We start from the raw sequence: 57,671 nt of genomic DNA, 5'->3' as shown, positions 1-57,671 counted from the left end.
GACTTCCGTTAAATTTTTTATCCGCAATCAGGCCGGATATGTCCTTACCTGCCGCAAGCAGACTGAGATTTTAATCTGTCTCTTTGTTTTCCGCAGCCCGCTTGCCGCTGCATTGCCCTTACATAACCAGAGCCATGCCTAAAGGACATCGAGCCAGAACCGCATTATAATAATCACAGCCCATAAGCCATGTTCAGACGGCATCATGGCGTCAGCTGTTCTTTACCTCAACAATCTTTGTAGGCGCCTGCTCGGCATTACGGCGGTTGACAACTGTTACAACAGCCATGGCCAGATTGATAAATGCCTGACCTGTCATGGTGTCAACATTAAGGGCAGCCGGCTTGCCGTCGTCGCCACTCTCGCAGATGCTCTGCACAACAGGTATCTGAGCCAGCAAAGGCACGTCCATCTCCTTGGCAAGATTCTTGCATCCTTCCTTGCCGAATATGTAATACTTGTTTTCAGGAAGTTCGGCAGGAGTAAACCACGCCATATTCTCAACAAGTCCGAGGATAGGCACATTCACCTTGTCGTTTCTGTACATGTCGATACCCTTGCGTGCGTCTGCCAGTGCCACCTTCTGCGGTGTGCTCACTATAACTGCACCCGTTATGGCCAGTGTCTGCAGCAGCGTCAGATGTATGTCGCTTGTTCCTGGAGGCGTGTCGAGCACAAAATAGTCAAGCTCGCCCCAGTCAGCATCACCTATGAGCTGCTTCAGCGCATTAGAAGCCATTCCGCCGCGCCACAGTGTAGCCGTGTCAGGATTTACAAAGAAACCTATACTCAGCAGCTTCACGCCATACTTTTCAACAGGCTCAATGAGGTCGCGGCCGTCTTTATGAACTGCATAGGGACGGAAATCCTCTACGCCGAACATCTTAGGCATTGACGGGCCGAAGATGTCTGTATCAAGCAGTCCGACCTTATAGCCAAGACGTGCGAGAGATATGGCCAGGTTGGCAGCAACGGTGCTCTTGCCCACTCCGCCCTTGCCAGAACTTACGGCAATGATATTCTTTACGCCCGGAAGCATCTTTCCGGCTTCGGGCCTGGGCTTCGACTTAGTCTCCACCTCTATGGTCACCTCAACGTCCTTGCTTACATGATAGTGTATGGCAGCCTCGGCAGCCTTGATGGTAGACTTCATAAAGGGGTCGGTGTCGCGCGGAAATATCAGCGAGAACGACACCTTCATGCCGTCAATACGCAGATTGTCGGCCACCATCTCACTCTCTACAAGATTCTTCTTGGTACCCGGATACGTAACGGTAGCCAAGGCATCCATTATCAGTTTTGGATATAATGTCATAATGTTTATTTTTTATATTTCACAACAAGGCAGTCAGTGTCTGCTTCATATACTTATTCCAACAAAATTCATGCCTAAAAGCTGGCACACTGCACATTATCGTAATTTTACTGCAAAATACGCAATAATTATGCAAATAAACAAATTTTTAATCTGAAAATACTCCGACAAAACTATATAACCAACAAAATCATCATAACTCATAAACAAACTGGCAAGGATGCCATTCGCCCAATGATGCCGCAGCCTTTTAGCCCCAAGACAAAAAGTTTGACCTATCAACTGCATACAGATGTCAACCGATAACAGATAAACACCAAAGCGAAATCAACTTTAATCAGGGAAAGGACACTTTGAAATCAACCAAATTTAGGAAAGAACCCAAACTCCGAAATACAAAAAACTTTTTCGCAAAAAACTCATCACTCATCACAACAGGGTTTAACACTCTATCAATCAGCGACTTAATGCGTGACGAGTTGAAAACGCAACTCGTCACATCACTATTATTTCTCCATTTTCCGAACAATATAAAGCCAATATATTAATACTTTTAGCCGCAAAATCAGCCTCAACAGGCCAAATACAGCTGTGTGTGACGAGTTGCGTTTTCAACTCGTCACACATTAACGCACTGTCATTCAATACCTTACACACAATTGTGACGAGTGATGAGTTTTTAACAAAAATATTTTCTGCATACACCAGACTGCAACAACAATGCAAAAGCATACATTCCGCAATGCAAAAGGGCACATATCGCGATGTAATATGTGCCCTTTTGCAAGGTGATTAGCGGCCTTTGGCAGCATAACTTCAATAAGCCAAAATCATTCACCACACATATATATAATAATTCTACAAAGATATTGATTCCGTCTGTGTTCTCGCCTCTCTGACCGGAGAAAAACAAACGACAATAAGAACCTGAATAATAACGCCGGTTGGGGATAAAACCGATTTTACAAAAAATAATGCCGCATGAACTCGGACTGAGTCATACGGCATTGATTTTATTCTATATAAAGAAAAACTTTACACTCACTTCATCTTCACCTTTCTAACGGCTATCGTCCTGCCATCTCGCGTTATCTCAACAACCGCAACACCCGACACGGACGCCTGAATGTTCTCAACAGAAGATGATGCCACGCATGAAGCAGCCTGGACACCGTCAGCAGAATAAACGGCTATGCGGTCGCCTGCCTCAACACCGCTAACGCTAACCCTGTCACGCAATGGCGACCATGCGCGTATGTCCGCATTCTTATCGTCATCGAGCATACGGTTAAAGCTTATAGTGAAGCGTCCCGATATGTCGCCGCCTTCAACAGAGGTGAAGTCATAGCCGCCATCAAGCAGATTGGTCTGTTTGCCAGTCTTGGCATCTTTAAGCACTACACTTTCATAGCTGCCGGCATCACAGGTTTCAGGTATATAGAACGTGTACATGCCTGGTTCGGGCAACGTAACGCCAACAGCCACCTCACCGCCCTGGCTGACAGCTGACAACAGCGAATAGCGTGCGCCCGAGCGTGCAGCGTAAAGCTGCGCTACGCTGTCGGCAGCCATCCACTTGACGCCATCAGAGGCGATGTCGAAATAGTTGCGTGCCTCATTTTCAGGCACAGCGTTAAGCTGCAGCACGTCGGTCTTGTCTGCCCCGGCAGCACGCGTTGCTCCGGCCTGACTCAGGCCTACCGTAAGATTTGCAGCCGCGGCATAAGGCACGCCGTCTTTCTGCTCAGAGGTCTTGATGCCGACTATCTCTGCATCCTTCAAGGTTGCAGTCTGTGTGAAAACTGCATCACCGGCAGGAATATAGCCTCCGGCAGTTTCGCCGGCAGTGTTTATCGTCTTATATGCACCCTCTGTGTATCCATATATAACGCGGCCATATTCCATGTCGCCATAATTCATTGCGCAGAGATAAGGCGAACCGAAGAGGTTCCAGCTCATGTTCTCCTTATGTGTGAACTTATTGCCAGCTGACGAACTTGAGTACCATGGTTCATTATAGTTCCATTTATAAAGCACGACGCTCTTGTCTGCTCCACCCTCACTATACTGTTTTCCACTGAAACGCACCGTAAGATTATCGTTTGAGGTGTTTTCAATGAGGAAGCCCTCTGTTGTTCCTATTTGCGCAAAGCCGCCGTCTGTCCATGCTTTTCCGTCAGATCCGTCATACTGATAGCTGTAAGCAGCACGCATCTGTCCACTGTAGCGCTTCAAGTTATAACCGCTTAAAGGACTCATACGCTTAACTTCAAACGGCATTACGGCCAGGTCGTTGCCATTTACTGTTACATCGCGTTCAACAGCAAAGTTTGTCAGCGAGATGTAATTGCCGTTGCCGCGCAAACCTGCCTGATGTTCCAGAAGCAGGTATCCGGGGTTGAAGGCGTTGCCATTAGGATAAACTCCTGCTTTGACCGAAAGTTCCTGTCCCTTGCGTACATACACCACTGACCTGCCAACGGGATAGTCATCTGCCGTAATAGCGTAATCGCTGCTTATATTCCATGTCTCAAAGCAGCCGTTATCAACTGCGTTGCGGATTCGCCTGTTGCCTATAAGGTCGCGCTCATGGCCTACTTTCATTATATACTCGTTTATATCCGTCCGGTTACCTGTCGGATCAATATCCTGCGAGGTCTCCATCAACTGATATTCCCAGTAATCGTCCGTAACATAACTGTTCGTTTCTGCAACAGAAGCCCGGTTGTTACCACTGCCGGCTGCACCGTTTATGGCTTCCGCCGACGTCACATTAACCGCCTTAACAGCATTGACTGAGCCCAACACCAACGAATTATACAACAAACCGCCTGCGGCACCCTCAACACCATTATTAACAATCGAAGTGGAAAGTACACCGGCATTAACCACCGGCTTGCCAGTAATCTCAAATCCATCTATCACGCCGTCAGCACCTATGGCAACGTTCTCCAATGAAGAGCGGCTTGCGGCAACCAACATGCCTTTACGCTTACCCAACAAGTCAGAAACAATGCGGTCTGTTTCTGTTTCTGCACTCCGCTCATCATTCATGCTTCCATACACCTTGGTATTTCCAAGAGACATATTCAGCAAGCCCGTATCATGATAATTGCCGTGAACAAAAACGTAACCATTCTGTCCTGAATGTCCCAAAGCATACAAGCCGGCCAAATCAACAGCACCCTGCAAGTCGCCAAGAGCCGTCTCCCAGCTCTTTCCGTCAGCAGTTGCCGTAAGGTCAGCCTTAACATAGACAATAGGCTGCAGCGGTGCTTCATACTCGTATGCACCAACATCTACCGACCCGTCAACAACTCGCTGGTTATTGCCAAGATCCTTCTCTTCAGCCGGAATTGTCTCCGCTGCCAGAGCCTGCTCTGCATAATTGGCATTGCTGCCCTTATTGAGCAACTTCACACTTGGGCGTATACGATAATCGCGATTATAGACATCTGCATTATCCGGATCGCGGAAGTTAGGACCTTCATTGACATTATCGTTTGCCACACCACGGGTTATTGCCACATTCTTGTTGTAATCGTCTGTTGTCAAATTCTGTGTATCGTTATTCCATGAAACAGAGTTATAAACAGACGGCACTGATGCAGAGGTGGTAAGATCTGCCTTGTTATTGGCAAACGTTGCATTCACCACCGTGGTCCGGCTGTCGGCTCCATTAAGTCCTGTACCTCCGTCGGCAAACAGCGTATTGACGAGCAAAATTTTGCCCGACGAACCAGAAACTATATTCAATCCATTTACCTTATTGCCACGGAAGCCTGCATTTTTAAGCGTAACCTTGCCTCCGCCCGTACTTGCTTGCATTCCTGTTCCGCCGTTTGAATTTTTGTTTATAAAGGTAAGTCCTTCTATCGTTACAGGCTTGTTGTTGGCCGCAACGTCCATCAGCAGGCTCGTTACGTCGGAATTGCTCTCCTGAGTTGTAATTACTGTAGGCTTGCTGAAATCCTGAACACCCGACTCATTATATGAGCCTTTCACATTCAGCGACTCGCCATACTGAGTATCACCCATAGACACTGTAAAAGCCGTACCTGTTGACATTCTTGGCAATGAATACTCACCGGCTTTAATATAAACAGCCTTATCCTTAACTGTACCTCCTGTAGGATTGGCCATAGCCGTCAGAGCTCCGCGCAAGTCAGAAGTTGCATTTGCCCAGTTTGATCCATCTGCCTTTCCGCTCTCTACCGTTGCCACATATATAGCATCCATCTGCGGGAACGTTATTTCATACTGATATTCATATAAGCCTATGTCTATAGGCTTATCGGCAGAAGTTCCGTCTTCTTTCAAAGGACCAGCATAACGGAGATATGTGTCCATATAGTCTTTATATCCCATGTATTGTGTGGCATATTCGCCGGCATTGCTCCGCATCCAGTCTGCGTATGCACCGTCAATAGTTCCGCTTCCGGTTTCCACCTTATGAGTTCCGTCTCCGGCATCAGTCAATACAGATATTGCAGCAGGATTCCATTGATTGTTGGCATCATTGCCGGCTACACCTGCTGTTGATGAAGGCTTGGTAAAGCGAGGTCCGGTTACAGAAGTATTGTCTGTAGAAAGAAGAATATTGGTATCGCTGTATTTTGACAAATCAACAGCATCGCTCGCACTGTGAGTGATCGACGTGTTTGTTTCGTCTGTCTGCGGAATATTCTCACCTGTAATTTCATTACCCCACATTAACGTATTTGTAATAGTATTTTTGCCATTGTGGTGGTAAATCACCGCATTGCTTTGAGCCTTATTTCTGACAAAAGTATTATTCATTAATGAAACTTCAGGAACATAATTCGGTCCAATTATTCCATCTGCATAATTTGTTCCGATGGCTCCGCCCTGGCCTACCGTCTCATTATTAACCCAAAGCGTATTTACAGCATATAACCCTGCATAGACCTTAGGAGCATCAGAAACGCCCGCTACATATACAGCTCCACCTCTTGGCAGCTGAGTAGGCACTACAGGCTGGGCATTATCCACCGTGCCGTTACCGGCCAGAATGGAATTTACAATGGTCAACTTGGCGTCACGCATATAGACAGCTCCGCCGCGAACTGCAAAATTATTGATGAGACGGCAGCGGTTAAGCAGATAAGACACTCCGTTAGAATAGATGCCTCCACCTCGACCGATTTCGTCAGTATCAGCCGCATTACTTAATATGTTTGAAGTTTCACCGTCCATAATGGTCAAGCCGTCTAATATAACAGGATTAAGCGGTTCCTGATTTTCTTTTGCATCAGAATAAACTACATGATAAACATTCTTAACCAGCTCTGACACGTTGACATTGCCTGAGAGAATTACCTGACTGGCAAGTTCCCACGGCTCGTTGATGCCATTCTGATTAAAGTCAGAATAAGCACGGTTAGATAAAATTTCACTGATGTCTCCCATGCAAGTAAAGCTGCCAGTTACCCCCGGAATAGATACAATATCCTGACCATCGGCTGACTTAGAGGTAATTTGTTCTGTTCCGTTAAATCCTCCATAGATGCTCACACCTTGCGGAATAACATAAGAGTTCTGTCGCTGGTCTACAGTCTCAGTGCTTGCATCCATACGACGGTAACTTGGTTTATATGTGCCGCCGGCCAAAAGGATTTCAAACCTGTCTGTTTCTTTAGCAACACCATTTTCACGCACAGCCTTGATATACTCCAACGCATCATCAAGCCATGTCAGCGATGTATAGAAAGAACGCCCTATATATTTGTCCATATCCTCACCTTCGGGCAACTGCACATTTGCACCTTGTGACACGAAGATGCGGGTAAGCAGGACGTCTGTAGGTATGGTTCCGCCTTCAAACGCGAACGCTCCGGCATCAATACGAGGCATATCAGCCTGAATACGGGGTATGCCCTGCATATCAACAGAAGAGATACCTAACCGACTGGCCATAGCGTCCTGATATTCTGTATCCATGCCATGCTTTATCAGTGGCGAATAGGCCTTCAACAATCGAGAAGACGATGCAAAGTAAAGATCTTCATTGCGTTCCATTGTCGTATTTTCAAAATTAGAAGGCATCTCATATGTCTCAACAAAAGAATGGTTGACAGGATAAAATGCGGAAATGCCATGCTCAACAGAAGACCACACATCATCCTCTAAAGCTTCTGTCAAGACACCACTGATATTTTTGTCAGAAGGTGCCGTATTACCCCACAATATTGAATTGGTCACCATCATAGCACCATCCTCGAGGAACAAGCCTCCACCTATAGATGAAGCAGTATTGTCAGTCACTGTACATGACACCATGTGAGCTCTGCTGTCTTTACCGGCATTTGTATTATCTGCATATACCCCTGCTCCATTTTCTGCCGTATTATCCATAATAAGCGAACCAGATACAACGCCTCCGGGCAAGACATAAAGTCCACCTCCTTCAATAGCCTCGCAACGGGCCACAACACAGTTGCGCACATGTGCCCAAGATGGTACTACAGCACCGCCTCCACGCGTATTAGGATTGCCGTTACCGGACATAGATGTTGCCTTGCCGTCAATAAGATAGATACCGTCTATGATACTCTTCTTATCGTTGCCGTTCCAGTCAGAAGGCTTCTCGCCGAACGTAACGGTATGATATCCGTTCACCTTCTGTTCCAACGAGCTACTATTATTTATAGCCGACAAAACAGTTTTATATGTAATCGGTTCGCGCTTATATCCGTCGTTGTCATCATCCCAGTTGCCATCCTTATCGCTGAACCCGCCCATCACAGTAACGCCATAAGGAATTACGTAAGTATAGCTCTGCGGATCATCCTGATTACTTAGTGTATTTGCGTTATAAACAAAAGAAGCGCTTTCATAACCGGCAATTTTCACAATTGCATCCATTCCTGTCTTTGCACGCTCACCTGCAGCATTAAGCACACGCTGCAGTTCCATTGCACAAGACGCATTTTCTAAAGAAGATCCATCTGATGTTCCGGCTCCATTCTGCGTAACATAATAAACTCCATTTTCATCCGGCTTAATCTGTATGGCATCTGCACTTTCATAAGCACCTTTGTCAACAGTACAATACTGAATACGTGTGGCACCGGCTGCATCGACATAAATGTCGTTATCTTCAACATAAATATTGTTTCCTTTATTAATACAATGTAAACCGGTCGTATTATTCAATAGTTTATAATTATCATCAAATGGCTGATTAGCCTTTGCCTTTGAAATCATCTGATTATAATCATTGCTACCGATATTCATTTGGAATGTAGCATCAGGATTGTTCCATAATTCAGATGTAGTTTGAGAGCTTTCGGCAATAGAAGCATAACAGTTGATCAAATTTTTGTTTGCTGCAGCCTCTGTTCCACCATCAGAATATCCAGGTCCTCCCACCTGAATAGTATTCTCACCACCGGTTCCATTGCCTGCATTTCCCCAAAATATACAATTATAAAACTTTGAATTCTTCGAATCATCCCAAACGCCACCAACAACAGCGGATTTACCATTTGTATTACCATAATTATATGCGAATGTGCAATTATAAAAAGTTCCAGCACTATTTATAAATACGGCAGCTCCAAGTATATTTGAGCCCCATGCCAACCATCCAGACCCTACGCTTGTCGCAACATTATCCACAACAATAGAATTAATGAGCGTGCCTCCATTCATGTGAATACCCGCACCACAGGTATATCTGTCATTATTTTCTTTATTCGTTTTATTCGCTTTTATGATACAGCCATCAACAATAGAACCAGATGACATACTAATACCACCGCCACCTATAGATTTTGTATCACTTCCCCATGAACTATATGTATTTGTATGCGTATTATTTTGAACAAGACTATTTTTTAACTCACCGTTGCTCATCAACTTAACACCTGCTCCATTACTGTCAGCATTGTCTCCTTTTGTAGCTCCATTCTGAATAACAAAACCTTCCCAAGTAGTAAGTTTATTAAAGTTTGCCGGCTGTGTCAAGACTCGTCCACCACCCTGTCCATCTATAACAGTCATAAAGTTGCTGTTGGCATTAGATATGTCGCGGTTTACACCATCTAGCTTATTGTCAGGATTGCCTGTCTTGGCAAAACCACCAAGCACATTGACACCATCCTTCATTGTTACACGCTCATTGTATGTTCCTGCAGCTACCCATATAGCTTCAGTGGCAGTTGAAGCCGTATTCAGTGCCGCAGTAATTGTTTTCTTTGCACTACTCCAAGACAAGCCATCATTATTATCATCACCATTTTCACTACGTACATAAATTACAGTTCCGTCAACAGGGAGCTGTGCCTCATAGGCACCTAAATCAGGTGCACCTCCACGACTACGGGCTGACAACGTAATGTCCGTTGTTATTCCACCAATAGCTTTTCCAACATTAACTATCGGGTTCTGATTTGTAGGCTGGAACGACGAGTAGCCGCCTAAATATGTGTCAAAACCCAACGAAGCACCAGATGTCTTTGTCGGGTTAGAGAACTGAGCTGTAGAAATTTCTATGGTGTGGGTATTTGCCGATATGTTTGCCGTTGAGAATGAAGAAATCAACGAAGCATTGTCAGAATAAGCCTTGCCATTGTTATTAACTATAGTAACAAAGTTAATTTTCAAATTTGCTCCATCACCGTTTACCACAGCTGCAGTTTCAGTTATATTCGTATTGTTATTTACGACACAGTTATTCATCGTCAAAGATGCATTACGTGCATCAATAGCCGAACCCTCTTGAGCCGTATTGTTCTCGAAGATACAGTTGTTCACCGTAACATTTGCTCCATCATGCACAAGCAGACCTGCGCCATATTGACGGCTTGCCTCACCTGCAGCGTAACCGTTAATAATATGAAATCCGTCAAGACAAACGGCAGCTCCTTTAGCAACAGTTATACAATGATACAATCCATCTTCAATATTCTTACCTTCATGATTACCGTTTATAACAGAACGATAAGTCAGTGGATTACGTTCAACCGAAATCTTGTCGTCTGATCTATGATAGCCTCCATAAATATACAAAGTTGCCCCACTTGCTGCTGCAGGAATGTCTATAGTTGCAGTTTGCGGATCAAGGTTAGTAAAAGCATAACGCGGCCATATATCACCCTCCATCACATGCACCTCAAGGCGTTTGTTTCCAACCGTTTCCTTATCTAGACCTGACAAATAGGCAATAGCCTCATTAAGTGAGCGATAGCCATTTGCCCATGAACTGCCGTCATGAGTAGCCACAGCACATTCAACATCAACATATACTTTCAAGGCATCTCCTGTATCTTCAGGATTAATATTGGTAGCCTCAACCGAATAAGCACCCACAGCCGGTTTCTGAGCAAATCGTGTCCCGGCAATATCTATTTCAGGAGCAACCAGCACATCATCTGGGAATGTACCTAACGTCATACCACGAGCACGCAGATTTGCTCCCGTTACAGGTTGCCAGAAATAGTTAACATCTTCCAATAAACCTGTTACACCTGTAGACTCAGGCAGGCCTTCGGCAACAAAGTCAGGACTGAGCACGCCTTCTTCAGCAATATTATTGCTCTCTGCCAACGAAATTACTTCCTGCTGAAGCACATTATTCCAAACAGCATTGTTTATACCAGACAATGCTGTATACAAGAAACGTACATTAGACGGTGTTGGATTCTTTGCATACATCGGTATATTACGTTTCTGGATAGTATTGTTCCACAAAACAGAATTGATTACAAGTCCATATGAATCAACATACAAGCCACCACTCTGTGATGCATTGGCAGAAGTATTGTCTGTTGCCGTAGGGCAATCGTTGTTAGTTATAGTATTCTGCATCAACACTCCACCTTTTGCACAATAAACAGCACCATTAAGACGACTCGTATTATTTGACACAACAGATGTTGAAAGGATGAGATATTCAGGATGCGGCTTGCCGTCTGTCCAATTGCCGGTGTGTGCAAGATAAGCGCCCGAGCCATTGTTGGCAGAATTGTTAGTAAGCATAGAGGCCAACACTATACCGGCATTGTCAACATATACAGCTCCACCGTCACCGTCGGCATTGTTATTATATATCAGCGAATTCATAACACGTCCGCCGTACATATAGACAGCACCGCCATTGCCCGTAGACGAGTTTTCTGTAACAATACACTTCTCCAATGTTGCATTAATACCCATGTAAACACCGGCTCCACGGTCTGTCATGAAGTCTGCCACGCCTTCACCTCCCTGAGCATAACCTCCACGTATGGTTACTCCATTAAGTATGGTTGATTTGTCGAAACCGCTTTTGCCTTCTGAAGGTAGGGGTGAAAAGAAAACAACATGACGTGAGTCGCTCGTCAAAGTCCATTTATGATTTGACTCATTCCAAGATGTCTTGCTGTGTTCATAATAAGAACCTTCGAGAATGGTCTTATTAACAAAATTCCACGGCATTTTGCCCACTTCACGTTCCTGCTTACTGCTTTCATCGCCAGCAAAGCCTCCATAAACACTAATTCCGTCACGCATAAGGAACGATGCAGAATAAGTTGTTCCACTGATAACCTGTACCTGTGGTACATAAGTTCCGGCAGCCACCCAAACTTCTCCAGGAAGATTCTGCGGATTGTTCTTGGCCAGTTCGTCTATCATGTTCTGCAAGTTACCTGAAGCATTTTCCCAAGAAGAGCCATCGCCTGTCCCGGTTGCAACAGGTTTGACGTAACGTATACGTGTCGACAACATCTGCTGAAACTCATATGCTCCGATATCTATCGTAGAGCCGTTAAAACGCGGATTGCCGGCCATATCCTCACTGCCGTATGCAGACTGGTCGTAAGACTGCTGATCACCTTTACTTAACATTACCGACCCTTCAAGCACATTCCACGACCAAAGCGGATAAGCTGTCTGACGCCAGTTGAAATCACGGTCATAACTTGTCTTCAGCGACGGTGCGTCAAACATAGGAGCATTAGTGTCACCGCGGTTTTCTGCAGTAACATATATGTTTCCGTCTGAGTCACCGGTCTCAACTTCATGGAATGCGGAATTTTTGAATTCCGGTCTGTATTGCGTCGAAAGAGTTGAATTTCCCCAAATAATAGTATTTGCAACATTATATCCTTCGGCCTTATCGTTTATCATATCGATGCCGCCACTTGAATTTCTCGACACAGTACTGTTCACAACTTTCGCACCGTCAGCAAGGCGCAGTCCTCCATTCTCATTATTGAATATTGATGAGTTAACCACGGTGGCCTCGCCTGCCAGATACAGACCGCCACCGGCGTTCTCTACTGCAGCACGCTCTCCGGCTGCATTGTTATAAACAACACACTGATTTACAAGTGATGTGCTGTTGTTGACATTCTTTACTTCAGCATCAACGTATATGGCACCACCTTGTGTGGCATAGTTGTTCAACAGGAAGCAGCGTTCTATGCGGAAGATGCCGCCACCCGTATTATCGCCATGTATATATATACCGCCGCCCTTCTCACCAGAGCCGTCAGCATGGCCGTTGCCTATTGAGAATCCATTTATTATAGTGGGCGAAGTATTTTTATTGTTTCCTGAGGCAGGTGCCATATTAACATTCAGCACATGTGTGGCATTGTCTGAACGTGTTGTATTGGCAGGGAATATCAAGTTTGTATTGTCAACAACATCATCTCTCTTGATATCACCCGAAAGCACGGAACGATATTTCATCTGATATGGCTTTCCGAGCGTCTCACGGCTGTTGACGTTAGTTTCATCGCCCTTAAAACCGCCGTAAAGCTGAACGCCTGACTTCAAGCTGAACCCATCGGCAGGAGCTACATACAGCTGGTCGGCGCTCGTTATCTGTTCAAAGCCCTGCACCCATATCTGGTCGCCGGCAACGGCATTCTGCAATGCTGTTTGCAATGTCGTAGTAGTTTCCCACGACGTGCCGTCGCCAACACCTGTCGGGCTGACGTAATAAATCTTTGTTTGTGCCATAATTCCTAAATAAGAACCCAGGAATAAAAGCAACATATAAAATCTGAATAAAGTCCGCATCTTTATCATTTCATTATTCTTTTACGATTATCTTTGCAGATACTGCTACATTAATATTTTTTGTTGTCTTTACTGATATTATCAATTTCTCAGTATGTCAGTTTTTATTCATGTCTGCCGGCTCAATTCATGCTCAGCGTGATACTTCCACTGCCGGTTACGCCCTTTATCGTTGCGTTAACCTTATACCAGGCGGCCTGCTGCAAGACATAACTGAAATTCATTGTATATCCGCTTCCGGTAATATCATTGCCGTCTTTTCTTGCAGAAATATTAAATGTCACACTCGGTGTCGTTGCACCATCAGTGAACGTATAATGATACACGCGACCGTTGCGCTGACTTATCTCTGAGGTGTTATAGAATGTCCATGATTTATCTTGATTATCCGGTGTCACACCTGTAATCTCCGGGAACAATCGGCCATATTCCTTTCCTTTATATGTAAAATCTGTAACCTTCACATCTGTATATCCTTGATCGTATGCATCAGCAGCATCCCACTGTATGTCTATTTTAGAGGCAAGACGGGTAAGCGTCATTGTCGGTATGCTGCCTATCTCACCCGTACCGCCAACTTGTATTTCAAACAGAGCCGGCTGGTCGCCGCTAACAGCAGTTTTATAATACCCGGTGGCTACGCTGACAAACTTAGCTGAAGCATTATCGTCTGTTCCGGCATAATCATTAGATATTGTCAAGGCTTTCACCTGCTCATTATCTTTACAGTCACTTATGCTTTGTTCCGGGTTATACTGAGCATCACTGCTGTATGTTACGCCGTAAATATATGCAGAACCAATTTGTGCATCGACAGTAAGAAGTTTTACTCCTTCACGGCCGTCATAATTAGGAAGTTTGTCAAAATCATCTTTTGTTATAATTGTTTTTTGCACATACGGTCCGTCTTTATACGCCAATATCACCGCCAGCCTGTCCCAGTCAGATCCTTCTTCCACGCCCGTCCCCGGATCACCTATACGCGTCAGCCCTGACGTCGCAGGAACTGTCACAAGAAGTTTGACCGTTTCCATATCAGTCTCCGGCGAAATAGAGTCTTCGCTTTGGCATGCCGTTATGGCTAAAGCTGCGGCACATAAAAGAACATGTATTTTAGAGATATACCTCATGTCTGAACGTGTATTTTCTTTATTTTACTTACATAAATTATTCCGGAAGGTTCTGCTATAACATCATCAAATTTCAATATCAAAATCGCCTCCGGGCTTCCAATCCAACTCAACCGATACACCGACTTCGGGATTTTCTGTCACAACACCGCCTTCATCATTCAGCTTCACTTTTATCACCTGCATCTCGCCTGCCTTAAGCGGATTTTTCATATACAGTGTGTTCTTGACATATTTTCCGTCGGGCATCTGTGTTATCAGATCCATTTCCCATATACTTCCCTCAGCCACTGTGGGGTCGTCTGTTGCACGTGATTTTGCAGTATTTGCCGACGGGAAACATACAGAATGGAACGCAAGCAGTCCGCCGCCTTCCGTGCGGTGTGTCCTGATTACGGCCTCATTGTCGTATACAAAAGTGCTGTCTGAACAATGCAGACCTGACGACGTGCGGCGTGTATACGCCACAAGTGCCTTTGCCGGTGAATTGTTTGGATTTACAACCAGCACAGGTACTGAGTTGACCATATATAAGGGCACATAGAAATGTCCAAAAACATTGTCCATAAGCATACGGCCATATCCCATATAGATAGCAGCACTGTGTGAGTCGAGCGTATCGGCCTGTGCCTGGCGCAGACTGATGCCTGTGTAGGTTGATGCGCCGCTGATAGTTACCTCACTGACAGAATGAGTAGCTGCAAGGGCTATATTGTGGTAGTCGCCACGGTTCATATAGATGGTCATTGACAGACTGTTGGCATCAGGCTCAACGGTCTGATGCTGAGCCAAGTTGCCGTCTTCTAATGTAAAGAACGACAGATCCATCACAGCGGCACGCTCGCTCATAATGTCAGTCATATCAGAACGCAATGCCGCAGCCAGTTGCCGTTCTGCCGGTGTGGTAAGCTGCTGGTCGAGCGTCTGACGAAGTGATGCGGATAATTCCAAACGATAATCAACGGAATAGTTTACACCGCAACGCGACAAATCTTCATCTATACACGAAACAAAGGACAACGGAAACGCTGACAACAGCAATGCCGACAATCCTGCACAAAACTTTGAACAATAATTCTTATTTTTACGCTTCGTCATCATTCTTAACACCATTATTATTTCTTCTTTTTCTAAATCACCGCACTCACGGAAGATTAACGGTTATCCGCAAGCGTTTTCCGGTTGTAGGCGGAAGCCCTACGAAAGGCTGCCGCCTGGTTAGCATTTTATACAAAAAATCCTTTCAGGACAAAAAGATCATTTGTATTATTGAATATCTACGTCAAACGTATGGCCTTCTTCCCAATTCAAATCAACAGACATACCGAGCTGTAATGACGGTGTGCGAAGATCAGGCAGACCATTATAAGCTGACTTCAGATTTGTAATATTAAATTTGGCAATAGTATTATAGTCTTGTTTAAAGATTTTTTCGCCAGTTTCAGTAGCTGCGCTTGACTTCAATTGTCCAACTAAATAAAATTTACCGCCAGCAGGAATTATCATACCGTCTTTGCCATAAAAATCTTTATCACCGTTCACAAGTTCTATAGCCACATTGACATCCTTATTTGACTCTGTTTCAAAAGCCAAAGTATAGTTGGTTATTGCACCTGTAAAATCAGAAGAATATTTTGCACACATTCCTTCTGTCATAGACTTATCATATATTGTTTTGCTGCCAGTTGCTGTCGGTATATAATTCCAGCCAACTTCGCCCTGTCCGCCAATCAATATACCTGTAATCTTAAATCCTTCACCGGGAATTTCAACAACAGAACTATTATGACCATCATCCTTTGAGTCAGGAACACGCTGTGCGCCAAACTTAACCTGAGTTGAAAGACGGCCAACTCCATAATTAATGGGCTGTTCAATTGCTATCGAACGAGTTGTCGGAGCCACAGAGCTGCCTGTCATTGATCCAACAATCGCTGTCCAATCAGAAGCGGCGTCCATATCAACTTCTGTATCAGCAGTCTTCACATTGCTATTCACGTAATAACATAAAGCTGCAGGATAAACATAGCTGTCTAATGATGCAACATTAATTCCTGTATTTCCTGAAGCTGCAACAACATCAAATTTTGTCGAGTTCCATACAACCTGGGCTGCACCATCAGGCAGATTTATATTTTCAGGATAACCGGCCAATGAAGAGCCTTCTCCATAGCTCAGTTTTCCATCAGACTCTACAACACCATTACCGGCCTTAATAGCAGCCTTAATAGCTGTAGCCTCAGCACCGTCTTCTTTTGCCAAAGCATTATAAAGATACTGCATCAGGCACAATACACTGTTAGAAGAACCTACAGTCGTTTTCAGAAACTCATCACGCAAATCTTTCAACGTACCTTCTCCGGCAGCATCCCAACCTTCAGCATTTGCTACAGATGTCATCCATGCAGCCAATGCCGTAGCCTTTGCGTCTGTCTCGTTGGTTGTTATATTTACAGGAGAAAATTTAATATTTGACAAAACAGAATAATCGCTCGGCATTGTTACTGCACCTTTATCAAAATTAGTTCCTGCCTCCTTATTTGCCTGACCATAAAGGATTACAGCACCTGTACCTACAGGAATGGCAACATCATTATAAACCTTAGCGTTAGAAGTTGCAGACAGATTGTCACTGATATTACCCAAAGTAATAACAGAACCAAGATTCGACTCTGTTCCTGATGCAGGCATTGAGGCAAAAGGTATCAGCTTTATATCTTTCATACCGAGGAAGTTTCCATCCTGCTGGGTGTACTCTCCTGTCATCCTCGTCTTAGCTGCTGCAGGAATATTAATTGCAAACTGTGTTTTTACGCTCTCTCCATCATAGGTTGGATTGGTGTTAGACAACTCATCCTCAGAAGAGCATGCAGTGAAACTCACTGCGCCAATAAGCAGCGCTGCTGCTCCATAGGCAAAATTTCTGTTATAAAACTTTTTCATAAAGAATAATTAATTTAATTAAGTTATAATATTTTGTTGTTTATTTCTCTTTCAGCTGTTCCGCCTTCATTATAGCTTCATACTGCTCAAGGTTTCGCTTAGCCTGTACGTTTCCGTCGGCTGCGGCACGCTTCATATACTCCAGACCTTTCTGCCTGTTGCCTGTCATGTAGTAAGCCACTCCAAGCGGACTGAAGGCTCTCTTGTCGTCCTTAACTGTAAGCAGTTTTCTGAGAGCTTCGTCATATTTCTCCTCCTGCATCAGTTCTGTAGCCTCGTTTATGGTCTTGGCCGCCGTGTCGGGCACATAGTCATAATATATCCGCAGATAGCCCGAATTGCGCTGGTCGCTCAACACGTTGTCGCGCAGATACGCATACGGACGTCCACCGTCTAGCTGTCTTATCATCTGTTCGCGCTTATCCGGATTTTTCTCCGTATCTATTATGTGCAGAAGCTCGTCGCGCCCATCAAAGCTGCCGTCGGCTATCTGGTCGCGCAGCTCGGTCCATGCCTCGCCGCCATTGGCGCAGTCAAACAGCTTATCTGATATTTTCACCCTCTTCTGTATATACGCCTTCAGGGCATCGGCACGCCGCCCTGCCAGACTGACATTGTTTTTCTGTGAACCTTCAACAGAAGCCAGACCAACAATCTGTATGATCTTAACCGACGATGTAGAGTCGGCCATTATGCTGCGCGTAATGTCAACAATACGGTCGAGCGTCTGTGCGTTGTCGCGGAAGTCACGTTTCAGCTCCGAACTGTTCAGAGGATAATGAACATACAAAGCCCCCTTCTCCTTGCGCAGTATGCGCGTATTGTCGTAGGGCTTATACTGCGATACGTGCATCAGCACCGGATTATCCTTCTGCAGCTCACCAGCCTTGCCTGCATTGTCCTCAACAACGGCAAGTGCGGGCACAAACTGCGGCACATACACCATATCACCCATACGCCTTCCGGCCATATCCTCAACATTGCAGCATCCTTCTTTCTCGCGTGCCACGTCGAGGTATACTTTATCCTCCCATATCCAGGGACTGTCGGCACGCCTGAGCATGACGTCATACCTAACTTCCGAGCCTAAAGCCACCTCATCTGCCGTGGCCTGCTGAGCATTATTATAAAATCGTGCACGCTCCGTGTAGCGCATGTTGCGCTTGCCTCTGAACACAGTCGGCTTCAGCAGCAGGGTGTCGCCCTTAGCAGTTACAAGACGGGGCGTGGCTATAACGGCATAATTGCTGCCTACCGAATCGCCTTCAGTCAACACGAACGACAGCCTGAGAGCCGTAGAGTCTATCCACTGAGCATCAACGCCGTTGCCGCGCAATGCGGACGCATTACAGACAGATGAGCCCAATGCCAGTAAAAGAATTGAACTTAAAGATCTCATCATTGTTGTATCTTGAGATTGTATTAAATTAGTCGAGTATGCAAAATAAAATCACACCGACAGAAATCATCAATGCGACTTACTTAATGTAATATATAACAGAGATTGCAAGTTTAGTAGGCATGAAAACACCCTTTGTGTCTTCACCAATTTTGCTTCCGCACACAGCACATGCATATTTGTCATAACGGGTTATGCCATATCCAAGGCCGACAACGCCCTCTATGCTCCATCGCTTTCCGGGCAACATCCAGCTGTAACCATAGACAAGGCCTACGGCACCAAGGTCACCCTGGAACCTGTACTTCTCAAGGTCTGAAAAAACTGCCGAAAGGCATCTTCACTCCGCCGGCATTATAATGGGAATAAAGCAGGTTGGCACCTACAAAATGCCCCGAAAAAGGAGAACAGAGCCAATAGCGTGCCTCAGGCTGAATGGCAAAATGCTTCAACTTTTTGTTATCAGAAAATGTGAACGGATTGTAACCCGCCGAAACATCAAGAGTCCACTTTGACGACAGACGTGTTTCAACAGATGCATTAAACGTTGCTGTTGTCCAATACAAAACATTTGTCTTAACTGCCAAATTTTGAGCAGTTATAGTAATTGTATCGGTCAAAAACAGCATGCCCAACACTAAAGCTAATTTTAAAAATCTTGACATTCTTATTAATAATCTAGTAAGTGCTGCAAAGTTAAACCTTTTTAAATTGAATAATCTATTCCACTTATATATATTAAATCTTATTAACTAGTGTCCGATAGTTTTAACAATATTAAAAAAATTTCCGACAGCAATCTAATCTGTAAACATAAAATTTACACATGATGTCGCAGAACGTCAGGAATTATTTTAAACACTAACCGGGCTATAGGCTACATCCCGTTTAATCAAAATCATGGCAATAACCGATAACAGACACCAACGTTCACATAAGTCTACTAAAATCAGACAAAGCCCTGCTTGAAGTCAACCGAAATCAGTAAATGGCAAGAAGTAAAACAGCAAAAAAGTTTTTTAAAAAAACTCATCACTCGTCACAACAGGCTTTAACTCGCTGCAAGCCAACCATTTACCGTGTGACGAGTTGCATTTTCAACTCATCACAGAGCAGCATATAACATATTTTTAGCTGAAATTCCATATTTACAGAGCCACGTTACGGCTAAAAAACGGCACAGAACGAGGCGTTGTGACGAGTTGAGAAAGAAACTCGTCACACATCAACTCTCTATCAGCCAATAGGTTACAAGCGTATGTGACGAGTGATGAGTTTCTTTAAAAAAATATTTTTCAGTAATATCCATTAAGCAAAAGCATACCTTTCATGCTGCAATATGCCACATATTACACTCTGATATGTGGTCTTTCACAATATGACTTGCGGCCTTTTACATTTCAGACAACACTCTCCTGCCCCATAGCTCATCGACGTGTGAACAGCGTTACGGCAAGTGAGGCCAGCGTGAGGCATACGCCTACGGCCACCACACCTGTCCAAGAGGCGGCATGCCAGCCCGTGCCGGCAAGGAATGTGCCGAGAGAACCTCCGGCAAAGTATGTTGTCATAAATATGGTGTTCACTCTGTTTGATGCTCCGGGGCATACCTCGAACATGCTTGCCTGATTGCTGAGCTGTATGCACTGCATGCCGATGTCGATGATTATCACGCCTGCTATCAGACCAACATAGGTGTCGCCGAGAAACAGGACTGATGCCCATGCAAGCAGCATAAGCGCGCAGCCAATGAAGTTGAAGCGGCGCACGCCTACGGTCCTGACGTGCTTGCCTACCGACGAGGCTGTCAGAGCCCCGGCAATGCCGCACAAGCCGAGAAAGCCCACCACGTCGCTGTCGGCATAGAACGGTGCCTGTGCCATCTTGAACGACAGACAGGCCCAAAGCGAAAGAAACGAACCGAAAGCCAGTCCGGCTCTTACGGAATATACGCGCAGGGCAGGATAATCGCGCAGCAGCGAGAAGAGCGACGCCATGAGCTTGGCGTAAGAGCCCTTGAACGTAGGCCGTATGTCGGGCAACACCTTCATTACGACAAAGGCGCATACGAGCATCAGCCCCGACGCAATGAAATACATGGCGCGCCAGCCGAGCACATCGCCCACCACGCCGCTGACCACACGCGAGGCAAGAATGCCTGTGAGCAGTCCGGAGATGACAATGCCCACGTTGCGCCCCTTATGCTCCGGACGTGAGAACTGCGAAGCTATCGGAACAAATATCTGCGGTATCATTGAGCCTACACCGGTAAGAAACGATGCTGCCCATATAACATAAATGCTGGTTGAGCAGGCTATGGCAAGGAGCGAGAACACGAGCACGCTGAAGTTTACGAGCACTATGTTCTTGCGGCGGCAGAGATCGCCAAGGGGGACAATGAAAAGCAGTCCGACGGCATAGCCCACCTGAGTGATCATGGCTATGAGGTTGGAACTGAACTCGCTCACGCCCAGGTCGCGGCCTATCACGTTGAGCAGCGGCTGATTGTAATATATATTGGCAACTGACACACCTGCAACAATGGCAAGTGTCCACAAAATTCGGGCAGGAAGACCGCCGTTCTCTTTAAGCTCTACTGTCATCTTCGTTACAAAAAGTTATGTGCATGTAAAAACATTCTTACAGGCATATCATTGATATAATATGAAAAGAGGCAGACATGACCGAAAAGAGTCTGCAAAAGACAAGGCACAAACACATGTCCATGTCATGACAGCAATGTCGATACACTGCCGCGTAAACGCACACCTGACTTTAGCACATTTGTGTATGCGCCAAAAGTCAACTGCCGCCAAGACAACTGCCGTGGCTATCTACTTGCGCATGTCTACGCCGCTGCGGCGGGTGCGCTTATAGCTGCGGTAGTCGTCAACAGGAATTTCTACGTCGGGCTCTGCCATGTCGCCTGCCGACGGAAGACGGAACTTCATGTACTTGATGTTGAGTCCGCGCTCAATCCACTGACTTTCATAATACGTCTGAATTGAAAGTATGCGCATGGTGTCGACATCAAGCCCCTCGGCATGATAAAGGTCTGTGGTTGAGAACAACACCGGGAAGGCGTTGCGCTCTGTCATGTATGTGGTGTAGGTGAAAAGGAAATTGCTGTCGGTCTTGACATGCACGATGCCTCCGTCGACAAGAAAACGGCGATAACGCTCCATGAAGTATGTACTGGTGAGACGCTTGCGCACATTCTTCATCTGAGGATCGCTGAACGTGAGCCAAATCTCCTGCACCTCGTCAGGACCGAAGAAGCGGTCGATGATCTCGATGTTGGTGCGAAGGAATGCCACATTCTTAAGTCCGTCGTTAAGAGCCTGCGTTGCACCTGTCCACATACGTGCGCCCTTGATGTCGACACCGATGAAGTTGACATCCGGATATAGCCTTGCCAGCTCAACGGTGTATTCGCCCTTGCCGCATCCCAGCTCAAGCACAATGGGGTTGTCATTGTGGAAATACATGTCGCGCCAGTGGCCTTTCATTTCAAAAGGCACATTCTCAACGACCGAATAAGGGTATTGAAACACGTTCTCATATCTCGCCATGTCGGCGAACTTAGCCAATTTTCCTTTGCTCATCTTAAAATAAATCATAATTCATAATTCATAAATCATAATTATTTGTCAAAAGACAGGCTATCGGTAATCAAAGAAATAGCCAATTATGAATTATGAACTATGAATTATGGATCAGTAATTTATAAATTATGAATTGTAAATTATCAATTATTCAATTACAACCTTTGTCCAGTTATGGATGTCGGGTTCTGTGCCATACTGTATGCCGCGCAGCTTGTTGTAGAGCTTAGTGCTGATAGGTCCGGGCTTGCCGTCCTTGCTGATAACATAGCTCTTCTTGTTCTCGAGGTCGTCAATCTTAGAGATAGGACTGATAACAGCAGCAGTACCGCATGCACCTGCCTCCTCGAATGTAGCCAGCTCGTCTTCAGGAATCTGACGGCGCTCAACCTTCATGCCCATGTCTTCAGCCAGCTGCATGAGGCTCTTGTTGGTGATACTCGGCAGAATGCTGGTAGACTTAGGAGTAACGTAAGTGTTGTCCTTGATACCGAAGAAGTTGGCAGCACCGCACTCGTCCATATATTTCTTCTCCTTTGCATCGAGATAGAACTCGCATGCATATCCGAGGTCGTGAGCCATCTTGTTGGCACGCAGAGAAGCAGCATAGTTACCGCCCACCTTATATATACCTGTGCCGAGAGGAGCAGAACGGTCGAACTCGCGGATGATGACATAAGGATTAGTTGAGAATCCACCCTTGAAGTAAGGACCTACCGGAGTAACGAATATCATGAAGAGATACTCGCTGGCAGGATGAACACCAACCTGTGCTGACATGCCGACGAGCAGCGGACGGATGTAAAGAGTTGCACCACTCTCGTATGTAGGTATGTAATCCTGGTTCAGGCGCACTACCTTGGTAACCATTTCCTCAAACAGTTCTGTAGGAACCTCCGGCATCAGTATGCCGCGGCATGTGCTCTGCAGACGTGCTGCATTCTCATCCATACGGAAAACGCGAACCTTGCCGTCAGGGCAGCGGTAAGCCTTTAGACCTTCGAATGCCTCCTGGCCGTAGTGAAGACACGTAGCAGCCATGTGCATCTTTATATATTCGTCAGAGCAAACTTCAACTTCGCCCCACTTGCCGTCGCGATAATAGCAACGTACGTTATAGTCTGTCGGAATGTAACCGAAAGGCAATTTTGACCAATCCAGATTTTTCATATTCATATTATTTTTAAAGTATACAACAAATTTTACTCAATCAACAAAGCCACTGGGGTTAACTATATGTAATGTCAGCCCCGGACTTACCAACGGCAAAAATAATAATAATATTACTAATCAGCAATTTTTATGACATAATTTATTAAAAATGTCAGTTTTATGCTGTTTTGCAGCCTGCCTGCGGGCATGTTCAGCCGTTGTTGTCGTCCTGAAGTATTTTCTTTATGTCGCTGTCAGCCAGGCTGAGCTTGTCCTTGCACAGCTTTATAAGCTTCTGGGCAGTCTTCAGCTGCTGGCTCAGGCTGTCTACGTCAAGCTCGTTGCTCTCCATCTTGGCGACAATATCTTCAAGCTGTCTTACGGCCTCTTCATATTTCATTTCTTTAGGCATAGTCTTTCGTATAATGATATGTTTATTTTTTCTTTCAATGTTACGGATGTTTTCCGCCCGCAGCCACACCTTTGTCTTTTGACGGCTTATCAGATGCCTGCACCACAGACAAGGCTGAGCCATGGGCAAAGCGTGTCTCGATTACATCGCCCTCGGCAAGTGCGGAGGCGTCGGTAACGGCGCGGCCGTTGTGAAGCGTAACTGAATAGCCCCGGCGCAGAAGCTGCGAGGGGTCGGAGGCGGCCACACGCTGGGCAAGAAGCTGCACACGATGGCTCTCCACAAGCAGGCGGCGCGAGGCAAGCGGTGCGAGCGACGCACCGACAGACTCGATATGCGAGCGGCGAACAGCCAGACCCGACGATGCTGCAGCGCAAAGACGGCCGTAGAGCGAGGCGAGTGAGGCCTGACGCCTGGTGATGACAAGCGACGACAAGGACGGTATGCCGGCAGCAAGACGCCCAAGGCGCATCGACTCATAGTCGAGACGGCGGCGCACAGCCGTAGTGATGCGGTCGCCGGCAGACATGATGCGGTCGGAAACACGCTTAAGGTTTTCAATAAGGAATGCAGCGGCTGCCGTAGGCGTCTTTACCTTTGTGTTGGCCACCATGTCGAGCACCGACTCGTCGCGCTCATGACCAATGCCGGTGATGACCGGAAGCGGAAAGTTTGCCACATTCTCGGCAAGGGCAAGAGTGTCGAACCCCGACAGGTCGCTCGTGGCTCCTCCGCCACGGATGATGACAACACAGTCGAACAAGTCGGCACACTCGTTGATGCGGTTGAGGGCAGCAATGACGCTCTGCTCCACCTGTTCGCCCTGCATGACAGCCTGAAACAGCTCGACGATAAAGTCGAAGCCATAGGCATTGTTGCTCAGCTGACTGCAGAAGTCGCCATATCCTGCCGCCGTGGCACTGGATATAACGGCAATGCGCTGGGCGAAGAGCGGTATGGACAGTTCGCGGTTAAGGTCGAACACTCCTTCTTCTTTCAGCGTGCGCACTATCTCCATGCGCTTGCGTGCCATGTCGCCAAGCGTGAAAGTAGGGTCGATGTCGGTTACGATCCACGAAAAGCCGTAGTTCTCATGAAACTGTGCATGAACCTGCAAAAGCACCTTCATGCCGGCATGTATGCGTTCGCCCGTTACGCGCTCGAAATGCGGACGGGCAAGCATCCACGTGCTGCGCCAGCACTTAGCCGAGGCACGGGCAACGGGAGTGCTGCCGAACTCGTCTTTCTGCACCAGCTCCATATAGCAGTGACCGGCCGACTCACGCACGTCTGCCAGCTCAGCCTCAACCCAATAGTCGCCTGGCATGCTTAGCTCGAGCGCATCTCTTACGAGCCGGTTGAGTTCAAGAAGCGATACGGTGTGTGTCATTTTGAGCGGTTTTGCTGCCGGCCCATGACGTAGGCACGCCAGAAATCGGGCACGCCATAGCCGTAAATGTTGTCAGGAGTGGAATAATTGTCGGAACAACGCCTCACGAGGTCGATAATCTCTAATGCCGTCTTGTCGCGCAGCGCCTGCCAAAGACAGGCCACCATGCCCGACACCACAGGCGTTGAAAACGAAGTGCCCATATCCTTGATGATGGTGCCTCGCCCCGTGATAACCGACGCCGGACTGCCAAGGGCCATTATATCGGGCTTTACACGGTTGTCGGCTGTAGGGCCTACGCTGCTGAAAGCGGCATTGCGCATGTTGGGACTCACGGCGCCTACGGTCAGTATGTCGTGTGCGTCGGCAGGCACATTGATTTTCTTCCATGAAGACATGCCGTCGTTTCCGGCGCTGTTTACAAGCACTATTCCCTTTGACGCCAGCATCGAAGCTGTGGCGGATATCAGTGCCGTATGGCCGTCGAGCTGAGCATATTCATAATTGAACGAACTGTCGTCGAAATCATGAAAGCCCAAGGAGCTGCTGATAATGTCAACGCCGACGCTGTCGGCAAACTCGGCAGCAGCAGCCCAGTAGTCTTCCTCGGCAAGGCTTTCACCCGTCTCGTCCTCACATCTCAGAAGCCAGTAAGCCGCATCGGGCGACGTGCCCACAAAGGTGTAAGGCACCTTTACGGCCATTACCGACAGCACTTTTGTGCCATGCTCCATCTCCTTGAAAACGCTCTTGGACTTCGGCACGACGAAATCTTCCCACCCGAGGATGTTTACATTCTGCAGACAAGGTATCAGATCGGTGTTCATGAATCCTCCGTCAAGAACGGCAATGGTGATGCCCTTGCCCGTAAATCCGTGATTATGCATACGCACACCGCCTATCATTTCAACTTGCTCGCGCGTAACGCCATAGTAGTTTTGCGCCACAGTGTCCCAGCGGTTAAACTCGGTGTGGTATTTCATTCTCGACGAAACCGCACTGACAGAATCAGGCGACGTCCATACTTTCCTTACGCTTTTGACAAAAGGCAGCGACAATAGCTGTCTGACACGCTCGGGCTGCTTGCAACGAACGAGCAGAGTGTTGTTCCATTTGCTGCGGCTAACCACCTCAACTCCGTCGGAACTTACGGCTGATATGTATGCAGGATTTATTGGCAGGTCGGTTGAGTCAACCTGAAGTCCCTGGCGTCTGCGGCGGTCGAGCGACTTCACCGATAGGTAATCTTCAGGACGAGCAAGGCTGTAAGGCGTGCCAGTCTTGTCCTTAAGCTCAACGCGGTACATGTATGTCTTGCCTCCGGGATATTTTTTCTTGCGTGCCCCGTCTGTGCCATAAGCCGACGAAGGCATGACAAGGGATAAAAGCATCAAAAGTGTTATAAGTTTTTTCATCTGCCTACATAAATTTAAGCAGATGCAAAGTTAACTTTTTTAAGCGTAAACGCAAAGACTATGCAGGGTTTATTTTCGCGTTTTCCTTACAGCGCCAACAAGGCCTGCCGATGTATTTTAAGCCATGTTAAGACCACGACGGCACGTGCCGAAAATGTTAAAACGGCAACAGGAGAATGTTAAATATTAACACTTGACAGGCCCTTTACGGCATGCTTGCCTGCGTATGGCGACAAGTATATACACAAAAAGCACAGGTTTTAAGCACGAAAAGCAGTGTATCACGATGCAAAACATGGCCTTTCGGAAGCCAAAAGACGGCCTTTTGCAAGACAGGACAAGGTTAAACGGCAGGCAGTTTCATACATCATGAATCAAGACAGAAGGCCAGAAGTTCACGGAAAGAACATAAAATATGACAGAAAGGACATTCCGCACATAAACAAACCGTAAACGGCCATGGCCAAATCACACAAAAAGCAGCAGGAAACATACTGCCGCAGATTTTCTGACAACGAAACTGCTGCAGGGCAAAACAGGCAATTTAGTTAACAATTATCAACTCAGGAAATGACACACATATTATAAAATAATGACAAAATCATGCACCGCAAAACAAAATAAAACAGCTTTTTACAACTTTTTGCTTTGTATTTAAGCCAACATGCAGTAACTTTGCACAGAATAAGATTGGTAAACATTATGGATAATAAACAAGCAACACTTGAACTGGGAACGAAACCGGTCGGCAAACTGCTTATGCAGTATGCCCTTCCTGCCATCATAGCGATGACGGCAGCCTCGCTGTACAATATGATCGACAGCATCTTTATCGGCCAGGGCGTGGGTCCGCTGGCCATATCCGGACTGGCCATCACCTTTCCGCTGATGAACCTTTCGGCAGCGTTCGGAGCAGCCGTGGGCATAGGTTCGTCTACTTGTATCTCCGTCAAGCTTGGCCAGAAAGACTACCGCAAGGCTGAGCTTATATTCGGCAACAGCATCGTGCTGAACATCATCGTCGGAGTGGCATTCGGCATAATATCGCTGATGTTTCTCGACCCGATACTCTATTTCTTCGGCGCGAGCGAGAACACAATACCCTACGCACGCGAATATATGCTGGTAGTGCTGGCGGGAAACGTGTTTTCGCAAACATTCTTCGGCATGAACGCCATACTGCGCGCCGTGGGCAAACCGCGCCATGCCATGTTTGCCACGATGTCGTCCGTGGTGCTCAACACCGTCCTTGCGCCTATATTCATCTGGCCGCTGAAGATGGGTATACAGGGCGCTGCACTGGCCACCGTGATATCTCAGGTAACGGCACTTGCATGGCAGCTATGGCTGTTCAGCAAGTCGAGCGAGATAGTACACTTCAAAAAAGGCATATACAAGCTAAGGAGCAACATCCTGAAAAACATAATAGGCATAGGTATGTCGCCCTTCGCCATGAACGTATGCGCATGCATCGTGGTGATATTCATCAACACCAGCCTGTATAAATACGGCGGCGACATGGCCGTAGGCGCCTACGGCATAGCCAACAAGGTGGCATTCGTGTTCATCATGATCACCATGGGCCTCAACCAGGGCATGCTCCCCATAGCCGGCTACAACTACGGAGCGCAGCGCTTCGACAGACTCATGAAGGTGCTTAAATGCGCAATAATAGCAGGAACCGCCATCACTACCACGGGATTCCTCATCGTTCACATCTTCCCATACGAGTGCGCACGCCTGTTCACGACAGACGCCGAACTGATAGACAAGGCCATGAGGGCAATAAAGATCAACATGGCAGCATTCCCGTTCGTGGGATATCAGATGGTTGTAACCAACTTCTTCCAGAGCATCGGCAAGGCAAAGATAAGCATATTCCTGTCGCTGTCACGACAGATGCTGTTCCTGCTGCCGCTGCTTATCATCCTTCCGCAGTTCTTCAAGCTCGACGGCGTGTGGATGTCGCTGCCAACAGCCGACACAATAGCCTCACTCATGGCTGCCGTGATGATGACAAAATATATGAGAAAATTCAAAAAACAACATAACGCCATAGCTTATGGAAACCAAGAAGAAAATAATAATTAACGTAGGCAGACAGCTCGGAAGCGGCGGAATGATTATCGCCAAGATGCTCGCAGACGAATTCGGATGCAAGTTTTACGACCGCGAGCTGCTGAATCTGGCCGCAAAGGAAAGCGGATTCAGCGAGAAGTTCTTCGAGCAGAACGATGAGAAAAAGGGATTTTTCAAGTCGCTTTTCCACATGCACGTACCCTATATTTCAGACAACTGCTTTTATAACAACAAGCTGTCGCAGGAAAGCCTGTTCCAGTTTCAGAGCGACGCCATACGCAAGGCTGCAGAAGCCCACTCGTGCGTGTTCGTGGGCAGATGTGCCGACTATGTGCTGCGCGACTTCGACAACATGGTAAGCGTGTTCATCACAGCCGACATCGACGAACGCATAGAGCGCATATGCAAGAGACATAACTGCAACAGGGAAGAGGCTAAGAAGATTATAGAGAACAAGGAAGACAGCCGCTCGTCTTACTACAACTATTACACGGGCAAGAAATGGGGGCACAGCACATCATACGACCTGTGCATAAACTCAAGCTTGCTCGGCATCGAAGGCACGGCCGGATTCCTGAAAGAGTTTATCACAAAAAGCCTCGACCTGAAATAAAACTTATGCAGCACGGCATGACCACAGCGGGATGTGCCGGCTGCACACTGCACAAACAAGTCACAGACAAAGAATGAAACGCATAGGAATAATAAGCGACACACACGCCTACTGGGACGACAAATACCTGAAATACTTCGAGCCGTGCGACGAGATATGGCACGCAGGCGACATCGGGTCGCTTGAGGTGGCACAGAAGCTGGCAGAATTCCGCACTCTCAGAGCCGTCTACGGCAACTGCGACGGGGGCGACCTGCGACGCATGTTCAGGGAGACTCTGCGATGGAAGTGTGAGGACACCGAAGTGCTCATGAAGCACATCGGAGGCTATCCGGGCAACTATGACGCAAGCATAAGAGGCTCGATATATGCCATGCCGCCACAACTCTTCATCAGCGGACACTCGCACATACTTAAAGTTAAATTCGACAAGACGCTCAATCTGCTGCACATCAATCCCGGTGCGGCAGGCCTGCAGGGATGGCATAAAGACCGCACACTGATAAGGCTCACCATAGACGGAAGCACGTTTAAAGACCTTGAGGTGGTTACGCTGTCTGACCCAAGAAAAGCAGACGTACACAATTTTTAGGCGAAAACTGAGTTATCTTAAATAAGAATACTAACAATTAAAATCAATAATATGAAAACTTATCTTGTTACCGGAGCTGCCGGATTCATCGGCTCAAACTTTATTAAATATCTTCTTTACAAAAAATATAAGGAAGAGGAGATTAAGATTATAGTGCTCGACCTGCTGACATATGCCGGCAACTATGGCACGATAAAAGACGACATCGACGGAAAGAGATGCGTGTTTGTGCACGGAGACATCCGCGACAGAGAACTGGCAGACAAGCTGTTTTCAGAAAATGACATCGACTATGTCGTAAACTTTGCTGCTGAAAGCCATGTAGACCGCAGCATAGAGAATCCGCAGCTGTTCCTCGAGACCAACATACTCGGCACGCAAAACCTGCTCGACGCTGCAAGAAGGGCATGGGTTACGGGCAAGGACGAAACAGGATATCCTGTATGGAAAGCCGGAAAGCGATTCCATCAGGTCAGCACCGACGAAGTGTACGGCTCGCTGGGCAAGGACGGTTTCTTCACAGAGAACACGCCGCTCTGCCCCCACAGTCCTTACAGTGCGTCAAAGACAAGTGCCGACATGATCGTGATGGCTTATCATGACACATACCACATGCCCGTGTCTATCACAAGATGCTCTAACAACTACGGTCCTTACCACTTCCCCGAGAAGCTTATTCCGCTGATAATAAACAACATCCTCGAAGGCAAGCAGCTGCCCGTATACGGCAAGGGCGACAACGTAAGAGACTGGCTCTACGTTGAAGACCACTGCAAGGCCATCGACCTGGTGGTGCGCGAAGGCAAGGAAGGCGAAGTGTATAATGTCGGAGGCCACAACGAGATGACAAACATCGACATCGTAAAACTGACCATAAAGACCATACACGACATGATGGCCGAAGACAAGGAGCTGCGCAAGATACTGAAGAAACAGGTGAAAGACGCTGACGGCGAAATAGCCATCGACTGGATTAACGACAACCTTATCACATTCGTCAAAGACCGCCTGGGCCACGACCAGCGCTATGCCATCGACCCGACAAAGATAAAGAACGACCTGGGATGGTATCCTGAGACGATGTTTGCCGAAGGAATTGTGAAGACGATTAAATGGAACCTTGACAACCAGGAATGGGTAAAGGAGGTTACGAGCGGCGACTATCAGAAGTATTACGAACAGATGTATTCAAACAGATAGCCCAAAAACGATGTCAGGAAACGTGAAAACGAGCTGCGTTTCCTGACATCTTACAAATCAAACATAATAACAACAACTTTTCATTTATCAAGATGGACGCACTGTCACAAGAGCTTCAGGATTTTCTGATAAGGCTCGGTAAAGAGCCTCACTGCGTGAGCGAGAAGGTGGAACACTACATTAAGCACATCATGCACCTTATCTACGCCGACGACGAAGCCGTGCTTCAGCAGTATTACGGACTGTTCGGCAACGACGTCAAACCGCTTGAAGACATAGCAAAGGAACATGGCGTAAGCCCCGAAACAATGAGAAAAATCATAGAGGCAAATGTAAGAAGAATGGCCGTGTCGCCTGAATGGCAAATGGTAAAACAACTAATTAAAGAATAAACAATGAAGAAAATATTGCTTTTAGGCTCGGGAGAACTGGGCAAGGAATTTGTAATTGCGGCAAAACGTGCCGGACAATATGTTATAGCATGCGACCGCTATGCCAACGCTCCGGCCATGCAGGTGGCAGACGAAAGCGAGGTGTTCAGCATGCTCGACGGCGATGCGCTCGACAAAGTGGTGAAAAAACACCAGCCTGACATCATCGTTCCGGAAATAGAAGCCATACGCACAGAGCGCCTTTTCGACTTTGAGAAAGAAGGAATACAGGTAGTTCCGAGCGCACGTGCCGTGAACTTCACCATGAACCGCAAAGCCATACGCGACCTGGCAGCAAAGGAACTCGGACTGAAAACAGCCAAATATTTCTATGCAAAGACGCTCGACGAACTGAAGGAGCACTCAAAAGAGATTGGTTTCCCGTGCGTAATCAAGCCGCTCATGTCATCGTCAGGACACGGTCAGAGCATCGTAAAGTCGGCAGATGAACTCGAGACAGCCTTCAATGCAGCCATGGAAGGCAGCCGCGGAGACGTAAAAGAAATAATAATCGAAGAGTTTATACACTTCGACAGCGAATTTACGCTCCTTACAGTTACACAGAAAGACGGCCCTACTCTTTTCTGTCCGCCGATAGGACACGTACAGAAGAGCGGCGACTACCGCGAAAGCTGGCAGCCGTTTGCACTGAGCGAAGCCGACCTTAAGGAAGCGCAGCACATGGCAGAAGCCGTTACAAAGGCGCTGACAGGAGCCGGAATATGGGGCGTGGAATTTTTCCTTAGCCGCGACAAGGGCGTTGTATTCTCAGAACTTTCACCCCGTCCGCACGACACAGGCATGGTAACGCTCGGACACACACTCAACCTCAACGAGTTTGAACTGCACTTCCGTGCCGTAATGGGACTGCCTATTCCGGCCATACATCTTGAGCATGCAGGCGCAAGCGCCGTCGTCCTGGCAAAGGAGGAGGCAAGCCACGAACCCGAATACAACATGCTCGATGTGCTGAAAGAGGACTATACACGCCTGCGCATCTTCGGAAAGCAGGAACAGCACGTGAACAGACGTATGGGTGTAGTGCTCTGTTACGGCGATGCAGATGCTGACACAACAGCACTGAGAGACAAGGCCAAGCGACTGGCAGAAACCGTAATAAAAGGCTAAAATCAGATACATCAACTGAATATTAACTACAAACCGTTCTGTAAAAGTATGTCTTTTTCAGAATGGTTTGTTTTCGTTTTCAAAAAAATGCCTAAAAATGCACCATTGTGTGGCAGAAAATATGTAATTTTGTACATTATACGAATTTAATCGTGCATACCGCCATTTTTTACTTCACATTATTATGATAAACTCATTACAAGCATATAGATTTTTTTTCGTTCTTTTAATATTGTTCTCCCATTTCCATTGGCAAGGAACACCTTTATCATTAATAGGTGGTGAATATGGCGTATCATTTTTTTTCATTCTCAGTGGTTTTGTCCTATCTGTAAGCCAAGGACAAAAAGTTAAGGAAGGTACTTTCAATCTAAGGCAGTTTGTAACAAAACAGTTGGTAAAGTTTTATCCACTTCACATCCTCATACTGCTCATCTATGTTATATTAGACATACGTGATCAACTCGGAGAAAACATAATAAAAGCACTGCTCAATGTATTCATGCTGCAAAGCTGGGTGTTAGACAATACCTACAACTTTGCCTATAATGGAGTAACATGGTTTCTTTCAGACATAATGTTCTTTTATCTGCTTTTTCCGTGGCTTTACAGAAGCATAATGCTGTCAGGACGGAAACAGCTTGCTATCGGATGCACACTCGTTGGAATATTGCTGATGACAATTGTGGCCGCCACGCCAGAAGTATATGTAAACACCATACTTTACACTTTTCCGCCAGTAAGAAGCATAAACTTTGCTATCGGAATACTTATTTGCAGATTTTATAAATCAGACTTCACACAGTCGGTAATCAGTAGGGTAAACAACAACGACCGACACCTTACAATTGCTCTCGAACTATCAGCCATCGCAATTATAGTTACGACGTTCGTATTATATAGGTTCTGTCCTCCAAGAATAGGCTGTATGGTGTTTTTCCTGCTGCCAGTCTCAGCCCTTATATACATCTCCGCTATAACAGACAACAGCAAGGGACTGCTAACGAGATTGCTCCACAACAGACAGGTGCAAACACTCGGCACGATAACCATGGAAATATTCATGATACATATGCTAATAATTAGGATTTTCATTATTTTACGTAACAATCATATTTTTACCTGTGGCCTTACTGCAAGCGTTATTATACTACTCGTAACAACAATAGCAGCAGCATACACAATAAAAAAATTCTACGCAGATAAAATATATTCAATTTATAAAAACAGAATAGTATAATACCATGAACAAAATAATTGACCTTCCGAAAATAATCGACCCGAGAGGCAACCTCACTGTAACTGAGGGCGAAAACCATATACCGTTTGCCATTAAACGCACTTACTGGGTGTATGACGTACCGGCAGGAGAAAGCCGCGGAGGGCATGCACACAAGGAATGCAAGGAGTTTCTTGTAGCCATAAGCGGAAGCTTCAGCGTTACGCTTGACAACGGAAAGGAGAAGAAGACATTTCTTCTTAACCACCCATATCAGGGACTTTTCATCGACGTGAACATCTGGCGAACGCTCGACGACTTCTCATCCGGAGCTGTATGCCTTGTGCTTGCTTCTGAAAGATTTGAGGAAGAAGACTACATACGCGACTATAACGACTATCTGGAATACGTCAAGGACAAGTCGCAAGAGCTATAACATGCTAGCAAAAAATGTAAAGATGAACAAGATTATAAAATATTCTGACCTGACAAAAAACACCGAAAGATACTCATCTGAAATTGAAGAAGCCGTCAAGAGGGTGGTAAACAGCGGATGGTATCTGCGCGGCAAGGAGACAGAACGCTTTGAACACGACTTTGCGTCATACATAGGCACGGCTCACTGCGTGGGCTGCGGCAACGGACTCGACGCGCTCACGCTCATTCTGAGAGCCTACATAGAGATGGGCGTAATGACGGAAGGCGACGAGGTTATCGTTCCGGCAAACACCTATATAGCATCGATACTGGCCGTTACGGAAAACAAACTGGTGCCTGTACTGGTTGAACCGGACATCGAGACACTGCAAATAGACGACAGACTCATAGAGCAGGCCATAACCGAACGCACCAAAGCCATAATGATTGTGCATCTTTACGGACGCTGCGCATACACCGAGAAGATAGGCGAACTGTGCAGAAAATATAACCTGAAGCTCATTGAAGACAACGCACAGGCACACGGATGCATGCACAACGGTATACGCACCGGCGCACTGGGAGATGCCGCAGGACACAGCTTCTACCCGACAAAGAACCTCGGCGCACTGGGAGACGCGGGCGCCGTGACCACAAACGACAGCGAACTTGCCGACATGGTGCGTTCACTTGGCAACTATGGTTCAGCCAGAAAATATGTATTCGACCACATAGGACGCAACAGCCGCATAGACGAACTGCAGGCTGCCGTGCTTGACGTCAAGCTGAAATATCTTGACGAGGACAACGAAATGAGAAGAAAAAAGGCGCTGCGCTACATAAATGGCATTGACAACAAGAGCATAAAAGTGCCGTCAGAAGGATATTGGGAGAACAGTGTCTTCCATATTTTCCCCATTCTTTGTGAAAAGCGCGACGAACTGAAAGCCTATCTGAGCGGCCACGGAGTGCTGACAGAAGTGCACTACCCCATAGCACCTCACAGGCAGAAATGCTACGAAAGCTGGGCCGGGATGCAGCTGCCGGTAACAGAACAGATACACAGACAGGAATTGAGCCTGCCCATGAGCCCTGCACTCGACGAGAAGGAACAGGACTACGTGATAGAACTTCTCAACAACTTTTAATCCGAAAAGCCGTATGCAACTATACGAAGTTACAGCCGAAGAATATGCTCAGGCAGGATTTTATGCCCATGTCTACAACACGCCGGAGTTTTCAGAGCTTAACAAGGCCAAGACCAGCGGCCTTCACTACATTCTGATTAAGGACAACAAGACCAGATTCTCGATTGTTCTCGGCGAGAAAGGCGACAGCATGTGCAGTCCGTTCTCTGCCCCATACGGCGGTTTCAACATGAAGACGCCGCAGCGCATTGCCTACATGGACGAGGCCGCCGCCCTGCTGAAAGACTGGGGCAAAAGCCATGACAAAAAGATAAAGATAACGCTGCAGCCGTCGGTCTACGACGATACGCAACTATCGAAATGGGCAAACGTGATGTTCAGAAACGGCCGGCTGACCAACATTGACCTCAACTATCACTTCGACCTGTCGAGATTTCCGCATTATGAAGACTTCATAGACCGCAGCGCACGCAAGAACCTGCACAAAGCCATGGCCGAAGATTTCGTAATATCTCATCTCGACAGCAGTAATGCCGACGACATATCGAGGGCATACGGCGTGATAAGCATCAACCGGAAGGAACACGGCTATCCGCTAAGAATGAGCCTGCAGAATGTTGCCGACACGGTGAAAATAATTGATGCCGACTTCTTTGTGGTGTCGCACAACGGCACCGACGTGGCTGCCGCACAGGTGTTTAAGGTAACGGACGACGTGGCACAGGTTATTTACTGGGGCGACTTGAGGCAATACGCTAGCCTAAGGACTATGAATTTTCTTGCATACAAGGTCTTCGAATATTACTATCAAAAAGGCTTCAGGATTCTCGACATCGGCCCGTCGACCGAAGACGGGGTGCCCAACAACGGTCTCTGCGACTTTAAGGAGGCCATAGGATGCTCTGTAACGCAGAAGCTCTTCTTCGAACTCTGACGCCAACAATAAGTTAAATCAAACAAAAGATTAAGCCCAAACCGGTTGTTATATTACATCTTTCAAAAAGAGTAACAGCCGGTTTGGGCTTAATTTATGTATTGTAGACTATAGTATTTCAGTCTGTAAGTATCACGGTTACGCCTCGCGCAGCCTGCGCTCCCATAACAAGAGCCTGCGCGATGTCGGCCGTCTTGGACGGTCCTGATATGAACGAGCCGTAGCCATAGTCGGTAAACTGTATGCGCTCGTATGCCTGATGCATGTTGCTCACGATGCTCTTGCGGCTGAGCAGTATGACAAGATATTCAGAGATAAAGCATACGGCCTTCTCCTTCATGGTCTGCGGAATCCACACACAGCCGTTCTCTGCCACTCCTATTTCGCCCCTTACAATGCCAACGTCGGTTCCGTTGAGGTCCTGCGCCCTATCAACGGTGTCGGGATTGCGGTCGGCAATGGTTATTTCGGGCAGACTGCTCGCAAACACCTTTGCCTCGGGATAGAGGCTCTTGATAACACTGTTTATGTCGTCGCCGGCGGACAGGTCTACCACATGGCTGCCCACATTCTCGCTCATGGCTACAAACTGCGCCAGAGGATTGTCGTACTCAACACCCTTCAGTGTGCTGAAGTCGGGCATGTCATACTGCCCCGTAACCTTCATGTTGCGGCGGTATCTTGAAAGTATTTCTTCCTTCGTGCTCATTTCACTTCTCCTTTCTTCCACATTGTCTGGAACGATTCGCGCGGGAACTCTGGCATCTCATGCCCTATGCCCCACCCGTTAAGTTTGTTATACATCAGCAGTCGCGGCAGATGGTTGGCCAGCGGCGCAAATCTGAGCGACGTGCTGTAGAGGCCCGGATGGCCGAAGAGATACTCCATGCCTGCCGACATGGCCTTCTTCATCGGATCGGCCTTGCCCAGCGAGTCGAGGTTCTGGCGCCATCTGTATATCTGTTCCGACAGGTTCACCTTAACGGGGCACACATTGTCGCACGAACAGCAGAGCGAGCATGCGCTCACGTTGTCGGAATATTTAACCGGACTTTTCAGCATTCCGAGGTTTATTCCGATAGGTCCCGGAATGAAGTATGTGTATGAGTAGCCTCCGCTGCGGCGGTAGACGGGGCACGTGTTCATGCAAGAGCCGCAGCGTATGCACTTCAGCGTCTCCCAGTGTTCAGTGTTCGCAATAATGTCGCTGCGTCCGTTGTCTACCAATATTATGTGCATCTCGCCGTCCGGACGCGCCTTGCGGAAGTGTGATGTGAAGGCTGTTGTAGGCTGACCTGTGGCCGCACGGCAGAGCAGACGCTGAAATACGGCCAGCGAACGGTAGTCGGGTATCACCTTCTCGAGGCCCATTGCAGCTATATGCAGCTTAGGCACAGAGGTAGACATGTCGGCATTTCCCTCGTTGGTGCACACCACGATGTCGCCCGTGGCGGCAACGCCGAAGTTGGCGCCCGTCATGCCTGCGTCGGCCGTCATAAACTCGTTGCGCAGGCTTATGCGTGCCTGGTATGTAAGATATGTGGGGTCATAGTTGCCCTTCTCGCTTCCGAGCACGCGCTCAAAGAGATGTCCCACCTCTTCCTGCGTGATATGTATGGCCGGCACTACGATGTGACTCGGCTTCTGCTTCATAAGCTGAAGGATGCGCTCACCGAGGTCTGTTTCAACGACGTCTATGCCGTGCTGCTCGAGGAAGGGGTTCATCTCGCACTCCTCCGTCAGCATCGACTTGCTCTTCACGAGCTTCTTCACGTTGTGTGACGTGAGTATTTCAAGCACAATGTTGTTAAACTCTTCTGCGTCTTTTGCCCAATGAACCTTCACTCCATTCTTCTCGGCATTTGTGGCAAACTGCTCAAGATATTTGTCAAGATGCGTTACGGTGTGGCGCTTTATGGCGCTGGCCGTGTCGCGCAGGCGTTCCCACTCGTCGAGTCCCATGGCCATGTTGTCGCGCTTGTCGCGCAGTGCCCAGAACGTGGCGTCGTGCCACTTGGCGTTCTCTCCGTTCTTCAGGAACGTCTGTGCTGCTTTTCTGTGTAGTGTGCTCATAGTCCTGCCGCTAAAATTTGTACGATGTGAATAAACTTTATGTCCTTCTGCTGCCGCTTTGCCACACCCTGCAGATGCATCAGGCACGAGCTGTCGGGGCCTGTTATATACTCAGCGCCCGTGGCCATGTGGCGTTCCAGCTTGTCGATGCCCATCTGTGTAGACACCTCAGGCTCCTCAACCGAGAACATGCCGCCGAATCCGCAGCACTCGTCAACGCGCTCCGGCTCGCAGACGGTTACGCCTTCTACGAGCGACAGCAGGTCCTTGAGCTTTGAATATTTAGGGATATTGCGCTCGCTGGGTGACGAAAGGCCAAGCTCGCGCACTCCGTGGCAGGAGTTGTGCAGACTTACCTTATGATAAAACTTGCCGGGCAGCGACTTTACCTTCAGTACGTCGTGCAGAAACTCGCAGATGTCCATTATCTTGTCTGACGTCTCGCAGAAATGCTTGCCCTGAAGCAGTCTGGGATAGTTGAGCTTTACAAAAGCCGCACAACTGGCCGAAGGGGCCACCACATAATCGAAACCCTTGAAGATGTCCTCAAAATGCTCGGCCAAGGGCACAGCCTTGCTCTCAAAGCCGGCGTTTGCCATAGGCTGGCCGCAGCATGTCTGCTTTAGCGGATACGTTACGTCTACCTGAAGATGCTTCAGCAGCTTGTAGCAAGCCACCGCCACCTCAGGATACAGCGCATCGACATAGCAGGGAATAAAAAGTCCTGTTTTCATATCTTTTGTATTTTTCTTGTCCGCACGCGGCGACTGCAAAACTACATGCCAAGAGCCTGCCACGCATTCGGGCGCAACCATCTTAACCGCCGGCAAAAAACATTTCAGTCATTGTGCGGAGGCTGCATGCCCACCGCAAAGGTAATAATTTTAAAGCGAACGACAAGCACAACGGGACGACAAACTGAGCCTCTCTTACGCAAAGAAAATCACTTTGGCAACACAATGCTCCAGACTGCAAAACCGACATTGCAGACTGGCACCGACACGACGCATCCAGAGCCTCACTGCAGACCACGCCCTCGCAGGCAGGACGGCACCGGGCAGATATGGCACGCAGGACGGACGGTTTGCAAAAGGTGGCCTTTCAGGCTGCAAAAGACCATGTTTTACGCTGCAAAAGATGCCCTTTTGCAACGTAAAACGGCACCTTTTAGGAACCGCCTGATTATCAACTACTTACAAAGGCATATTTTATCCGTTTCCGACCGGTGTGAACCTGCCCGTAACATGCGTACGGCAGGAGTGTTTCAGCTGTCCTGACGTCGCGCCGACGGCGGCATTATATATAATAGGTGGAAAGTTTTTTTATAAACAATGCTTAAAAGTCAACGATGTATGAAGCAATTTTATTAATTTTGCACTCCTGTTTCACACCAAACATATAATTACAGAAACATTATGACACCTAAAGAGATACGCAACGAGAAGCTCGCTGCAAAGATGATCAAGAACCTGAAACGCCGCAATTTTGAGGCTTGTTACTGCGCCACGGCGGCCGAGGCCGTAAAGGCTGTGTCGGCCATGATTCCCGACGGAAGCAGCGTTACGTGGGGCGGCTCGATGACCATAAGGGACATGGGACTGACAAAGGCCCTGCACGAAAGAGACCTGAAGGTGCTCGACCGCGACGAGGCCAAGACGCGCGACGAGGCGCAGCAGATTTACCGCGAGGCTTTTTCGTGCGACTACTATCTGTCGAGCGTCAACGCCATAAGCGAAGACGGCGTGATAGTAAACATCGACGGCAACGGCAACCGCGTGGCAGCGATAACCTTCGGACCCAAGCACGTGATATTCGTCGTGGGGCTCAATAAGGTGGCACAGGATGTTCAGAGCGCACTGGCAAGGGCACGCTCTACGGCAAGTCCGATTAATGCGGCACGCTTCGACATCAAGACTCCGTGTCTGACAGACGGCGTATGCCACAACTGCAACTCGCCTGAGAGCATCTGCAACTACATCCACTTCACACGCAACTCTCATCCGGCAGGACGCCACACCGTGGTTCTCGTCGGCGAAGACCTGGGCTACTGATGCCCTTCTGCCGCCGCAGGCAACGGCCATACGGCGCAACCGGCGCAACAGCAACATCTCACATAAAACAAAAAATACATCTTATAAAAGCATAATATATGATTGTCTGCATTGCAGAGAAACCAAGTGTAGCAAAAGACATAGCACGAATCCTGGGCGCAACAAAGCCGTGCGACGGATTCATGGAGGGCAACGGCTATCAGGTTACATGGACCTTCGGTCATCTATGCACCCTGAAAGAGCCCGACGACTATACGCCCCTATGGAAGAGGTGGAGCCTGAGCGCACTGCCGATGCTGCCTCAGCGGTTTGGCATAAAGCTGATAGACGATGCCGGTATCCGCAAGCAGTTCTCGGTGATAGAGAAGCTCATGCAGGCAGCAGACAGCATAATAAACTGCGGCGACGCCGGACAGGAGGGTGAACTGATACAGCGATGGGTCATGCAGAAGGCTCAGGCCAAATGCCCCGTCAAGCGTCTGTGGATATCGTCGATGACCGACGAGGCCATACGCGAGGGATTTCAGTCGCTGAAAGACCAGAACGAATATCAGCCTCTGTATCTCGCCGGACTGAGCCGCTCCATTGGCGACTGGATTCTCGGCATGAATGCCACAAGGCTTTACACGCTAAAATACGGACAAAACAGGCAGGTGTTGTCCATCGGACGCGTGCAGACGCCCACCCTCGCACTGATAGTGAACCGGCAGAAGGAGATAGACAACTTCAAGCCGGAGCCTTACTGGGTGTTGTCAACGATATACCGCGACACGCTGTTCACGGCCACTTCGGGCAAGTTTACCAGCAAGGAAGAAGGCGAGCAGTCGTTCGACAAGATAGCAGGCAAGCCCTTTGTCGTAACCGACGTGCAGAAGAAAGCCGGCAAAGAGGCTCCTCCGCATCTCTACGACCTTACGTCGCTGCAGGTAGACTGCAACAAGAAGTTCTCCATGAGCGCCGAACTGACGCTCAACACCATACAGTCGCTCTACGAGAAGAAGCTCACCACTTATCCCCGTGTGGACACTCAGTATCTCAGCGACGACATCTATCCCAAGTGTCCCGCCACTCTCAAGGGGCTCAGGGGCTATGAAGCCTTCACGCTTCCGCTTGCAAACACCAAGCTGCCAAAGAGCAAGAAGGTGTTCGACTCGTCTAAGGTAACCGACCACCACGCCATCATCCCCACCGGCGTTCCGGCTTCTAACCTTACCGACCTCGAGCGTAACGTCTACGACCTGATAGCCCGCCGCTTCATCAGCGTGTTCTATCCCGACTGCAAGTTTTCTACGACCACCGTCATGGGCAAGGTTGAGGACGTTGACTTTAAGGTCAGCGGCAAGCAGATAAACGACCCGGGATGGCGCGTTCTGTATGACAAGGAAGCGCAAAACGCCGACAACGATGCTGCAAACAACTCCGACGAGGAGCGCACATTGCCGGCATTCACAAAGGGAGAGAGCGGCCCCCATACGCCGACACTCACCGAGAAATGGACCACTCCGCCAAAATATTACACCGAGGCAACACTGCTCAGGGCTATGGAAACGGCTGGAAAGTTTGTCGACGACGAGGAGTTGCGTGCCGCCTTGAAGGAGAACGGCATCGGAAGGCCGTCTTCGAGAGCCAACATTATCGAGACTCTGTTCAAGAGACGCTACATCAAGCGCGAAAGAAAAAACATAGTTGCCACTCCTACAGGCATAGAACTCATTGACACCATCAAGGAAGAACTGCTCAAGAGCTGCGAACTCACAGGTATATGGGAGAAGAAACTGCGCGACATTGAGCACAAGAAATATGACGCCGGACAGTTTATCAACGAACTGAAAGAACAGATCACCACGATAGTCAACGACGTTCTGGCCGACAACAGCAACCGTCACGTAACAATAATGAGTGACGAAGACATGAAGAAAAAGACGCAGAAGAAGGCGTCGAAACCAAGAAAGAAGCCGGAAAGCAAGACCGTAAAGACTGCCGAAAAACAGCCTGACACAACGCAGAATGCCGATGCGGCACAGACAGCCAAGCCCGAACCGGCACAGCAGACGATGCAGGCCGACGACTCGATAGTAGGCTCTGCATGCCCAATATGCGGCCAGGGACATATCATAAAAGGCAAAACGGCCTACGGATGCAGCCGCTGGAAAGAAGGATGCACATTCAGACTGCCTTTTAAACAATAAATCAGGCCTTTTTGTGTTATTATATAATAACGAAGGGCTTTACAGCTCTTGTACATTGGTTTTATATATAACAACTAAGGTTTCGTGATGAAAGAAAAGCTTTACACACTCATAATAATATGCTTTACGATGCTGCTTACAGCGTCGTGCGGCGCCGATCACTACATGAAAAAAGGCGAGAAATATCTCGCCTTGGGTGAATATTACGACGCTGCGGCCGAATTTAAGACGGCGTATAACAAGACTTCGCCTAAAGACAAGGACAAAAGAGGCGAACGGGCAAAAAAACTTGCCGGATGCTACGACCGCATAAACTCAACACAAAAGGCTATTGCGGCATACCGGAACACGATAAGATACAACAAGGCCGACATAGAAACGCACCTTTCCTTTGCACGTGTGCTGATGAAAAACGGCAGCTACAAGGAGGCTGCAAAGGAGTTTCAGCTCGTGCTCGACTCACTTCCCGACAACGAACTTGCCAAGACCGGACTGCTGTCGGCACAGACAGCACAGGCCGAAAAGGAAGCCGGCTCGAGATATATAGTAAAGAAGATGGACGTGTTCAACTCGCGCCGGGCCGACTATTCGCCCATGCTCTTCGGTGACGAATACGACCAACTGTACTTCACCTCAACGAGAAACGAGGCCGAAGGCGACGAACTTAGCGGCATAACGGGCACCAAAGCCGGCGACATATTTGTGTCGCAGAAGGACGACAAGGGCAAATGGGGCAAGCCGGAAGCCATTGTTTCAGGCCTCAACACTGAGTTTGACGAGGGCGCATGCTGCTTTACGCCGGACCAGAGTCAGATGTATCTCACACAATGCACCACCGACCCGAACTATCCGAGATATGCAACCATTGTAACATCTAACCGCTCTGACGCAGCATGGGGCAAGGCTTCGGCCCTCGAGATAACACGCGACACGCTGTCGAGCTATGCCCATCCTGCCGTATCGCCCGACGGACAATGGCTCTACTTCACATCGGACATGCCGGGAGGAAAAGGCGGATACGACATATGGAGAGTGAGACTTACGAGCAACGGGCTTGGAGGCGTGGAAAATCTGGGCGAACCTGTCAACACGCCGGGCAACGAGATGTTCCCTACATTCAGGCCGAACGGCGACCTTTACTTCTCGTCTGACGGCCACAAAGGTCTCGGCGGACTCGACATATACATAGCCAAAGTGGACAAAAGGACAAAGAAATTTGTGCTTGAACACCCGGGATATCCGCTCAACTCGTATGGAGACGACTTCGGAATGACCTTCGAAGGTCCGCATAACCGCGGCTACTTCTCGTCGAACAGAGGCGACGGCAGAGGCTGGGACCACATATACAGCTTTGAGAAACCTGAGGTAATACAGACCGTGAAGGGCTGGGTATACGAGATGGACGGATACGAACTGCCCGATGCCCTGGTGTATATGATAGGCAGCGACGGCACCAACCTGAAGCTGAACGTGAAGGGCGACGGCTCTTTCACACAGGTGATAAGCCCGAATGTTGACTACATGATGCTTGCCACATGCAAGGGCTTCCTCAACCATAAGGAAGAACTGAGAGTGAAACCGGTGACAGAATCAGAAGAATATGTGCTGCAGTTTCCGCTCGCATCGATACGTGTGCCGGTGCTGATAGACAACATTTTCTACGACTTTGACAAGTATTCGCTGCGTCCGGAGTCGACCAAGGCGCTCGACGAACTTATCAAGCTGCTGAACGAGAACCCCAACGTTACCATAGAGCTGAGCGCACACTGCGACTATAAGGGCAGCGCAGAATACAACAAGACGCTGTCGCAGAAGAGAGCCGAGGCCGTGGTAAACTATCTGATAGAGCACGGAATAGCCAAAGACCGCCTGTCGCCGGTGGGCTACGGCAAGGAAAAACCGAAGACGATACGCAAGAAGCTGACGGAGAAATATCCGTGGCTGAAGGAAGGCGACGTGCTGACAGAAGAGTTTATAAAGAAACTTGACAAGGACAAACAGGAGATATGCAACCAGCTGAACCGCCGCACCGAGTTCATAGTGCTGAGAATAACATACGGAATGTTTGACGAAAACGGCAACCTAAAGAATCCTCCAAAGGCTAAGGAACAGGATAACGGAGGCTCTGAAGACGACGGCTTCGTGATAGAGATGTAACACAATAATCCCCGGAACGGCATGTGCAGTTCCGGGGATTATTGTATCTGATAAAGCTATATGCGCCTTGGCGGCAGGCACGGGCACATAATCCGCCATGCCGGAAAGGCGCAACATCATATCATGAAGCCGCAGATAAACGCCATGCACGCCGCTCACCGCTCGCGGACGGCAAAGCCTACGCCCCACAAAAGTATCAGCACCATTGCCACAGGCAACAGCAGATGAGGATTGTTGAGCTGCTCATGGCGGGCAAGGACATCTGAGAATATGCCGTCGAAGCACGACACAAGAACCGAGAAGCCCTTGTTTCTGAAGAAAATCAGCAGTCCTATAACGACACACACCGCTGTCCACAGACGGCTGATGCGCCGTGTGCGGTCGGGCAGACGGCGCATGACACGCCTTGAAAATCCATCGTCGGGCACGTCAATGCGGTTTTCGCTGAAGAACTTTTTTACCAGAACATCGTCATTGTTATCTGTCATATCCATTATCCTTTAAATAATTTGCAAGTTTGTGTTTACTCCTTGAGAGATGCGACTTCACCGTACCCAGCGGCAGTGAGGTTATCTCTGATATCTTGTCGACGGACAGTCCGTCGATTATCTGCAGCGTCAGACAGAGCCTCTCGTCGTCTTTCAGCAGTTTCAGTGCCGAGTAGATGTCGATGCTCAGGCCCTTGTCAGCCTGCGCCACACTGCGGTCTGCCGGCACAGAGCTTACGTCGTCTGTAACCTTATGCGACCGCCTGTAGTCATAAAGCACATTGTAGGCTATGCGATAAAGCCACGTGGAAAAACCTGACAGCCCCCTGAAACGCCCTATGTTGGTGTAGGCCTTGATGAAGGTGTCCTGCGCCAGGTCGTCGCTGAGCTGCGCATCACCCAGCGTCTGGCTGAGGAAGAACCTCCTGACGGCCGCCTGGTATTTCACGACAAGCGCGTCGAACGCCTTCTTGTCGTGAAAAACGGCCACCCTCGTAACCAACGATATGTCATTAAGCTGTTTCACCTTCAACCCCGTAATATTACTTTTCCTTATCGCCGTCCGGCTCGTCTTTTATATCGTCCATGAAGAAATCGCTTTCGTCAGTGCGCTTTCTGCGGCCTGTGGTGCGGGCAATGATACACTGACCGAGACCATAGAAGAACACGAGCCAGCCTATGCCGGTGAGCGGATTGGCGCCGATGATGTAGAAGCAGACCACAAGACCGATGCCGAGACAGCCGTTCTTTACGCCTTTCTTCCATAGAGCCTCATTGCTGAAGTCGTCTTTCTTCAGCAGATTATCGGGTATAGGGCGCCCGCTCTCCATGGCCTTCTCTGCCAGACGGTAGCGCTGGTTGCGGTTTTTCAGCACCAGATAGATGATGAGTGCGACAAAAAGGAACGGCGAAAGCACCACCAGGATGCACAACAGCACAAAGGCAATGGCCACCAATACGCTGCCCGGGCCGCCCAAATCGGCCAGATATGCAATGAGCGTAAACGGGTCGGACACGTCGTCAAACTGCTTTACGCTTACTGCCTCGTCTTCGTCTGAGGCTGTTGTCTGAGCCGCACTTGTGTCGCGGGCTGCGCCCGTTGTGTCTGAATAGGCCACCACCTCGCCCGTGTCGGCAGCCGTCTGGCTGTTCACCACCTGCGGATTGTGCCTGTAGAGCGACTTCTGAGCCTGAACAGGAGCGGCCAGCGTGGCTGCCATGGCTAAAATGATAAATAACTTTTTCATATCTTAATTTTATTTTTTGTTCTATCCGTTAGACGTATGAAAGGGTGAAAAGGTTGCACGGAAAACAAGAAATTTTCAAAAAAATGCATTTTTATCTCATTTCTTCCGTCATGCAGGAATAACGCCACCAAACGCCTTCAATAAAACAGCCCGTGAACGGCGGTTTTGCAAAAGGTATGCTTTTACCTTCCAAAAGGCCACAAATTACACGCTAAAAGGGCACCTTTTAGAAGGCAAAAGCATACCTTTTGCAAACGCACTGAATATCAATGTATTACACAGTGCAAAACTCTGACATTTCAAAGCGCCGCAAGAGAGTCGCGCCATGACACAAAAATGCGTTGCGGCACGGCACATACGCACGAAGGCATGCATATAAGGGCCGGCACAAAAAAATCAAGACACCTTTTTGGTTGCGCACATTAAAATTATTTGTAACTTTGCCGACATTATCCAAATCGTCTAACAAATGACACTGCCGGAAGATTTTATAAATTACACTAAAGCGCTTACAGGCAACGAGTTGTGGAGCATCATAAGCCGCGGACTGGCCGACGAGCCGCCCGTGAGCATAAGGCTCAATCCGTTTAAGTGTGCCAGCGGCTCACCTGCCGAAAGTCTTTCTGACGGAAAGGTTGGCTGGTGCGACAGCGGATATTATCTTAACTCACGGCCAAACTTCACGTTCGACCCCCTGCTCCATGCCGGACTGTATTATGTTCAAGAAGCATCGTCGATGTTTCTCGACCGTGTCATGAGGCAGTATGCGTCCGACGGGCCGCTGACCATGCTCGACCTATGTGCCGCCCCGGGCGGAAAGTCGACCGTGGCGAGAGCAGCCCTGCCCGAAGGCAGCCTGCTGGTAAGCAACGAACCGATGAGGACGCGCGCGCAGATTCTGGCTGAGAACATGCAGAAATTCGGTCATGAGGACGTGATTGTTACCAACAACTATCCGCGCGACTTCGGCAAGAGCCGTCTTATGTTCGACGTAATTCTCACCGATGTGCCGTGTTCGGGCGAGGGAATGTTCAGAAAAGACGACATGGCGATAAGCGAATGGAGCGTGCAGAACGTGGAGAAATGCTGGCGGCTACAGCGCGAGATTGTGAGCGACGTGTGGCAGTGCCTGAAGCCGGGCGGCCTGCTGATTTACTCAACATGCACGTTCAACACCAAAGAAGACGAAGAAAACATAAGATATATAACCGAAGAGCTGGGCGCAGAGCTGCTGCCCGTTGACATTGACGACAGCTGGAAGATAACCGGCTCGCTGCTAAGCGGATTCGACAAGCCTGTGTACCGCTTCCTGCCCGGACTTACTCGCGGCGAAGGAATATTCATGGCCGTGATGCGCAAGAACGGCGAACGAGACGCCAACGACACGCCGCGTAAGGACAAGAAGGCTAAAAAAGACAAGCAGCGCAACAGCAAGAAGGAGACGGCAAGCTGCAACCGCGACTGGATTAAGGACCCTGACAGATTCGACTTTGTAACCTCAGACAACATCACGGCAGCCATACCTAAGGCCTGGCGCGACGTGTATGACGCTGCTGCAAAGTCGCTTAAAATATTGTCGGCCGGAATAACCATCGGCGAAAGCAAGGGCAAGGACATCATTCCGGCACAGGCTCTCGCCCTGTCGAGGGCACTCAACAAAGACACTTTCGCACAGGCAGAACTCAACTACGCACAGGCCATGAGCTTTCTGCGCAAAGAGGCTGTAACCTTACCGGCCGACACGCCGCGCGGCTACGTGCTGGTAGAGTTCAACGGCGTGCCGCTCGGATTCGAAAAGAACATAGGCAACAGGGCTAACAACCTTTACCCGGCAGAATGGAAGGTAAAGAGCAGTCATGTGCCTGACGAATACAATGAAATAATCAGAACAAAATAAACAACGATGAAACAATATCTCGACCTGCTAAGACGCATCAAGACCGAAGGCGTTATGAAGCACGACCGCACTGGAACGGGCACCATAAGCATCTTCGGCAATCAGATGCGCTTTAATCTTGACGACGGTTTTCCGCTTCTTACGACCAAAAAACTGCATCTGAAGTCTATCATTTACGAGCTTCTGTGGTTCCTTAAGGGCGACACCAACGTTAAATATCTTCAGGAACACGGCGTAAGGATATGGAACGAATGGGCCGACGAGAACGGCGAACTCGGTCCGGTATACGGCCATCAGTGGCGCTCATGGCCCGACCACAACGGCGGACACATAGACCAGATAAAGAACATCATCAACCAGATAAAGAACACTCCTGACTCAAGGCGCATAATAGTAAGCGCATGGAACGTGGCCGACATTGAGCAGATGCACCTGCCGCCGTGCCACTGTCTGTTCCAGTTTTACGTGGCAGAAGGCCGCCTGAGTCTTCAGCTTTATCAGCGCAGCGCCGACACATTCCTCGGCGTGCCGTTCAACATTGCATCCTACGCACTGCTTCTGATGATGGTTGCACAGGTGACGGGACTAAAGCCGGGCGAGTTTATCCACACCACCGGCGACACGCACATATATCTTAACCATCTTGAGCAGGTTGACCTGCAGCTCACGCGCACCCCGCGCCCTCTGCCTGTAATGAAGCTCAACCCCGACGTAAAAGACCTCTTCGACTTCAAATACGAAGACTTCACTCTCGAGAACTATAATCCCTGGCCGCATATTGCGGGAAAGGTGAGTGTATAAATTTCTGTAGTTAAAGTAGTTAAAGAAGTTACTGCTCGCGTTGTTCGCCAAGTAGTTAAAGTCATTAGTCTTACCGGAAAAACATCCGACAACAAGAATATTGACAATAACAACAGCAGAATGCAGCAACAAAGGTAATGGCTTTAACTACTTTAACTACTATAACTACTTTAACTACTGAGATATCATGCAAATAACCATCATTGCCGCCGTGGCACAAAACCGGGCGATAGGAAAAGACAACAAACTGATTTACTGGCTGCCAAACGACCTAAAACGGTTTAAGGCCCTTACCACAGGACACACAATAATAATGGGACGAAAGACCTTTGAGTCGCTGCCCAAAGGGGCACTGCCCAACAGACGCAACATCGTCCTGAGCCGCAGCAAGCGCGACTTCGCCGGATGCGACTGCTACACATCGCTCGACGAAGCCCTGGCCAACTGCTCTGCCGACGAGGACATATATATAATAGGTGGGGCAAGCATCTACGAACAGGCCATAAAACGTGCCGACAGGTTGTGTCTTACGGAGATAGATGACACGCCGGAAGATGCCGACACATTCTTTCCTGAGTTTGACGGATGGAGAGAAGAAAAGCGTGAAGACCACGACATAGACGAGAAACATGCCTACAGATACGCTTTTGTAGACTATGTGAGATAATAAAAATTGTCGCCAAAGACAATTTTAAGATAAGCCCCAATAGTCATTTAACCCCAAATCTGTCATTAGAATTCGGTCTGTATTTTGCTTTATATTGAACGTATTTTCGTTAGATTTTTCGCAGGCATATCGGGCTATGTCAAGAAAATCTGACAAAAAGACGCCAATAGAAACAAAAAGACAGGCTGAAAGCATCAATGCACAAAACTGATAAAGTAATATGCGGTTTAATTACCGAATTGGGTTAAATCCGCCCTAACACTATTTGCCTGAAGGCACGTCAGCCGTGGCGATATGTTCGGATATATATTTCTCTATCACTCCCTTACTGTAGCCCGACCACTTCTTGACAACTTTCCCGTCTGGCGACAAAAGTACGAAGGAAGGTATTCCGCGAACGCCATATTTAGCGGCAATGCCCGTATTGAGATTTTTGTCGCTGAGGTTCATCCATGTAATGCCTTCAGTGGCCGAATGCTCCTTCCACACCTTCTCATTGTCTACCGAAATGCTCACCGCCACAAGTCTGTCCTTATACTTGTCGGCTGCTTCCTTTATCTCAGGAATGGCCATCTTGCACGGACCGCAGCCACGGCTCCAGAAGTCGATAAGCACGTATCTGCCCCTGAAGTCAGACAAATGCCACAATTTTCCGTCAATATCATACAGGTCGGCATCAGCAGCCTCCTCTCCTACCTCAACGACATGTTGGGGGAAAAGAACATTCTTGGCTTCACGGCCAGAGTAGGAATCACGCCACACATCAGGTATATAGGCATAGAGAGCCTTAGCCTTTTCCAGATTATCCTTGTTCTTGGAGATATTCACCATGTATGCCGTGTTAACATAATTCAGCATCCAGGCCTGGTCGACATCAAGCTTCGCCATAGCCTCAAGTTCTACGGCTGAGATGCGGTCCTGCAGCATGTTTTTCGCCTGCTTCATGCTGTCGAGTCTCGCTTTCTGCCTTTTCTTTTCCTCACCGGAATACTTACCCGATTTTATCCTGCTGCGCAGAGAGTCATAATCTCCATCTAAAATCTGATATTCGTTCCAGAGGTCGCGCGAACTTGCAAGTATCTTGCTCCTTGTCTGCTGCTCTGGCACATCGCTTTCAACGTTCCATGTATACACAAGAAGATTGTCGGCAGAGATTTTTATCGAACTTCCCGGCCGCACCCAAAGATACAAAATCATGCTGTAATAGTTTTCCGTCCTTGCCGTCAGGAACATCCAGTCGGTGCCGTTACCCGAAGTTTCTTCCTCAAAACGGAACTTGCCGTTCCGCAAGGTGTCAGAAGCCACAAGCATTCCTACATTGTCTTCATTACGCAGAAGTTCAACGATAAGGCCGTCGGGCACATTGGCTACACTTCCTTCAATAACAAACTTATTCTCGGCATGAAGGTTAATGGCCAAGAATAAAGATAAAATAAATAAGACTTGTTTCCTCATAATAACAAATTAACCAAGGCAATTACGCCTTGGTTTAAATTTTTATTCGATTACATCATCTTCGTCCTCATCGTCAACCGGTATGTCCACAATAGGCAACTGTCGGTCGAATGCCGAATTGAACGATATGATAGTCTCGCTTCGTGACAATCCCAGCGGCTGCAGACGGTCGTGAATGATGTTGAGCAAATGGTGATTGTTGAATGCGTAAATCTTAATAAACATATCGTAGTCGCCCGTTGTATAATGACATTCAACGACTTCAGGTATGTTTCTCAAAGCCTCAACAGCCTTGTCAAAATCTTCAGGATTCCTGAGGTTCAGACCTATATAAGCACATGTTTCGTAACCAATTTTCTCAGGGTCGATTATAAATTGTGAACCTTTCAACACTCCGAGACTATTGAGTTTCTGTATACGCTGATGAATGGCAGCGCCGCTTACGTTGCACGAACGAGCCACCTCAAGGAAAGGAATACGAGCGTCCTCAGCAATAAGTCTAAGGATTTTCTTGTCTAATGAATCTAAATTGTGATGCGCCATTTTCTAAGTTTTAGATTAAAACAAACATAAATACAGCCATGGATAAAGAGTGCTTTTGTTTTTATGCCATACGTCCGCCACGGCAAACGCCGGCATCTGTGACGCAAGAACATGCTGTTATCAAAATCCAACTGACCGATTAATTTGTGCAAAGATATGATAAATTTATCATTTCTGCAATAGATTTAAAGCAAAATTTTACTTCTTGATAACAGATTATAACATCTTTACAACAACAAAAATTACTTTTTGCTTTTTTCAACGGCTGAATAATTCACACGCAGGGCACCAGCCTCACGCAGAGCCTGACGCAAATCGCTCATAACTCCCATCTCTGTCTCGCGGTCAGCCTTGACCGACACGCTCATTATTTTTGCGTCTTCAGGCGACATGCGGCGGCGTTCTTCAGTAACAAAGTCCACTACGGCAGGAATGTCTGCATACTTGTCGTTAATCTGTATGCGCGTATTGTTTCCAGCCTGCGCCCTCATCTCTTTTGTAGGCTTGCCGATATAAATATGTGTAATGGCCGATTTCTTTGTAAGTTTAGTAAGCTCTGTTCCCTCCGGCACTCTGTATTTCACCTTCAGAGTTACCTGGCGCATGTGAGTAACGGTGATAAAAAAGAACAGCACCGTAAATATAAGGTCGGGCAATGCAGCCGTGTTTAGCATCGGCACGGTACGCCTGCTGCGTCTGAACATTGTCATATCTCACCTCCTTCGGCTTCAGCCACCGTTGTCTCAGCTATACGCTGGGGATAATATTCTCTTACTTTTTCACGCTGTGCGGCCGTACAACGTTCGTACTCCCGCCCGTATGTCTTCAGTGCATATCTGTTTCTGAGAGTTTTATACGCCGCCATTATCTCGTTCTGTACGTTGAAATAAAGGTCATAACTGGTCCTGCGGTCTATCGTTACCGATATAATGTGACGCTGGCGGTCGGCCGTCTTGCCGACAAACGTCATCACACGCGAACGCAGCTGCGCAACATCAAGCGGCTTGCCGTCAGCAATAAGCTTGTTGGACGACGTAAGTTGCAGGTCGAGCATGTTGCCTTTGCTTATGTCAGCCACCTCTTCGGTCTTGTCAGGGTCAGGCGGAGGCAACTGGCGTTGCAGTCCCTTATCCACGTCCATAGACGTCATGATAAGGAAAAACACCAACAGGATGAAAGATATGTCAGCCGTTGACGTGGTGTTCAGCAAAGGTACTTCACGTTTGTTATGCCTCAGAATCATTTTCTTTGACCGATGTTATATTCTTCTTTATGCAAGTGCATGTACGCCATATCGCACACATTTGATGTCATGCCGTTTGTCTTAACGCATATGTCTGATAAGGCGATATTCAGTACGACACTGCACTTTATTTATTCAGATTTACTTTTCTGTTGTATCCCGAAAGTCCGAACACTACGCCGCAGACGGCAACAAACAGCAATATCAACGCCGTATTGATGAACATGTCGGTAGCTTTAAGCCAGAACACATCAGCATATTTCACTCCGTTGACCATGACTGGCTCTGACGAACCAAGCAGGAACGTAAGCAACAGACTTGCTGCCGTAAGGCCTGTTGTAAGCCAGACAATCTTAGCCGCCGGAATATTGTTGATCGTGTCAGATGTCTTGTCGCGTCCCTTGATGCTTCTGTACACAGCATAAGCCGTAATGCCCACCGTAGCCAGGACAAGCATATAAATAAACACAAGCACGGCATCAGTAAACATAGGAGCATTAAACGTCGGATCTTCATCATACGGAATGTCGTATCCTATCAGAAAGAACGCGCCGAACAGAAGCACAATGACGGCAAGCAGAACATACAGCACACGTGTGGATATCTGCTCTGCCGAAAGTTGTCTAATGCTTTTTAATGAGATGCGCATCATCGTGTAAGTTTATATTTCATTATGATGTCGAGCAGCGTTATGGCCGACTCTTCCATCTGACTCGTTATGTGCTCTATCTTTGAAAGTATGTAATTGTAGAACACCTGCATTATCAGGGCGGCAATAAGTCCGAATATTGTGGTTATCAGCGCCACCTTCATACCGGCAGCAACGATAGTTGGACTGATGTCGCCTGCCATCTGTATCTGCTCAAACGACATGACCATACCGATAACCGTACCAAGGAATCCGAGCGACGGAGCCATGGCTATGAACAGCGTTATCCACGAACATCCCTTCTCAAGGTTAGCAGCCTGCACCGAACCATAAGAAGTTATGCTGCGCTCAACGTCATCCATCGACTCGTCTATGCGCATAAGACCCTGATAACAGATTGAAGCCACCGGTCCGCGTGTGTTGCGGCAGATGGTCTTTGCCCCTTCAATGTCGCCTTTCATAATGAGAGGCTCCAGGTCGGTCATAAGCTTTTTGGCGTTTATCTCAGATAATGTAAGATAAATTATGCGCTCAATGCAGAACGCAAGACCAAGCACCAGCACCAGTGCCACAAACGACATGAATCCGGCGTTGCCTTCAATATACTTTACCTTCAGTGTTTTATGAAAACCTTCACTCTCCACCGGCATCATCGTAGAGTCAGGCACTTCAGCCATGTCAAGATCTAGCGAGTCGGCAGGTGCTGACTGAGCAGCAGTGTCTTGCTGTTCTTTTGCAGTGTTATCTTCCACAGCTTTCCCTGCAGGAGTTTGTGTTTTGTGCGACTTGGGCTGATCGGCAGCAAGAGTAGACACGGCTTTCGACTTCATCTGCCCGGTTATTTCACCATTCTGAGCAAACGCCGAATGGCCGATAGAAAATGCGAGGATCGTTGTTATTGCAATCTTTGCAATCAGATTACTCATATCTGTTATGAATTAGAAAAACATTAAGCGGAAAGAGGGGGATTCGAACCCCCGAAACGCTTTTAACGTTTACACGCTTTCCAGGCGTGCCTCTTCAGCCACTCGAGCACCTTTCCTTACCTGAACTTCATTTAGTTTACGGGATGCAAAATTATCTTTTTTCCATCTATTTTCATCATAAAATCACATCTTTTTTAGCTTTACGCCGGCATTTTTGATATTTTTAGTTTTTACCGGCTTCCACATGTAATACTGCCACGCATGACATATTCAGACGCCCAATGAGAATAAGCAGAAAGAAAGAACGCACCAAGCGTCATTCGCATTTATGTCAACAGTATCTATCACACTGAAAACACGCGCTTTACGTTGGCATTTGTAGCCTCAGCCACCTGTTCCTCGCTCACTCCGTAACATTCTGCCATACGCTTCAGCACATAAGCCACGTAGGCACTCTCATTACGTTTTCCGCGCATCGGAACCGGAGCCATGTACGGCGAGTCGGTTTCAAGCACAATTCTGTCGAGCGGAACCGTGGGCAACACCTCCGGTAAATGAGACTTCTTGAAAGTCAGCACTCCACCGATGCCGAGTACAAACCTGTCGAACGACAGCAGTTCGGCAGCCTCCTTCTCGTTGCCTGTAAAGCAGTGGAAGACACCTCCAGGCAGTTCCTTCTCATAACGGCGCAACAGACGCACCATTTCGTTCTGTCCTTTCCGGCAATGTATCATCAGCGGCAGCCGATACTCTATCGACCATCTGACCTGCTCCTCAAACGCCAACAGCTGCTCCTGCTCAAACTCACGGCTCCAATAATAGTCGAGTCCCACCTCGCCTACAGCAATAACCTTGTCGCGGTTGGCATCAAGCACAGGCTTCATTTCTTTCAATACATCCTGCCAGTCGGCTCTTACTTCTTCAGGATGCAGTCCTATCATCGGATAGGCATAGCCGGGATAACGGTCGCACACGGCAAGCACCCTGCTTACAGACGGCATGTCGATAGCCGGTATAAACACCTTGCTCACACCGGCATCCTTTGCTCTCTGTATTGTCTCATCACGGTCGGCATCAAACTCTTCGCCGTCGAGATGTGTATGTGTGTCTATAAAATTCATTCTCCAAACATTTTTTCAATTAAGACATCATTGTCCGTTACGGCTGTAGTGCAAAGAACAGCAGGCAACAGCAAGCCGGCAAACGGCAATGAAAGAACATTCAGCAGAATAGCACCAAAGCTTCAAATCAATATAAATGCTCTTCTTTTCTGCGGTAATAATATATTATGCCGTATTTGCGGCATTCGGCAAATCTCACCTCAGGCGGCTCATTCTTGAAGTTTTCCTCTATCTGATTCCACAGTTCCAACAGCACGCTGTCTACCTCCGGACGTATTGTCTTCAAAGCCTCAAGAGCCTGAGCGGTGCGGTCTTGCAGACGCTTTTGCTGATCGTTGTTTTCCTTGAATATGTCAAGATGAGTGCTGACCATGCCTATCGTAGGGTTAAATATCGGCCGTCCGCCTTTCTTTATCCGGGCTTTCTCGCCTTCAACAACCTGCGTGCCCCACTTTATCAGACCAGATATGGTCTTAATGTTGGGCAGCGACGTTGTACTCTCATCAAGTCCATACAGCTTGAGGTTCGACTTCTTAATCTCTCCGCGCTCTACCGACATCAAAAGCACCTGCACAAAATGGCTTACATACATCGTGGCATTGCGCTGCAGTTTGTCGCCCTTTCCGGCTCCTCTCAGCTGGGCTGCATAGCTCACCTTATATTGCTCAGAGGCTGTGAGCAGCCTGTCGTATGCCGGCTGCGCACGGTTAAGGGTTTTCCAGTCTATGAAGCGGTTGCGCACGGTGTAGATATCGTTGTTGTCAAGCAATGTCTTCAGTGCCCTCAAACGGGCTGCGTCTGTCTTCGGTAGTCGTCTGTATGGCATTTCTTTTATATCACATAAAAATATTATTAAATAAATCTCACGCCGGCAAAGCCTCTTGCTGGCCCGGCCGGCATCCGCATAATCATCCCGCACAAAGACATGGCGGGCAAAGGAACTAAAGCAGACTGCCGCCTAAGCCTTGCGGCCCATCATGGCATCGGTGTATGCACGGAGCACGCTCTTGCGCTCATCGTCAACACTGACGAGATCGAGATATTTGCGGCTTTGCTCAAAATAGTACTTTATTCTGTCTTCAGCCAGGCGGTCGATGCCCAGTTCGTTATATATCGAAGTAACGGCCTTTATCTTCTCCTCCGGATTAAAGTCAGTGGCCGTAATCCATTTAACAAGTTCATTGCGGCGCGCCTCGTCGGCTCTGTTATATGCATTGATGAGCATATATGTCTTTTTGTTGCACAGGATATCGCCACCAATGGCCTTGCCGAAAACCTTCGGGTCGCCATAGACATCAAGATAGTCGTCCTGCAGCTGGAAGGCCAGACCTATCTGCTCGCCAAACTTATACAAATTGTCGGCATCGCTCTCTGAAGCTCCGGCCAGCACGGCACCTATCTTCAGGGCGCATGCCAGCAGCACGCTCGTCTTGAGGCGTATCATCTCTATATACTCTTCCTCAGTAACATCGGTGCGTTTCTCGAAGTCCATGTCATACTGCTGTCCCTCGCCTACCTGCAGAGCCGTCTCTATAAAAGTGTCGAGCACGGGCTTCACCTTGTCGGGTGCGCTCTGCGCCATGCGCTTGAACGCCAGCACATACATGCT

Annotated in this window: 44 protein-coding genes, 1 tRNA gene and 1 pseudogene (1 of these 46 only partly in view); 16 read left to right on the top strand and 30 right to left on the bottom strand. The window is 48.0% G+C overall.

Annotated elements, in window-relative coordinates:
* Window positions 1–211 precede the first annotated feature (211 nt).
* The 14 genes and pseudogenes from ACU52_RS01640 to ACU52_RS01570 form a co-directional block, all read right to left on the bottom strand.
* Window positions 212–1,315 carry an Mrp/NBP35 family ATP-binding protein gene (locus ACU52_RS01640; RefSeq protein WP_053397492.1) on the bottom strand — a complete coding sequence of 368 codons (1,104 nt, stop codon included), beginning with the start codon at window positions 1,313–1,315 and terminating at the stop codon, window positions 212–214.
* A gap of 1,041 nt (window positions 1,316–2,356) precedes the next feature.
* Entirely contained in the window at window positions 2,357–13,288 is a 10,932-nt protein-coding gene (locus ACU52_RS01625) for a hypothetical protein (protein ID WP_053397489.1), read from the bottom strand.
* A 182-nt stretch (window positions 13,289–13,470) separates the two neighbouring features.
* Window positions 13,471–14,478 carry a hypothetical protein gene (locus tag ACU52_RS01620; protein WP_147630735.1) on the bottom strand — a complete coding sequence of 336 codons (1,008 nt, stop codon included), beginning with the start codon at window positions 14,476–14,478 and terminating at the stop codon, window positions 13,471–13,473.
* 66 nt (window positions 14,479–14,544) lie between these two features.
* Window positions 14,545–15,591 carry a hypothetical protein gene (locus ACU52_RS01615; protein ID WP_147630734.1) on the bottom strand — a complete coding sequence of 349 codons (1,047 nt, stop codon included), beginning with the start codon at window positions 15,589–15,591 and terminating at the stop codon, window positions 14,545–14,547.
* Window positions 15,592–15,744: 153 nt separating this feature from the next.
* A complete protein-coding gene (locus tag ACU52_RS01610) occupies window positions 15,745–17,421 on the bottom strand; it encodes a hypothetical protein (RefSeq protein ID WP_053397486.1) in 1,677 nt (558 codons plus the stop codon).
* A 40-nt stretch (window positions 17,422–17,461) separates the two neighbouring features.
* Entirely contained in the window at window positions 17,462–18,823 is a 1,362-nt protein-coding gene (locus tag ACU52_RS01605; protein ID WP_082335106.1) for an OmpA family protein, read from the bottom strand.
* A 76-nt stretch (window positions 18,824–18,899) separates the two neighbouring features.
* Window positions 18,900–19,088, bottom strand: a pseudogene (locus ACU52_RS15720) (DUF3575 domain-containing protein); the annotation flags it as partial.
* A 40-nt stretch (window positions 19,089–19,128) separates the two neighbouring features.
* On the bottom strand, window positions 19,129–19,485 hold the full coding sequence (locus ACU52_RS15715; RefSeq protein WP_262503031.1) for a DUF3575 domain-containing protein: 357 nt from the start codon (window positions 19,483–19,485) through the stop codon (window positions 19,129–19,131).
* 762 nt (window positions 19,486–20,247) lie between these two features.
* Window positions 20,248–21,423, bottom strand: coding sequence for an MFS transporter (locus tag ACU52_RS01595; protein ID WP_021853852.1), 1,176 nt, complete (start codon window positions 21,421–21,423; stop codon window positions 20,248–20,250).
* Window positions 21,424–21,654: 231 nt separating this feature from the next.
* Window positions 21,655–22,425 (bottom strand): tRNA (guanosine(46)-N7)-methyltransferase TrmB, encoded by a 771-nt coding sequence (gene trmB, locus ACU52_RS01590; RefSeq protein ID WP_053397523.1) that lies wholly within the window; start codon window positions 22,423–22,425, stop codon window positions 21,655–21,657.
* 147 nt (window positions 22,426–22,572) lie between these two features.
* Window positions 22,573–23,595: a branched-chain amino acid aminotransferase gene (locus ACU52_RS01585; protein ID WP_021853854.1), complete on the bottom strand. Its 1,023-nt coding sequence runs from the start codon at window positions 23,593–23,595 to the stop codon at window positions 22,573–22,575.
* A gap of 193 nt (window positions 23,596–23,788) precedes the next feature.
* Window positions 23,789–23,989: an exodeoxyribonuclease VII small subunit gene (xseB, locus tag ACU52_RS01580; RefSeq protein ID WP_053397484.1), complete on the bottom strand. Its 201-nt coding sequence runs from the start codon at window positions 23,987–23,989 to the stop codon at window positions 23,789–23,791.
* Between the two features lie 40 nt (window positions 23,990–24,029).
* The gene (gene xseA, locus ACU52_RS01575; RefSeq protein ID WP_053397483.1) at window positions 24,030–25,379 is read right to left on the bottom strand and encodes an exodeoxyribonuclease VII large subunit; all 1,350 of its coding nucleotides are present in this window, start codon (window positions 25,377–25,379) and stop codon (window positions 24,030–24,032) included.
* Window positions 25,376–26,794: a S8 family serine peptidase gene (locus ACU52_RS01570; RefSeq protein ID WP_053397482.1), complete on the bottom strand. Its 1,419-nt coding sequence runs from the start codon at window positions 26,792–26,794 to the stop codon at window positions 25,376–25,378. Before ACU52_RS01570 ends, xseA begins: the two co-directional genes overlap by 4 nt.
* 702 nt (window positions 26,795–27,496) lie before the next feature.
* Between ACU52_RS01570 and ACU52_RS01565 the strand changes: the two genes are divergently transcribed.
* From ACU52_RS01565 to ACU52_RS01520, 10 genes are all read left to right on the top strand, one after another.
* On the top strand, window positions 27,497–28,885 hold the full coding sequence (locus tag ACU52_RS01565) for an MATE family efflux transporter (RefSeq protein WP_021853858.1): 1,389 nt from the start codon (window positions 27,497–27,499) through the stop codon (window positions 28,883–28,885).
* On the top strand, window positions 28,857–29,486 hold the full coding sequence (locus ACU52_RS01560; RefSeq protein WP_021853859.1) for a cytidylate kinase-like family protein: 630 nt from the start codon (window positions 28,857–28,859) through the stop codon (window positions 29,484–29,486). Before ACU52_RS01565 ends, ACU52_RS01560 begins: the two co-directional genes overlap by 29 nt.
* Before the next feature lie 73 nt (window positions 29,487–29,559).
* On the top strand, window positions 29,560–30,078 hold the full coding sequence (locus tag ACU52_RS01555; protein WP_021853860.1) for a metallophosphoesterase family protein: 519 nt from the start codon (window positions 29,560–29,562) through the stop codon (window positions 30,076–30,078).
* 51 nt (window positions 30,079–30,129) lie between these two features.
* Entirely contained in the window at window positions 30,130–31,278 is a 1,149-nt protein-coding gene (gene rfbB / locus ACU52_RS01550) for a dTDP-glucose 4,6-dehydratase (protein ID WP_053397481.1), read from the top strand.
* Between the two features lie 92 nt (window positions 31,279–31,370).
* Window positions 31,371–31,670: a hypothetical protein gene (locus tag ACU52_RS01545; RefSeq protein WP_021853862.1), complete on the top strand. Its 300-nt coding sequence runs from the start codon at window positions 31,371–31,373 to the stop codon at window positions 31,668–31,670.
* A gap of 3 nt (window positions 31,671–31,673) precedes the next feature.
* The gene (gene purT, locus ACU52_RS01540; RefSeq protein ID WP_053397480.1) at window positions 31,674–32,837 is read left to right on the top strand and encodes a formate-dependent phosphoribosylglycinamide formyltransferase; all 1,164 of its coding nucleotides are present in this window, start codon (window positions 31,674–31,676) and stop codon (window positions 32,835–32,837) included.
* A 184-nt stretch (window positions 32,838–33,021) separates the two neighbouring features.
* Entirely contained in the window at window positions 33,022–34,077 is a 1,056-nt protein-coding gene (locus ACU52_RS01535; protein WP_053397479.1) for an acyltransferase family protein, read from the top strand.
* 4 nt (window positions 34,078–34,081) lie between these two features.
* Complete coding sequence (locus ACU52_RS01530; protein WP_021853865.1) at window positions 34,082–34,492, top strand: sugar 3,4-ketoisomerase; 411 nt, start codon at window positions 34,082–34,084, stop codon at window positions 34,490–34,492.
* 31 nt (window positions 34,493–34,523) lie between these two features.
* On the top strand, window positions 34,524–35,621 hold the full coding sequence (locus tag ACU52_RS01525; RefSeq protein ID WP_053397522.1) for a DegT/DnrJ/EryC1/StrS family aminotransferase: 1,098 nt from the start codon (window positions 34,524–34,526) through the stop codon (window positions 35,619–35,621).
* 13 nt (window positions 35,622–35,634) lie between these two features.
* The gene (locus ACU52_RS01520) at window positions 35,635–36,555 is read left to right on the top strand and encodes a hypothetical protein (protein ID WP_053397478.1); all 921 of its coding nucleotides are present in this window, start codon (window positions 35,635–35,637) and stop codon (window positions 36,553–36,555) included.
* 118 nt (window positions 36,556–36,673) lie between these two features.
* Here the strand turns inward: ACU52_RS01520 and ACU52_RS01515 are convergent, their stop codons facing one another.
* From ACU52_RS01515 to ACU52_RS01505, 3 genes are read right to left on the bottom strand one after another with little or no spacing between them, the layout of a single operon-like run.
* Window positions 36,674–37,264 (bottom strand): LutC/YkgG family protein, encoded by a 591-nt coding sequence (locus ACU52_RS01515; RefSeq protein WP_053397477.1) that lies wholly within the window; start codon window positions 37,262–37,264, stop codon window positions 36,674–36,676.
* Window positions 37,261–38,628: a lactate utilization protein B gene (locus ACU52_RS01510; protein ID WP_053397476.1), complete on the bottom strand. Its 1,368-nt coding sequence runs from the start codon at window positions 38,626–38,628 to the stop codon at window positions 37,261–37,263. The genes ACU52_RS01515 and ACU52_RS01510 overlap by 4 nt, the downstream gene beginning before the upstream one ends.
* The gene (locus tag ACU52_RS01505) at window positions 38,625–39,362 is read right to left on the bottom strand and encodes a (Fe-S)-binding protein (protein ID WP_021853870.1); all 738 of its coding nucleotides are present in this window, start codon (window positions 39,360–39,362) and stop codon (window positions 38,625–38,627) included. The genes ACU52_RS01510 and ACU52_RS01505 overlap by 4 nt, the downstream gene beginning before the upstream one ends.
* A 681-nt stretch (window positions 39,363–40,043) precedes the next feature.
* Between ACU52_RS01505 and ACU52_RS01495 the strand changes: the two genes are divergently transcribed.
* From ACU52_RS01495 to porE, 3 genes are all read left to right on the top strand, one after another.
* The gene (locus ACU52_RS01495) at window positions 40,044–40,679 is read left to right on the top strand and encodes a lactate utilization protein (RefSeq protein WP_053397474.1); all 636 of its coding nucleotides are present in this window, start codon (window positions 40,044–40,046) and stop codon (window positions 40,677–40,679) included.
* A 98-nt stretch (window positions 40,680–40,777) separates the two neighbouring features.
* The gene (locus tag ACU52_RS01490) at window positions 40,778–42,868 is read left to right on the top strand and encodes a DNA topoisomerase 3 (protein WP_053397473.1); all 2,091 of its coding nucleotides are present in this window, start codon (window positions 40,778–40,780) and stop codon (window positions 42,866–42,868) included.
* A gap of 87 nt (window positions 42,869–42,955) precedes the next feature.
* A complete protein-coding gene (porE, locus tag ACU52_RS01485; RefSeq protein ID WP_053397472.1) occupies window positions 42,956–45,025 on the top strand; it encodes a PorE family type IX secretion system protein in 2,070 nt (689 codons plus the stop codon).
* 155 nt (window positions 45,026–45,180) lie between these two features.
* Here the strand turns inward: porE and ACU52_RS01480 are convergent, their stop codons facing one another.
* The 3 genes from ACU52_RS01480 to ACU52_RS01470 are packed head-to-tail and all read right to left on the bottom strand — an operon-like array spanning window position 45,181 to window position 46,760.
* Complete coding sequence (locus ACU52_RS01480) at window positions 45,181–45,513, bottom strand: DUF5056 domain-containing protein (protein ID WP_053397471.1); 333 nt, start codon at window positions 45,511–45,513, stop codon at window positions 45,181–45,183.
* A complete protein-coding gene (locus ACU52_RS01475; RefSeq protein ID WP_053397521.1) occupies window positions 45,503–46,039 on the bottom strand; it encodes an RNA polymerase sigma factor in 537 nt (178 codons plus the stop codon). Before ACU52_RS01475 ends, ACU52_RS01480 begins: the two co-directional genes overlap by 11 nt.
* 16 nt (window positions 46,040–46,055) lie before the next feature.
* On the bottom strand, window positions 46,056–46,760 hold the full coding sequence (locus tag ACU52_RS01470) for a DUF6249 domain-containing protein (RefSeq protein WP_147630733.1): 705 nt from the start codon (window positions 46,758–46,760) through the stop codon (window positions 46,056–46,058).
* 469 nt (window positions 46,761–47,229) lie between these two features.
* Between ACU52_RS01470 and ACU52_RS01465 the strand changes: the two genes are divergently transcribed.
* The 3 genes from ACU52_RS01465 to ACU52_RS01455 all read left to right on the top strand — a co-directional run bounded on the left by ACU52_RS01465 (window position 47,230) and on the right by ACU52_RS01455 (window position 50,125).
* A complete protein-coding gene (locus ACU52_RS01465; protein ID WP_053397469.1) occupies window positions 47,230–48,657 on the top strand; it encodes a methyltransferase RsmF C-terminal domain-like protein in 1,428 nt (475 codons plus the stop codon).
* Window positions 48,658–48,663: 6 nt separating this feature from the next.
* On the top strand, window positions 48,664–49,458 hold the full coding sequence (locus tag ACU52_RS01460; protein WP_053397468.1) for a thymidylate synthase: 795 nt from the start codon (window positions 48,664–48,666) through the stop codon (window positions 49,456–49,458).
* A 187-nt stretch (window positions 49,459–49,645) separates the two neighbouring features.
* On the top strand, window positions 49,646–50,125 hold the full coding sequence (locus ACU52_RS01455; RefSeq protein ID WP_053397467.1) for a dihydrofolate reductase: 480 nt from the start codon (window positions 49,646–49,648) through the stop codon (window positions 50,123–50,125).
* A 261-nt stretch (window positions 50,126–50,386) separates the two neighbouring features.
* Here ACU52_RS01455 and ACU52_RS01450 read toward each other — a convergent pair whose 3' ends face one another.
* From ACU52_RS01450 to ACU52_RS01405, 10 genes are all read right to left on the bottom strand, one after another.
* Window positions 50,387–51,580 carry a TlpA family protein disulfide reductase gene (locus tag ACU52_RS01450; RefSeq protein ID WP_082335104.1) on the bottom strand — a complete coding sequence of 398 codons (1,194 nt, stop codon included), beginning with the start codon at window positions 51,578–51,580 and terminating at the stop codon, window positions 50,387–50,389.
* A gap of 42 nt (window positions 51,581–51,622) precedes the next feature.
* Window positions 51,623–52,123: an Lrp/AsnC family transcriptional regulator gene (locus ACU52_RS01445; protein ID WP_021853883.1), complete on the bottom strand. Its 501-nt coding sequence runs from the start codon at window positions 52,121–52,123 to the stop codon at window positions 51,623–51,625.
* Window positions 52,124–52,365: 242 nt separating this feature from the next.
* Window positions 52,366–52,833 carry an ExbD/TolR family protein gene (locus ACU52_RS01440; RefSeq protein ID WP_053397465.1) on the bottom strand — a complete coding sequence of 156 codons (468 nt, stop codon included), beginning with the start codon at window positions 52,831–52,833 and terminating at the stop codon, window positions 52,366–52,368.
* Entirely contained in the window at window positions 52,830–53,366 is a 537-nt protein-coding gene (locus ACU52_RS01435) for an ExbD/TolR family protein (RefSeq protein WP_053397464.1), read from the bottom strand. The genes ACU52_RS01440 and ACU52_RS01435 overlap by 4 nt, the downstream gene beginning before the upstream one ends.
* Window positions 53,367–53,493: 127 nt before the next feature.
* The gene (locus tag ACU52_RS01430) at window positions 53,494–54,018 is read right to left on the bottom strand and encodes a hypothetical protein (RefSeq protein WP_239684850.1); all 525 of its coding nucleotides are present in this window, start codon (window positions 54,016–54,018) and stop codon (window positions 53,494–53,496) included.
* On the bottom strand, window positions 54,015–54,941 hold the full coding sequence (locus ACU52_RS01425; RefSeq protein WP_316936635.1) for a MotA/TolQ/ExbB proton channel family protein: 927 nt from the start codon (window positions 54,939–54,941) through the stop codon (window positions 54,015–54,017). Before ACU52_RS01425 ends, ACU52_RS01430 begins: the two co-directional genes overlap by 4 nt.
* 28 nt (window positions 54,942–54,969) lie before the next feature.
* Window positions 54,970–55,057, bottom strand: a tRNA-Ser gene (locus ACU52_RS01420).
* Between the two features lie 228 nt (window positions 55,058–55,285).
* Window positions 55,286–56,062, bottom strand: coding sequence for a TatD family hydrolase (locus ACU52_RS01415; RefSeq protein WP_053397463.1), 777 nt, complete (start codon window positions 56,060–56,062; stop codon window positions 55,286–55,288).
* A 127-nt stretch (window positions 56,063–56,189) separates the two neighbouring features.
* Window positions 56,190–56,888, bottom strand: coding sequence for a hypothetical protein (locus tag ACU52_RS01410; protein WP_021853889.1), 699 nt, complete (start codon window positions 56,886–56,888; stop codon window positions 56,190–56,192).
* Window positions 56,889–57,020: 132 nt separating this feature from the next.
* Window positions 57,021–57,671, bottom strand: partial view of a polyprenyl synthetase family protein gene (locus ACU52_RS01405; protein WP_021853890.1) — the 3' portion only. The gene runs 324 nt beyond the window's last position; 651 of the gene's 975 nt are visible here — the last part of the coding sequence; the start codon falls outside the window, past its right edge; the stop codon is at window positions 57,021–57,023.

The sequence above is a fragment of the Xylanibacter rarus genome (genome assembly GCF_001275135.1).
Classification (GTDB): domain Bacteria; phylum Bacteroidota; class Bacteroidia; order Bacteroidales; family Bacteroidaceae; genus Prevotella; species Prevotella rara.
This window is presented reverse-complemented; position numbering and strand designations above follow the sequence as displayed.

What these genes read in the sequence shown, in the direction of transcription:
- ACU52_RS01530 (WP_021853865.1), top strand. Translation starts at nt 34,082, where the DNA reads ATGAACAAAATAATTGACCTTCCGAAAATAATCGACCCGAGAGGCAAC.
- ACU52_RS01545 (WP_021853862.1), top strand. Translation starts at nt 31,371, where the DNA reads ATGGACGCACTGTCACAAGAGCTTCAGGATTTTCTGATAAGGCTCGGT.
- ACU52_RS01615 (WP_147630734.1), bottom strand. Translation starts at nt 15,591, where the DNA reads ATGGTGTTAAGAATGATGACGAAGCGTAAAAATAAGAATTATTGTTCA.
- ACU52_RS01490 (WP_053397473.1), top strand. Translation starts at nt 40,778, where the DNA reads ATGATTGTCTGCATTGCAGAGAAACCAAGTGTAGCAAAAGACATAGCA.
- ACU52_RS01450 (WP_082335104.1), bottom strand. Translation starts at nt 51,580, where the DNA reads ATGAGGAAACAAGTCTTATTTATTTTATCTTTATTCTTGGCCATTAAC.
- trmB (WP_053397523.1), bottom strand. Translation starts at nt 22,425, where the DNA reads ATGAGCAAAGGAAAATTGGCTAAGTTCGCCGACATGGCGAGATATGAG.
- ACU52_RS01515 (WP_053397477.1), bottom strand. Translation starts at nt 37,264, where the DNA reads ATGAGCACGAAGGAAGAAATACTTTCAAGATACCGCCGCAACATGAAG.
- ACU52_RS01625 (WP_053397489.1), bottom strand. Translation starts at nt 13,288, where the DNA reads ATGGCACAAACAAAGATTTATTACGTCAGCCCGACAGGTGTTGGCGAC.
- porE (WP_053397472.1), top strand. Translation starts at nt 42,956, where the DNA reads ATGAAAGAAAAGCTTTACACACTCATAATAATATGCTTTACGATGCTG.
- ACU52_RS01585 (WP_021853854.1), bottom strand. Translation starts at nt 23,595, where the DNA reads ATGAAAAATCTGGATTGGTCAAAATTGCCTTTCGGTTACATTCCGACA.
- ACU52_RS01435 (WP_053397464.1), bottom strand. Translation starts at nt 53,366, where the DNA reads ATGATTCTGAGGCATAACAAACGTGAAGTACCTTTGCTGAACACCACG.
- purT (WP_053397480.1), top strand. Translation starts at nt 31,674, where the DNA reads ATGAAGAAAATATTGCTTTTAGGCTCGGGAGAACTGGGCAAGGAATTT.
- ACU52_RS01460 (WP_053397468.1), top strand. Translation starts at nt 48,664, where the DNA reads ATGAAACAATATCTCGACCTGCTAAGACGCATCAAGACCGAAGGCGTT.
- rfbB (WP_053397481.1), top strand. Translation starts at nt 30,130, where the DNA reads ATGAAAACTTATCTTGTTACCGGAGCTGCCGGATTCATCGGCTCAAAC.
- ACU52_RS01620 (WP_147630735.1), bottom strand. Translation starts at nt 14,478, where the DNA reads ATGAGGTATATCTCTAAAATACATGTTCTTTTATGTGCCGCAGCTTTA.
- ACU52_RS01640 (WP_053397492.1), bottom strand. Translation starts at nt 1,315, where the DNA reads ATGACATTATATCCAAAACTGATAATGGATGCCTTGGCTACCGTTACG.
- ACU52_RS01520 (WP_053397478.1), top strand. Translation starts at nt 35,635, where the DNA reads ATGCAACTATACGAAGTTACAGCCGAAGAATATGCTCAGGCAGGATTT.
- ACU52_RS01440 (WP_053397465.1), bottom strand. Translation starts at nt 52,833, where the DNA reads ATGACAATGTTCAGACGCAGCAGGCGTACCGTGCCGATGCTAAACACG.
- ACU52_RS15715 (WP_262503031.1), bottom strand. Translation starts at nt 19,485, where the DNA reads ATGTCAAGATTTTTAAAATTAGCTTTAGTGTTGGGCATGCTGTTTTTG.
- ACU52_RS01555 (WP_021853860.1), top strand. Translation starts at nt 29,560, where the DNA reads ATGAAACGCATAGGAATAATAAGCGACACACACGCCTACTGGGACGAC.
- ACU52_RS01605 (WP_082335106.1), bottom strand. Translation starts at nt 18,823, where the DNA reads ATGATGAGATCTTTAAGTTCAATTCTTTTACTGGCATTGGGCTCATCT.
- ACU52_RS01455 (WP_053397467.1), top strand. Translation starts at nt 49,646, where the DNA reads ATGCAAATAACCATCATTGCCGCCGTGGCACAAAACCGGGCGATAGGA.
- ACU52_RS01480 (WP_053397471.1), bottom strand. Translation starts at nt 45,513, where the DNA reads ATGACAGATAACAATGACGATGTTCTGGTAAAAAAGTTCTTCAGCGAA.
- ACU52_RS01415 (WP_053397463.1), bottom strand. Translation starts at nt 56,062, where the DNA reads ATGAATTTTATAGACACACATACACATCTCGACGGCGAAGAGTTTGAT.
- ACU52_RS01425 (WP_316936635.1), bottom strand. Translation starts at nt 54,941, where the DNA reads ATGAGTAATCTGATTGCAAAGATTGCAATAACAACGATCCTCGCATTT.
- ACU52_RS01505 (WP_021853870.1), bottom strand. Translation starts at nt 39,362, where the DNA reads ATGAAAACAGGACTTTTTATTCCCTGCTATGTCGATGCGCTGTATCCT.
- xseB (WP_053397484.1), bottom strand. Translation starts at nt 23,989, where the DNA reads ATGCCTAAAGAAATGAAATATGAAGAGGCCGTAAGACAGCTTGAAGAT.
- ACU52_RS01535 (WP_053397479.1), top strand. Translation starts at nt 33,022, where the DNA reads ATGATAAACTCATTACAAGCATATAGATTTTTTTTCGTTCTTTTAATA.
- ACU52_RS01570 (WP_053397482.1), bottom strand. Translation starts at nt 26,794, where the DNA reads ATGAAAAAACTTATAACACTTTTGATGCTTTTATCCCTTGTCATGCCT.
- ACU52_RS01430 (WP_239684850.1), bottom strand. Translation starts at nt 54,018, where the DNA reads ATGATGCGCATCTCATTAAAAAGCATTAGACAACTTTCGGCAGAGCAG.
- ACU52_RS01595 (WP_021853852.1), bottom strand. Translation starts at nt 21,423, where the DNA reads ATGACAGTAGAGCTTAAAGAGAACGGCGGTCTTCCTGCCCGAATTTTG.
- ACU52_RS01410 (WP_021853889.1), bottom strand. Translation starts at nt 56,888, where the DNA reads ATGCCATACAGACGACTACCGAAGACAGACGCAGCCCGTTTGAGGGCA.
- ACU52_RS01495 (WP_053397474.1), top strand. Translation starts at nt 40,044, where the DNA reads ATGACACCTAAAGAGATACGCAACGAGAAGCTCGCTGCAAAGATGATC.
- ACU52_RS01560 (WP_021853859.1), top strand. Translation starts at nt 28,857, where the DNA reads ATGGAAACCAAGAAGAAAATAATAATTAACGTAGGCAGACAGCTCGGA.
- ACU52_RS01445 (WP_021853883.1), bottom strand. Translation starts at nt 52,123, where the DNA reads ATGGCGCATCACAATTTAGATTCATTAGACAAGAAAATCCTTAGACTT.
- xseA (WP_053397483.1), bottom strand. Translation starts at nt 25,379, where the DNA reads ATGACACACACCGTATCGCTTCTTGAACTCAACCGGCTCGTAAGAGAT.
- ACU52_RS01610 (WP_053397486.1), bottom strand. Translation starts at nt 17,421, where the DNA reads ATGAAAAAGTTTTATAACAGAAATTTTGCCTATGGAGCAGCAGCGCTG.
- ACU52_RS01465 (WP_053397469.1), top strand. Translation starts at nt 47,230, where the DNA reads ATGACACTGCCGGAAGATTTTATAAATTACACTAAAGCGCTTACAGGC.
- ACU52_RS01510 (WP_053397476.1), bottom strand. Translation starts at nt 38,628, where the DNA reads ATGAGCACACTACACAGAAAAGCAGCACAGACGTTCCTGAAGAACGGA.
- ACU52_RS01470 (WP_147630733.1), bottom strand. Translation starts at nt 46,760, where the DNA reads ATGAAAAAGTTATTTATCATTTTAGCCATGGCAGCCACGCTGGCCGCT.
- ACU52_RS01565 (WP_021853858.1), top strand. Translation starts at nt 27,497, where the DNA reads ATGGATAATAAACAAGCAACACTTGAACTGGGAACGAAACCGGTCGGC.